Origin of the sequence: Arthrobacter sp. HY1533 (assembly GCF_027568515.1) — a bacterium.
GTDB lineage: Bacteria > Actinomycetota > Actinomycetes > Actinomycetales > Micrococcaceae > Specibacter.
Window position 1 is genome coordinate 511,040 of sequence record NZ_JANKZF010000001.1, and the last position, 57,473, is coordinate 568,512.

Here is a 57,473-nt window from a genome sequence, read left to right on the forward strand (position 1 = left end):
TTACAATCCATTCAGCGTAGAAGGCGCCCAGGCCCACGGCGACCATGAGGCCGGCGAGGATCCAGAACCGCACCACAACCGTCACCTCACGCCAGCCCTTGAGTTCAAAGTGGTGCTGCAGCGGAGCCATGAGGAACACGCGCTTGCCCTTGGACAGCTTGAAGAAGCCCACCTGGATGATGACGGAGCAGGAGATGAGCACGAACAGGCCACCGATGATGGGCAGCAGCAGCTCGGTGCGGGAGAGGATGGCGAAGCCGGCAATGGCGCCGCCGATCGCGAGGGAGCCGGTGTCCCCCATGAAGATCTTGGCCGGTGAGGTGTTCCACCACAGGAAGCCAATGAGTGCGGCAAACATGATGACGGCCAGCAGCGACAGGTCCAGCGGGTCGCGGACCTGGTAGCAGACGCCGGCGGAGGGGAACTTGCGGGAGCCGCAGGCCTGGCTGCTCTGCCAGAGGCCAATGAGCGTGTAGGCGCCGAAGACCAGGATGGCGGCGCCCGTGGCGAGCCCGTCCAGGCCGTCGGTGAGGTTCACGCCGTTGGTGGCTGCCGTGATGATCAGGTTGGACCAGATGACAAACAAGACCACGCCCAGGCCCGCCCCGGCGAATGCCAGGTTCAGGGCCGGGATGTCGCGGGCGAAGGAGATGAAGGTGCTGGCCGGGGTGAGTCCGGTGCTGTCGGGGAAGCCCAGGGCCATGACGCCGAAGGAGATGCCAACCACGGCCTGGCCGATGAGCTTGCCCTTGGGGTTCAGGCCCGTGTTGTGCTGCTTGGTGATCTTCAGGAAGTCGTCAAGGAAGCCAACCAGGCCCATGCCCACCATGAGGTAGATCATGAGCAGGCCCGAGGCCGTGGGGCCACCGGAACTGGGGTTGATGAGCCACACGATCAGGTGCGTGATGAAGTAGGCGGCCACCACGGCGCCGACCACCACGGTGCCGCCCATGGTGGGGGTGCCGCGCTTGATCTGGTGCGTGGTGGGGCCGTCCTCGCGGATGATCTGGCCGTATCCCTGCTTCACGAGGAAGCGGATGAACAACGGGGTGCCGATCATGGCAAAGGCCAGGGCCAAGCCTGCTCCTATGAGCAATGCAATCATGGCTGGGCAGTCCTTTCACCTGAGGCAATTTCAGTGGTTTCGAGGGGGTCGTTCCCCGTTTGCAATGCTATCTGATCGCCCAGGAACCGCAGTCCGGCGCCGTTGGACGATTTGAACAAGACTATGTCGCCGGGGGCCAGTTCCGCGGCCAACACCGCGCGGGCGGCCTCCGCGTCGGGCACGAACATTGATTCGTCCCCCCAGGATCCCTCCATGACCGCTCCGACGTGCATGGCGCGGGCACCGGCCCCCACCACGATCAGGCGGGAGATGTTCAGCCGGACGGCCACGCGGCCCACGGCGTCGTGCTCGAGAACCGATCCTTCGCCGAGTTCCAGCATCTCCCCCAGCACGGCCCAGGTCCGGCGGCCGCCGGATCCCAGCTCGGCCAGGGTCCTCAGCGCTGCGCGCATGGATTCGGGGTTGGCGTTGTAGGCGTCGTTGACAACTGTCACGCCGTCGCTGCGGTCGGTGCGCTCCATCCGGTGGCGGCTCACGGCGTGCTGTTCGTTCAGGGACGCGGCAATGTGTGCGGCCGGGGCGCCAAGGGCGTGGGCGGCGGAGGCGGCGGCCAGCAGGTTGGTCACGTGGTGCAGGCCCAGGAGCTTGCTGCGCACCGCCACGGCGTCCGTGCCGCCGGGCAAGACGAGGTCGAACTCGGGCTGGCCGTCGGCGTTGGTCACCACATTGCGTGCGTGGACAAACTGCGCGGGCGCGCCGTCGGCGAGTTCCGCCGCATCGGCGCTGCTGAAGAATGTCACAGGGGCGCCGGAGCGGCCGGACATGGCGCGGACACGGCTGTCGTCGTAGTTCAGGATGGCCCGGCCGGCCGGCGACAGCGCCTGGACCAGTTCGCCCTTGGCGGCGGCAATGTTGTCAATGGAACCGAACTCACCTGCATGGGCGCTGCCCACGCACAGCACCACGCCCAGGTCAGGGTTGACCATGCCGGCTAGGTAGCTGATCTGGCCCACCTTCGTGGCACCCATCTCAATGATGAGGTAGCGGGTCTGGAGGTCGGCACGGAAAACTGTCAGCGGCACGCCGACCTCGCCGTTGTAGGAACCAACAGGGGCCACGGTGGGGCCAAGCGGCGACAGGATGCCGGCCAACAGGTCCTTCGTGGTGGTCTTGCCGGCGGAGCCGGTGATGCCGATGACGGACAGGGGCGAGTGTGCCCGGATGCGGCGCACCACCTCGGCCGCCAGCGTACCCATGGCGAGCACGGCATCGGCGACGACGACGGCCGGGAAGGGTGTGCCGGCGTCGTCCGCCGCCACCTCCCGCTCGGCCAAGGTCAGCACGGCGCCGGCGGCAAATGCCGCGGCGGTGAAGTCGTGCCCGTCGGCCACTTCGCCGGCCTTGGCCACATAGGTGCCGCCAGCGGTGATCTCGCGCGAATCCGTGGCAACCAGGGCCACATCAATGCGCAGTTCGGGGTCGGTGCCGGCGCTCAGGGTGCCGTTGGTCAGTAAAGCAAGCTGGGCCGCAGAAATTTCAATCATTAGATGAGGACTCTATCGTGGATGCCTTGGACAGCGGGAATCCGCGGGCGGCAAGCGCCTGCCGCAGTTCAACCCTGTCGTCGAGGGAAAGGTTGACGCCCTTGACCTCCTGGAACACTTCATGGCCGCGCCCGGCGACCAGGATCACGTCCGCGGGGGCCGCCAGTTCCACGGCGCGGGCAATGGCATCGGCACGCAAACCGCACTCCTGCACCACCCGGCCCAGGCCCAGGCGTTCGTTGGCTTCCAGGGCACCGGCCAGCACGCCGGCACGGATGGTGGCGGGGTCCTCGTCGTGCGGGTCGTCGTCCGTGACAATGACCACGTCGGCGCCCTCGACGGCCACGGCGCCCATGATGGGCCGCTTGGTGGCGTCCCGCTCCCCCGTGGCACCGAAGACCACAATGGTGCGGGCGCCGGCGGTTGCGGGGCGGACGGCCTCGAGGGCACGGGCCAGGGCGTCGGGGTTGTGTGCAAAGTCGACCACGGCCACCGGCGCGGTGCCCACCAGCTGCATGCGGCCGGGAACCTCCACGGTGAAGGGGTCGTGGCGGTCCAGGGCTTCCTGCAGGCGGGCCAGCACGGCGTCCTGGCTGGCCCCCGGGGCGCGCAGCTGCGCGGTTGTGACCATGAGCAGCGCAAGGGCGGCGTTGGAGACGTTGAAGCCGCCAGGCAGTCCGGTGTGGGCGCGCAAGGCGGCCCCGCCGGGGCCCGCCAGGATGAACCGGGAGCCGATGCCGTCGCGTTCGATGCCGTGCACGTGCCAGTCCGCGGCCGCGCCACCCTGCCCGGCGGGCTGCGTGGACAATGTCACGAGCGGGACGGTGGAGGCTGCAGCCATGCGGCGGCCCCAGTCGTCGTCAACTGTGACAACGGCGCTGTGGGCATGGGCAGGGGTGAACAGTGCCGCCTTCGTCTGGAAGTACCCCTCCATGCCGCCGTGCAGGTCCAGGTGGTCCTGGGTCAGGTTGGTGAACCCGGCCACGTCAAAGCGCACCGAGTCGACCCGGCCGAACGCGAGTGCGTGGGAGGAAACCTCCATGGAGGCCGCGTCCAGGCCGCGCTCGGCCATGACGGCCAGCAGGGCGTGGACATCTGTGGATTCCGGCGTGGTGAGCTTGCTGGGGATGGCTTCGCTGCCGGCCAGGATCTCAATGGTGCCGATGAGCCCGGTACCCTTGCCCAGGGCCTGCAGCAGCGAGTTCAGGAAGTAGGTGGTGGTGGTCTTGCCATTGGTGCCGGTGACGCCGAACAGCTCCAGGCCGGGTGCGCCCCCGTAGACGGCGGCCGCCATCGCGCCGGTGACGGCCCGGGCGTCCGCAACCGTGAGCACCGGCACGGACGCGCCTGCGCCGACAAGGCCGGCACCGGCGTCGTCGGTCAGGACGGCCACGGCACCGGCGGCCACGGCGGCGGCGGCAAACGCGGCGCCGTGGACCCGGGCGCCGGGCAGGGCGATGTAGAGGTCGCCCGGCAGAATGGAGCGTGAGTCCAGGCTGACGCCGCGCACCTGCAGGGCTTGCGTGCCTTCCGGTTCCGGCCAGCTGTGCCCGGCCGGGACGGAGACGGCTGCCCCGGCGAGGCCGGCCAGCCGGGCCAGGGGCGTCCCGCCGTGGTGGCGGGGGCGCAGCGGTGCGGGCGGGTTGTTCAGGGGCACGTGCTTTGAATCCTTGTCGTTGGCGTGTTGCTGCCCGCTTGGGGCGCTCACTTGTAAAACTTCGGCGGCATGACGGGCGGGGTGGTTGACGGCGGAACGTCGTAGCTGCGCAGCACCTGCCCCATCACCTGATTAAAGGTATACCCCTGGGTGACGCCATAGATGTCGCCCTGGGGGCGCTGGACGGTAATGCCCACCACATACTCGGGGTCCTCCATGGGGGCCATGCCGATGAACGAGGCCGTGTAGCCCTGGAACCCCACGCCGTTGTCGGCAGGGGCCTCGGACGTTCCTGTCTTGCCGCCGGTGCGGTAGCCGGGGATGCCGACCACCTTGTAGTCGGTCATGGTGACAACGCCCTCAAGCATGTCCCGGGCGTCCTTCGCCGTTGCGGGGCTGAGCACCTTCACGCCGGGGGCCTTGGCCGGGGTCTCCACGGTGCCGTCGGCGTGCGTAAAGGAATCGATGACAGTGGGCTTGAGCCGGACGCCATTGTTGGCCACGGTCTGGAAGATTTGTGAGGTCTGCAGCGGCGTCTGGGCCACGCCCTGGCCGAACAGCACTGTGTACTGTTGGCGGCCGTCCCAGTTGCGCCAGTCGGCCAGGATGCCCGGGCTTTCGCCGGGCAGCTCGATGCCTGTCTTCTCGCCAACGCCAAACTTGCGCATGTAGTCGTAGCGCTGCTGCGGGGTGAGCTTGGAGCCGGCCATGACGGTGCCTGTGTTCATGGAGTCGGCAATGATGCCGGCCAGGGTGCGCTTTTCCGTGCCGTGCACAAAGGCGTCGGAGAATGTCTGCCCGTCAATGGTCAGGGTGGGCGGCACTAGGTACTGGCTCATGGGGGTGGCCAGCCCTTCCTCCACGAGGGCCGAAGCGGTCATGATCTTGCTCGTGGAACCGGGCTCCACGACCGAGCTGACGGTGCGCGAACCAATGTTCTTGGGGTCCGAGGCGGCCACGTTGTTGGGGTCGTAGGAGTCGCTGTCCGCGAGGGCGATGACCTTGCCGGTCTTGACCTGCGTGACGGTGATGCTGACCCACTCGGCACTGTACTGCTGCTTCTGCTGCTGCGCTGCCTGCTGGGCGTAGTACTGGATGTCCTGGTCGATGGTGAGTTGGACCGTCTGGCCGTCCACGGCGGGTTCCGTGCGCACGGGTGCCGTGGGGATGATGATGCCGTTCTTGCCGGCCTGGTAGGTGCGCTTGCCGTCAGTTCCGGTCAGCCGGTCATTCATGGTCTGCTCAATGCCGGCCAGGGGCTTGCCCTCGGCATCGACGAAGCCGACGATGGGCCCGCCCACGGCGCCCATGGGGTAGACGCGCTTGGTCACGGCCTCGGAGTAGATGCCCGGGATGCCGAGGGCGGCAACTTCCTTCTCCACGAGGGGGCTGACGTCCTGGGTGATGTAGTTGAAGGTCTTGTCGCCCGTGGCGGCCTTCTTGACGTCGGCGAACTTCAGCCCCAGGACGTCCGCGAGTTGTTGCAGGCCCTCGTCCTGGGTGTACTTGAGGATCTTGTAGGTGCCGGTGGCCGGGTCAATCTCTGCCTTTCCGGTTTCCGGGTCCACCACGTAGTGGTCGTACTCGGGGTACTCGGCAAAGTTCACCTGGGAGACGGTGATGTTGTAGCGGATGATGCTCTCGGCCAGGACCTTGCCCTTGGAGTCGATGATCTTCCCGCGCAGGGCCGGCAGTGTCTGCACCACCGTGCGCTGGTTTTCGGCCGCCTGGGCCATGTTGCCCACATCCAGGCCTTGGACCATGACCAGCCGCCCGCCAATGACCAGCAGGAACGCCATCATCAGCGCGAAGCCGATACGCATCCGGCCCCGGCCAAGCTTGTTCAGTTCTTGCCCAGCACCCTGTGCTGGCCTGGCGGGATTTTGTGCCACTGGCGCCATTCCTTGCGTTATTGCGTGTGGGACAGCCGGTGCTGCTGCCCCATGGTGGAGTCTTGTGCCTTAAACCCTAGCTGTCCTTCTCGGCCGGGGCCGGGATGCTGCCGCCGTGGAGTTCCGGTGCCTTTTCGGCTGCGGGTGCCGGTGCGGCGGCAGGCTTGGCCTTCTCGTCCGCCTCGGCCTGGGCGGCCGGGCTGAGGGGCTGCTGCACTGCCTGGGGCGCTTCGGCGGCGGGGGCAGGCTGGGGCTTGTCCACGAGGGCCGGAGGAATGATGACCAGGCCCTTGGTGCCGGCAGCAGCGGGCTGCGGGGCACCGCTGACTTTTTGGGTGCGGACGTCAATCTGGCCCGTGGTGCCGGCCGGCACCATGCCCAGTGCCACGGCGCGGGCCACGAGCTCCTGCGGGGCCTGCTTGGCGGCAATTTCCTGCTCCAGGGCCTGGTTGGCCTTGAAGAGGTCCGTCTGCTGGTTCTTCAGACCCACAAGTTCGTACTGTCCCTTGGAGACCGAGATGCTCATGACCAGGACCACGGACAGCGCGGCGAGCACCACCATGAACAGGATCACCACCAGCTGGGAGCTGCTGCGCCGCGGGGTGGAAACAACCAGGGCGAGCGGCGTCCGTGCCTTCTTGGGCGCAGCCGCCGGCTGGACGCCCGGCTCGGCAAGCGGCACATTCAGGGCACGGGCTGTATTGCCGATGGTCACCGGAATGGTGCGTGCTGCTTGCTGGCTCATAGTGCACTCCTGTCCCTGATCTTTTCCACTGCCCGGAGCCGCGCGGATGCGGCCCTGGAATTCTCTGCGATTTCTTCCGCCGTGGGGATTTCGGTCCCCTTGGTGAGGCGCTTGAGCGTTGCCTTGTGCTCCTCAAGCTCCACGGGGAAGCCTGCGGGGGCCGATGACCTGGCTCCTGCCGCGAACACGGCCTTGACGATCTTGTCCTCGAGCGAGTGGTACGACATGACCACTGCCCGCCCATGCAGGACCAGGGCGTCGACGGCGGCCGGAACGGCCCGCTCCAGGACGCTCAGTTCCTCGTTGACTTCAATGCGCAGCGCCTGGAAGGTGCGCTTGGCCGGGTGGCCTCCGGTCCGGGCAGCGCCGGCCGGAACCACGTTGCGGATGATGTCCACGAGTTCGCCGGTGTGGGTCAGCGGGGCCTTGTCGCGGGCCGCCACAATGTGGTTGGCGATGCGGCCGGCAAATTTCTCCTCGCCCCACTTGCGGATGATCCGCACGAGCTCTTCCTCGGAGTAGTTGTTGACCACGTCGGCGGCTGTCTGGCCGCGGCTGGTGTCCATGCGCATGTCCAGGGGGGCATCGAAGGAGTAGGCGAAGCCACGCTCGCGCTCGTCCAGCTGCAGCGAGGAGACGCCCAGGTCCATGAGGATGCCGTCGATGCCGGGGATGCCGAGGTCTGCCAGGACGTCGGCGATCTCGTCATACACGGCGTGGACTAGGTCCGTGCGGTTGCTGAAGGGGGCCAGCCGCTCGCCTGCAAGGCCAAGTGCCTCGGTGTCGCGGTCGATGCCGATCAGGTGCAGGTCTGGGTAGCGCTGCAGCATGGCTTCACTGTGGCCGCCCATGCCCAGCGTCGCGTCGATGACCACGGGGGTGCGCCCCGCGGCACGGGCCGCGTCGAAGGCGGGGGCCAGGAGATTGATGCAGCGGTCTTTTAGAACAGGAGTGTGGCGTTCGGACGTTGGTGGCGTGGGGGTTTCCGACGTCATCACGACTCCGTTTCTCTTCGGTCAAAACCGGGAGGGGAAATCCAATCCCCAATGGCAATGCAAATGCGGCTGTATATAGAGGTATAGCTGTGGTGCGTGTTGCGCTGGCTCCCGACTCTGCCTGTCGCGTCGTTGCGGCAGGGTTTCTTGAACCAGATCCCCCTCCGCGCCAAGCCAAGCCGTGCCTGGCTCCGGGGAAGGTGAGCCAGGAAAAGCCTTGCTGGGCGGCTGGAGATCTCATTCAAGACCACCGGTTGCTGTGTTGGGTTGCGAGTTTTTGCCTAGGCAATTCCCGGAATGGCCGTCTCGTCGGTTGCTGAGAAGGCCGTTTCCTTTGCTGCCAGGTAGTCGTGCCAGGCGGTGGCATCCCAGATCTCTGCCCGGCTGCCGGCGCCAATGACCACCAGTTCCTTCGTGAGACCTGCGTACTGCCTCAGGGTGGCCGGAATGGTCACCCTGCCCTGCTTGTCCGGCACCTCGTCGGAGGCCCCGGAAAGGAAGATTCGAATGTAGTCCCTGGCCGCCATGTTGGACAGCGGTGCATCCTGCATCTGGGCCAGGACTTTTTCGAATTCCCTTGCACTGAAGACATAAATGCAGTTTTCCTGCCCCTTGGTCAGGACAAGTCCGCTGGCCAGTTCCTCCCGGAACTTGGCAGGAAGGATGATCCGGCCCTTCTCATCAAGGCGCGGGGAGTGTGTTCCGAGAAACAACCGCCACCGCCTTTATGGTCGAGACCTGTGAGCAACCAACCCATTCTGCTCTTACGCGCTCCACATTACTCCACAATCCTCCACCGTCAACTTCATTGCAGTGCGTGTTGGGGGTGTGTTGCGGCCAGCTTCCGCGACATTCCGGGGCCGGCGCCCGGTGGTGGGTGGTGGAGGGAAAAATCAACCCGGGCGGCACCATGGCACGCACGGACCGGCCAAGGCGCCGGAAAGGGGCAGTTTTTGGCCAAAGGGGGGCCGCGGTGGTGGGAAGTGGAGGAATCGGGGGTGCCTGCGGTGGTGCGAAGTGGAGGGACCGGGGGTGCCTGCGGTGGTGGGAAGTGGAGGAATGTGCCGTGAGCCATCGCGGGACCACAAAACAAATGTGCGTCACAATTTGATAGTTACTGAGTAATGGTTACGGTGTAACCATTACTCAGTAACTGCTGCTGGGTTTTCGAAAAGACCGGATCGCCTAGAGGAGTCACACCATGTCCGTGAAACACGCCCTGCTCGCCCTCCTTTCGTGGAAGCCCTCCACCATGTACCAATTGCGGAAAGACTTCGATGCCTCCACGGGTGAAACCTGGCCGTTGAACATAGGTCAGGTCTCCACAACGCTGCAGCGACTCGAGCGCGACGGCCTCGTGGAACTCGAGGCGGCCCCGGCTGGCGAGCCAGAGCCCTGGCGACTGACGGACAGAGGCCGCTTGGAAGTGCACGCTTGGTGGAACAGCCCCGTCCCGCGAGAGACACCGGGACGCGATGAGCTCGTGATCAAGCTAGCCCTCGCCGTGACGGTGCCAGGTGTCGATATTGCAGATTTGGTGCAACGCCAGCGCTCGGCAACTCTGAGGGTCCTGCATGACATCACGAAGGCTCGCCGCGGTGTGGATGAGGCGGACATTGCGGTGCGTTTGGTGCTGGACAACCACATCTTCACCACCGAGGCCGAATTGCGCTGGCTCGACGACGTTGAAGAGACACTGGTACGCACCAAGGCCACGGTACCGGTTCAGACGGAAACCAAGACACCTGCCATGAAGGCAGCAGCACGGAGCAAGCGATGATCCGGGAAAGCCAGATCGGCACCGCTGTTCTTGAACTGCGCCATGCTTCGAGGCTCCATGGTGAAGGGGAGCGTCAGGTTCAGGCACTAGCCGACGCCAACATCGCCATTGAGCCCGGGGAATTCGTCGCCATCATGGGGCCATCCGGCTCCGGCAAGTCCACGCTCCTGCACCTGGCGGGCGGACTCGACATCCCAACCTCAGGCCAGGTCTTGGTGGAAGGCACAGACCTTGCCACGCTCAGCATTGCCCAATGCGCCGTCATCCGGCGACGTTCCGTGGGGTATGTCTTCCAAGATTTCAACCTGCTGCCGGCACTGACAGCAGCCGAGAACGTGGCCTTCCCGCTCGAACTCGATGGCTGGTCCCGGAGGAAGGCGCGGGAAGAAGCACTTGCCCGGCTTGCCGAAACCGGTGTGGCCGAGTTGGCTGACCGGCGTCCGGAGAGCATGTCTGGTGGCCAGGCCCAGCGGGTCGCGATTGCCCGTGCCCTGGTGGGGCCACGCCGGTTGCTGCTGGCTGATGAGCCCACCGGTGCACTGGATTCCACCACGGGAACAGCCATCTTGCAGGTACTCCGCGACCGCGCGGACAACGGCGCTGCTGTGCTGATGGTGACGCATGAGGCCCGTTTCGCAGCCTGGACTGATCGCACACTGTTCCTGCGCGACGGCCGGGTCATTGATCAGTCGGGGCCCTCGGATCCGTCCATGCTGCTTGCCCGGGAGAGCCGATGACCGCGCTGGACACGCTGGAGAAAGCCTCTGCTCTGAACCACCGAAGCAGCCGCTTCGCTCGATGGATCAATCCGTGGTTTGCTGTGCTGCGCCTTGCCAAATACGACGCCGTGCGGCACCGCGCAAGGACCATCTTGGCTGTTTTGCTGGTCGCCTTGCCCATTGCGGCACTGGTCGGCGGGACGGTCTTGACTCAATCCGCAGTGCCCAGCCGCGAGCTTGCCTTGGCTGGCATCCCTAACGGTGTGCAAGCGGAAGTTACAGCAACCGCTGTCAGTCAAACAGGCCCGCCCTTCGCCCAGATTCCAGAAGGCGCGCCAGGCCCGTGGATGGACGATACCAGCCAGGTTCCCTCAGCTTTGGCGGAATTGGCAGCGGTCCTTCCGGCAGGAAACCGGCTCCAGCAATACTGGAACTCACCTCAACTGCTGATCACCAATGGTCTTGATCTCAAGGCCGGGGACGAGGCCAAGGCCGGAGCAGGCGTTGTTGAGTCCGTGGATCTTGCCTCCATCACCACGGCCACGTTGAAGGAAGCAGCCGCAGAAACGCTGCCTTTCCTGCTGCCGACGCTGATTTCCGGTACGGCGCCGACAGACACCTCAGACATTGTGGTCACCTCCGCTCTGGCCAATCAGCTGGGCATCTCAGAAGGGGATGTCATCGCCGCTGTGGCCGCGCCCTTCAACGGAACGATGGGCACGGATGGCAGGATCGGGGAAGCAGTACAGGACTCCCAACGCGGATACCGGGTCTCCGGCGTCGTGGACAGCGAGGAATCTCAAGCTTGGGCACTTCTGGGTTGGATCTCCGCCATGGCCACTCAGAGCCCGGCTGGCGTGGACGGCCACTGGCTTGTCGTGGGCAGCGAACCCGTGACATGGGAACAAGCCAAAGAGCTCAACCAACTTCAGGCCTTCGCCGTCTCACGCCATGTGCTGGAAAACTACCCGTCAGCCGAGGAACTGTACCCCGTCCCCGTGAATCCCGTGGCGGTGCTGGGCCGCATCGCCGCTCTTGCCGTGACAGGAATAGTCGGCACCATGCTGGTTTTGTTCCTCGTCACCCCTGCCTTCGCAGTCTCCACCGAGCAATCCCGGCGCATGCTGGGCCTGGCAGCGGCCACGGGAGCAACGCCGCGCGACATGAAGAGAATCGTCACGGCCCAGGGTCTCGTAGTCGGTATGGCCGGTGGCATCCTGGGCGCCGTTCTGGGGTCAGTTGCCGGGATCATTGCCCGCGCGGCCGCTGAGGACGGGCCCACCCAATTTCCCTGGTGGATTCTGCCGCTGGGTGTGGCCATCGCCGTAGTGCTCGGTGCTATCGCGACTTGTGTCCCTGCCCGCACCGCCTCGCGCATGGCACCGGTCGATGCGCTCAAGGACCGCCCCACCACGCCGCAGAAAAGCCCCCAAAGTCCTGTTCGACGCCGGATGGCCGGTTTCACCGGTCCACTGCTGTTGCTCGCCGGGGTGGCTTGTGCGGTGTTGTCACTGACCTTGCCACTACCCGAGATCGTTATCTCTGCGGAAAACTCTGGCCGCACGGGCCGGGGCGGCATAGTGGTGATGCTCGTGGTGTTGGGGCTGCTGCTGGTGGTGGCCGGAGTGCTGCTCAGCCTGAAATCGCTGGTGGCTTTGACTGGCAGGCTCTCCGGGCGGATGCCGATGCTGCCCCGGCTTGCCCTGCGGGACGCGGTGGACCACAGCTCCAGGTTCCTGCCTGCCGCAGCGGGAATCCTCGTGTCCGTCATGGCCGCATCCTTCCTGGCTGTGACGATCGGTTCACTGGTAGCTAATGAACATGACAAGTCCGGCTCAATGGTTGCCGGCAGCAGCTTTGTTGTGGGGCCCAACGTTCCGGTCTCCGCCAACTTTGACCGGCTGGTCATTGACAGCACCATTGCCACGCTGGGTAAGTCGTTTCCGGTTACAGCACACCATCCCATCTTCACAACTCCCAGTGACGGCCCACTGTACCTGGCAGCGATCATGCCCGAAGACCGGTCCTGCCCGGACGGATTGGCCCCTGATACGGCGTCGGCGGTTAACATAGGCGCACCATTGAACTGTGTAGGGGATGGTACGGAATTCAGGCCAGGTCTCGGCCTTGCTTGGTGGGGTGGCACTGAGGTTTTCATCATAAACGCCGACGCGCTGCGTTCCTCAGGGCGCCCCGGTGCTGAAGAGGCTGCCAAAGTGCTTGAGGCCGGAGGCGCCGTCGTCAACAACGCGGCAATGCTCTCCCAACAGGGAACCGTGCGGATTGCCACCTCAACCAACCGCTTTCCTGATACGAAAAATGCCCAGGACATTGCGGTGGTGCCCGGCGCCTTCATGCGGGGATTCACCCCCTACCTCACCATCTCCCCTGAGACTGCGGCATCCCTAGGCATAGAAGATCCTGGGTATGTGGGAGAGTTCGTAGTGGCTGCGGAAGGAACAACGCCGGGTGGTCTTGCCCAGGCCTCGGCGCTGATCAGGGCCGACAACAACTTGGTGATGGTGGGTCGCGAGACCTTCCCGTACCCGTGGGGAGACATGGGGATGCTGATTCCGCTGGCCCTTCTGGCAGCGTTGGCGGTGGCTGCAGCCACCATCTCCATCCTGCTTGCTCGGACACAATCAGTGCGTGATGCCGCAACCATGCACGCTGTGGGTGCCACCCCACGCTTCCTGCGCCGGTACACACTGGTCCAGGCCGGTGTGGTGCTCGGCGCCGGCGTGCCACTGGGTGCGCTCACCGGCGTGGGGCTCGGCGCATTCCTCATCGCATGGAATCGCAGAACCGGCGGTGCGGCTGGAGGCGGGGCATGGCTTGAGACTGTGCCGCTGTGGAGCGTTCAAGGTGGGCTGGTTGTGGCAGTGGTTGCCGCCGGTCTTCTCACAGCGTTCATCATTGGACGCCCGCCCAAGGCGATATCGCGCAGGTCGATCGACTAACGCTCAACGGGCAGACCATTGCCTCAGGGTCTGGGCAGGTTTCCCAGCCCCTGAGGCAATGGACCATGCCAAAAACAGAAGAAGGGCCCCATCGGGGCCCTTCTGCCTTGCTGCCTATTGGCGCGCGCAAGCTGCGCGCCATGCCTGTGGGGAATTGCGCCTATTGTTCCCGGCGCCGTTCCTCCCACTTTTCCTCAAGCCCGTTCATGAAGCCGCTCTTTTGCTTCGTGTGGCCCTTGGCCCCCGGCGCGGTGCCGTCCTGCGGCTGCGCACCGAACTTGGGCTTCGCAATGGCAATGTAGACACCGCCGCCCATGACCAGGAATCCGAGGATTCCCAAGGGGATGACTTGCAGCGCCACGCCGCCGAGCAGTACCAGCAGGCCAGTGATCATGACCAGCACGCCGATGACAATGTTGCGTGTGGACATGGAGCGTGCGGGCGCCGACGACAAGGCGTTGGCAAACTTGGGATCTTCCGCATGCAGCTGCTGTTCCAGCTGGTCCAGCAGTCTCTGCTCGTGCTCAGAGAGGGGCATGACGACCTCCTTCAGGTCAGGGCCGTGGCGTCTGCACTCATTAACGCCTTTGCCTGCCCAATGGTTCCCCGAGAGCCTGGCCGGGAGGGTATTAATCCCGGCGGCCGACGAGCGCCAATGAGTCGCAAAGTCATCATTGAGTTAACTCCTACCACTAACAATAGGCGGGATTTCCCCGAACTGAAACCCGGACCCGCAACCCTGTTGAAAGGCCCGTAATGCGGGCCCCGCAGCTACCCGGGAGGGGGCGGTTTGAGCAGCCGTGCGGGGACAATTTTGGCACTGCCAAACCGGGCGGCAATGGCGTCCCCCACGAGCTCGGCGTTGCGGGAATTGCCGTCCCGCGGGTCCAGCGTGAACTGCAGCGGTGCGCGGTCCGTGGACTCCAGCCGTTCCATGCGCACGCCAATGAGCCGCACCGCCTGGGGCCGGTTGCCGAGCGAGTGCAGCAGGGCCACGGCGCCGGCGTAGATCTGGGCCGCACTGTCCGTGCCGGCACTCAGCCCCTTGGACCGGGAGACGGTGGTGAAGTCGGCGTACTTGATCTTCAGGGCCAGCGTGTGGCCGCCCATGCCCGAGGCCCGCAGCCGACCGGCAACCCGGTGCGAGAGGCGCAGCAGTTCCCGGGTGAGGATGTCGTCGTCGTGCGTGTCGACGGCGAATGTCTCCTCCGCGCCGATGCTTTTCTCCTGGTGTTCGGGCGTGACGGCGCGCGGGTCAATCCCCCACGACAATGCGTACAGCGACGCGCCCGTGCTGCCGAGCGCCTTTTGCAGCACGGCCTGCGGCGTGGCGGCAACGTCGGACACGGTGAAGATGCCCAGTCGTGCCAGCACCTCCCGGGTCTTGGCTCCCACGCCCCACAGCGCCTCGACGGGCAGCGTGTGCAGGTACTCCACTGTGCGCTCCTTTTCGATCAGGAGCATGCCGTTGGGCTTGCAACGGGTGGAGGCCACCTTGGCCACGAACTTGCTGGCCGCAATGCCCACCGACGCCGTGATCCCCACCTCGGCCAATATGCGGGCCCGGATGAGCGCCCCTATCTCCAGCGGCGTGCCAAGCCTCCGCAACGATCCGCTGATGTCCAGAAAGGCCTCGTCAACACTGAGCTGCTCAACAGTGTCGGTGATGGAGTGAAACACGGCCATGACCTGCCCGGAGACTTCCTGGTACACGCCGTGCCGCGGCTCAATGACGACGGCGGTGGGGCACATCCGCAGTGCCGTGGACATGGGCATGGCCGAGCGCACGCCCACGGCCCGCGCCTCATAGGAGGCCGACAGCACCACGGAGCGCCCCGCGGGATGGCCCACGATGATCATCTTCCCGGCCAGTTCGGGGCGGGAGCGCAGTTCCACCGAGACAAAAAATGCGTCCATGTCCACGTGCATCACTGTGCAGCCGCGCTGGTCCGGCGCGGCCCGCGGCCCTTGTTCCACATTCACCCTCCAAGTCTAGTGAGGCGCGGCGCGGGAGGGTGCGTGGTGAGTTGCGCAACAGGCTCCGGTGCGCGCGGGCCGGTCATGGGTAAACTGGTCAAGATGTCACCGCACCGGCACCGGCAGCTAAGGAATCAGCAATGACAAACTCCACTTCCCGCCCCGGGCTTCGGGCCGCCTTGACGCGCAGGGGCCTGATGGCCGCCTCGGCAAGCGCCGCCGTCGTGCTCCTGGCCGCCTGCTCCGGCACCCCGGGCGACGGCGCATCCACCGCCGCCACCACGACCGCACCCGCGACGGCAGTTTCCAGCGCGTCCGCCGCGCCGAGCGCCTCCCCCACAGCCGGCACGGGCACGCCCACAGCCGAGTCCGCGATCAAGGAACTCGTTGCAGGCTTCCCGGCCACGGCCGTTCCGCTCATGAAGGGCGCCGAGATCCAGGCCACGAGCATTGCTCATGCCGGCCCCGTGTCCACGGCCTCCATGACGGCGACCATCACCGACACGTCGGCAAACGTCCTGGCCCACTACACCAAGGTCTTCACCGACCAGGGCTTTGCGGCCCAGCCCGGGGACTCCGTGGACGGCGTGCCCCTGAAGACGTTTGTGCGCACGGGCGGCCAGGAAATCGCCACCGTCTCTGTGGTGCAGACCGGCTCCACAGCCACGTTCACCATTGGGGCCACGCTGCTGCAGGCCTCCTTCAAGTAGCAACATCCCCCGCGCCTGCCGCGGACAGGCACCTCCCAGAGCAAGGAACCCCACACAGCATGACCGTTTCCCCCGCCCCGAACGGCGCCGAGCTGGATGCCGAACGCGACGACTACATTGCCGCCGTTGCAGCGCAGCTGGAACGCTTCCTGGATGAAAAGCACCAGCTGCTGGCAACAATTTCGCCGGCAACCCTGGTCCTGGTCGATTCCATCAAGACCCTTGTCACCGGCGGCAAGCGCATGCGGGCGCTGCTGTGCTACTGGGGCTGGCGCGGGGCAGGCGGCGCAGCGGGCGCAGAGGCCGTGATCCAGGCCGGTGCCGCCCTGGAATTGTTCCAGGCCGCGGCCCTCATCCACGACGACATCATCGACCGTTCGGACACGCGCCGTGGCGGCCCCAGCGTACACCGCCAGTTCAGTGCGCTGCACGCCGGCAGCGGCTGGGCCCTGGACGATGAGCGCTTTGGCCATGCCGCCGCCATCCTGACGGGCGACTTGTGCCTGTCGCTGAGCGAGGAAATGTTTGCCCGCATTGGCGCGAGTGCCGGAAGCCGGGCCCGCGAGGTCTTCAACCTGATGCGCACCGAGGTCATGGCCGGGCAGTACCTGGACATCCTGGAGGAAGTGGCGGGCCCGTCCAAGCCGCACGGAACGGCCGTGGCTCGGGCCTCGGCAATCATCCGCTACAAGAGCGCGAAGTACTCCTCCGAACACCCGCTGGTGCTGGGCGGCGCCCTGGCCGGTGCGAACAACACCCTGCTGGCGGGCTACAGTGCGTTTGCACTCCCCCTCGGCGAGGCCTTCCAGCTGCGCGACGACGTGCTGGGCGTCTTTGGCGACCCAGCACTGACGGGCAAGCCCGCCGGGGACGATCTCCGCGAGGGCAAGCGGACGGTCCTGGTGGGCCTGGCCATCGACGCGGCGGGCCCAGAGGACCGGGACTTCCTGGATGGCAACCTGGGCCGGCAGGACCTCAGCGACGCCGAGGTGGCCCGCCTGTGCTCCATCATGGTTGAGTCCGGGGCGCTGGCCGGAACCGAGGAAATGATCTCGGCGCTCAGCACCCAGGCGTTTGCGGCACTGGACGCACTGCCCATTGACCGCACTGTGTCGCAGGCTCTCTCGGCGCTGGGCCAGGCGGCGGTTTCGCGTTTGTCCTGAGCTGGCAGGAAATGATTAAAACAATGCCGGCCCGGGCACTTGGAAAAGTGCCCGGGCCGGCATTGTTTGTTTCACCGACGGTGCCGGTTCTACCAGCCCAGGGCCGCCGCGCGGCGGCGGATTTCCGTCTTGCGCCCTTCGCGCAGGGCATCAACCGGACGCCCCGGCAGTGACTCATCGACGGTGAAGAGCCACAGGATGGCTTCCTCATCCTCGAAGCCTGCATCACGGAGCACCGTGATGGTGCCGCGCAGGCTTTCCAGGACATGGTCCCCGGAAATGAACTCGGCGGGCACGGCCCGGATGTTGCGCTCGCCCACGCGGGCCGCAAGCAGCGTACCGTCCTTGACGAGGGCGTGGACTTTGGTGACCGGGACGTCAAGCATTTCTGCGACGTCGGGCAGGGGCAACCATTCACTGACTACTGATTCGACATTACTCACACACAAAGGTTCCCACATATTGCCGCAGAGCGTATAAATATTGGTTCGAATTCACTTTATCGACTCATTGCCGCGGCATTTGGTGTAAATTCACTTCTAGTCACATTGGCAACACCATCAACATTGGTCTCGTCCGTAACGGAAATTTGAGGTAGCACCCATGACTCCCCCACGCCCCTCCACGCCCAGCGGAAAACAGCTGGCGGCTGTAGCCACGGCAGCCATCCCCGTGGTCATGCTTTCGTCCCTGGCCATGGCAGGCGGCGCCTCGGCAGCCCCCGCCAAGGCAGAGGTCCTCCCGCAGGGAGCCCACGGCACCCTCGACGGCAAGGCCGTGCTGGCCGCCGTCAAGGCCCGCACCGCCGGCAGCAGCATCCCGGCCGCAGTTGTTGCCGGTTCGGTTCCCCGCGCCGTCACGGCGGCCAAGCCCGCCGCGCTCAAGGCCCAGTCCCAGTCAGCCACCAAGCACACAGTGGTTGCAGGCGACACCGTCTCCGGCATCGCAGCCACCCACGGGGTTTCCGTGGCTTCGATTCTGACGCGCAACAACATCTCGGCGACCTCGATCATCCGCCCGGGCCAGGTCCTGGTGGTTTCCGGCCCCGCAGCCGCGGCCCCCGCAGCCGCCTCCGCCACGGCAGATTCCAGCCACGTGGTCCGCGCCGGCGAGACGCTCAGCGGCATCGCCGCACAGAACAACGTCAGCCTTTCGACCGTGTTTGCCCTCAACGGCATGGACGGCGGCACCGTGATCCACCCGGGCCAGAAGATCAAGGTGGGCGGCACGGCGAAGGCAGCCGCAGCACCTGCTGCAAAGCCCGCAGCCTCCACGGGCGGCGGCTACGTCATCAAGGCCGGAGACACGCTCTCGGCCATCGCCGCCGCACACAACGTGAGCCTGGCGGCCCTGGCCTCGGCCAATGGAACCTCCGCCAACGGCACCATTTACGCCGGCAAGACGCTGACCATCCCCGGCGTCTCAGCAGCCGCAGCGGACATCGCGCCCATCTCGCAGGCTTCCCCCGCGCCGGAATCGGCACCCGTGGAACTGAGCGCCGACCAGCAGGTGCCCAGCACCTTCCTGCACTACACGTACCCCGACGCCGTGGTCAACGACGCGAACCGCAACAAGGCGGCACTGCTGGGTGCACCGTCGCCCACGCGTGGCGACATGAAGGAAATGGTGGCACGCACGGCCGCCTCCATGGGCGTGGACCCGGCCCTGGCCCTGGCATTCGCGCAGCAGGAGTCCGGCTTCAACCACCAGTCGGTCTCCCCCGCCAATGCAATTGGCACCATGCAGGTCATACCGTCCGCCGGTGAATGGGCCTCGGGACTTGTGGGCCGCAAGCTGAACCTGCTGGACCCGCAGGACAACGTCACGGCGGGCGTCGCGATCATCCGCGCGCTGCACCAGGGCGCACCCAGCGAGGAAGCCGCCATTGCCGGCTACTACCAGGGCCAGTACTCGGTCAGCGTCAACGGCATGTTCCCGGACACCGTGAACTACGTGGCCGGCATCAAGGCCAACCGCGAACTGTTCCGCTAAAAACGGCGCAAACTTCCGCTTTGGACGAAAAGGGACCGCCGGCACAGTGTTGCCGGCGGTCCCTCCCCGTTTGAACTCCTATGCTGGAAGGGTGCAAGAAGTCCCAGCAGACCCGCTCATCGGGTCAACCCTCGACGGCCGCTACCTGGTCCTATCCAAGGTGGCCCACGGCGGCATGTCCACCGTCTACCTGGCCACCGACCAAAGGCTGGGCCGCAACATTGCCCTCAAGGTGCTGCGCCCCCACCTCGCCGCGGACGATGCCTTCATTTCCCGCCTGCAGCGCGAGGCCCAAAGTGCCGCAAGCCTCTCCCACCCCCACGTGGTCCAGATCCACGACCACGGGGTGGGCCCCGAGCACGCCTACCTGGTCTTTGAATTCATTGATGGCTACACGCTGCGGGACGTCATCAACGGCAACGGGCCGCTGAGCCCCCGCCAGGCCCTGAACCTGCTTGACCCTGTGGTGGAAGGCCTGGCCGCAGCCCACAACGCCGGTCTGGTCCACCGCGACGTGAAGCCCGAAAACGTGCTGATTTCCCGCCAGGGCTGGGTCAAGATTGGCGATTTCGGCTTATCTCGCGCCGTCACCACCTCCACCAACACGGGCACACTGCTGGGCACCGTGGGCTACATCGCCCCCGAGCTGGCCCAGGGACAGGGCGGCGACGCCCGCAGCGACATTTACTCCGCCGGCATCATGCTCTACGAGCTGCTGACCGGCCAACAGCCTTTCCGCGGAGACGTGCCGGTGGCCGTGGTCATGTCCCACATCCGCGACGACGTCCCGGCACCTTCCGCGGCCGTGCCGGGGCTTCCGCCTGTCATGGACGAACTGGTGCGCTACATGACGGAGAAGGACCCCGACCACCGCCCGGCCAATGGCTCGGCGCTGCTCGAGGACCTGCGCCACATCCGCCAGACGCTTAGCCCGGCCGAGCTCGATTTTGGTGCCGTTCCCGGCGCAGCCCCGGCCTTCGTTGCCGGAGCCGCCCACAACGCCGCGGTCCGCGCAGCCGATGCCGCCGCGACCACACAGCTTTCAGCGCTTCCGGGCCAGGCCATGGATGCCCCCACCACTGTGGTGCCTGCGCCCCCGGACGCCACCGCCGTTGTGGCACAGCCGTACTTTCCCACCTCGGTGCTGCCGCCGAGTTCCAGGCTCTACGCCGAGGACCCGCATGCACAGGACCCTGCGCTTGCCATGCCGCCCGCCGACGGCGACTCACGGCCGCCGGCGCGGACCAGCAAGCGCGCGGCCGCGGCGGATGCCAAGGCCCGGGCCCGCGCGGCCGCCACGCCGCGCAGCACGCTTGGCCCGGCCAAGCCCCGCCGCCGCGCCCTGCTGTGGATCCTGATCGTCGCGGTACTGGCCATTGCGGCCGCCACAGCGGGCTGGTTCCTGGCGCTCGGCCCGGGTGCGCTGGCCACCGTTCCCGATGTCCACAACAAGAGCGTGCCCCAGGCCGAAACCCTGCTGCGGGCGGCGGGCTTTGACTTCACCCCCACCGCCGAGATCTTTGACGAGAAGGTGGCCGCGGGCCTGGTGGTCGCCACCGACCCCGGCGCCGGGGAGTCTGTGCGCAAGTTCAACGGCATCACCATCCAGGTGTCCCGCGGACCCGTGCTGCATCCTGTGCCGGCCGTGACAGGCAAGGCGCTCGAGGAGGCCAAGAAGGCACTCACCGACGGCAAGCTGGCCGTGGGGGCGGTGGCCGAAGCCTACGACGAGAAGGTTCCGGCCGGCGTCGTGCTTGGCCAGGATCCCGCAGCGGGCAAGGAGTTCCGTTCGGGCACCAAGGTGAACTTGTCCGTTTCCAAGGGCCCCAAGCCCATCCCCATCCCGTCGGTGGTTGAGAAGACCGAGGCCGACGCCATCGCCGCACTGAAGGCCGTGGGGTTGGTGGGCGCGGTTGCGCCCGAGCAGGTCAACAGCCGCACGGTGCCAGCTGGGTCAGTGGTGTCACAGGCTCCCGCGGGCGGCGATCTCAAGGCCGGCGACACCGTCACGCTGACCATTTCCAAGGGGCCGAAGATGGTGGCCGTGCCGGACATGGTGGGCAAGCAGGTTGGCGCCGCCACGAGTGCGCTGAAGGCCCTCGGCTTCGAGGTGGCGGTGGAGAACCTGCTGGGCGGCTTCTTCGGCACTGTCCGCTTCCAGGACCCGCCGGGCGGCGAGGCACCCGAGGGCAGCACCATCACGCTCCGCGTCATTTAGCCACAACAACGACGCCGGCCCCCGCCTTCTGTGTGAAGGCGGGGGCCGGATGGCGGCCGCCCCCCCGGGGTGGCGCAGATTGTGTCGGGCCCCCCACGGCCGGCGCCTCTTTCGTGGCGGTGGGAAAAGTCATGGAACAATCCCCGTCAGTTGAGAATCTGGGAGTTGACCTGCTCGTCAAAATCCTTCAGCGCCTGCTCGGCAGACTTTGAAGGATCGACCAGGGACGGCAGAACTGACTTCTGGAACGCCGCTGACACCTCCGCCATGCGTGCAACTGGCGCGATGGGCAGTCCGGCGTGCGGGAGGATTTCGTTGTAGGCCGTGTAGAAGGGGTCATCTGACCACGGAGAGGTGCTCAGGCCATCCTTCAGCGGCGGGAAGGCTTCGGGCTTGTTAATGGTTATCAGGTTTTCGCGTTCCATGATGAATGCCAGGAGCTTGCCTGCGGCTTCCTTGTTCTTGGAGTTCTTGAACACCCCAATCTGCCAGCCACCGGCAGTTGATCCTGACGGATCGCCTGCCTTCTGCACAGGAACTACGGCCGTCTGGAAGTCAGTGCCATATTTGATGTTCGGGTTGTTTGTCTCCAGTGCGGACTTGGCCCATGGGCCGCCAAGCATGAAGGCCAGCTTGTCCTGGGCGAAGAGCTGGTACAGGGTGTCGCCCTTCATGTTGTCGGTTCCCGGCGGGACCGCACCAGTCTTGACCAGGTCTTGGAGGAGCTTGACCGCGCCAGAAGTCCCCATGGAGCTGGCGGCCACGGCCTCGGAGGCCTTGCCGTCACTCTTGAGGATCTCGCCGCCCGCGCCCTTCATGTACGGGCCCACTGCCTCGTAGCTCAGGGAGTAGTCTCCCTCGGTGGGGAATCCGTAGCCGTAGACATCTCCCCCGGCGAACAGCTTGACGTCGGCGACGAGTTCATCCCAGGTGGCTGGAGGCTTGTCGATCCCCTTGGACTTGAGCAGTTTCGGGTTGTAGTAAAGCGCCCGCGTGTCGGTGGTCAGGGGCAGTGTCATCTGCTTGCCACCGATCTTGCCGACATCAACCAGGCCGGGGATGAGCGAGTCGATGGCGATCTTGTTCTCAGTGATGGCGGAGTCGAGCGGTGCCAGGAAGCCACCGGCTGCGAAGGTCTGAATGTCGGTGTGGTTCACGCGCCCAAGATCGGGCCCCTGGCCGCCGCGGAACGCCGTGGTCAGCTTGGTGTTGTAGTTGTCGAGCGGAGTTTGCTCAACCTTGACAGTGATGTTCGGGTTGGCCTTCTGGAAGGCCTCGATGATCGGGCCTTCGCCCTTGGGGAATTCGTTCGCCGTCGTCGGTGTGGCGTAGGTGATGGTCACCTTGTCGTCTGCCGAACCGCCCCCGCCGCTGCTGCCACAACCGCTCATTGCCATTCCCGCGACCGCCAGCATGGTAATTCCTAGTACAGCTCTTCTCGGATAACGCATAGTAGCTCCTTCGCTAGTATGGGGGGTTGAGGAAAATTGTTCGCGTATGTGAACCAGGTCTCCTTCCGGAAACACTACGAGACGCATTCGAGCCGTGTCAACGTTCATAAATAAAAATCTTGTTCCATATATGGAACACCGATCTTGTAGTATCGTCGACTCATGGATCCCGATTCGAATTCGCCTCCAGGCGTCAAGTCAGCCGAACGCACCCTGGATGTGCTCGAACTCCTCGCCTCGACGCAGGAGCGTCCCACCCTTTCGGAAATAGCCAGGCGGCTTGACGTTCCCAAGAGCAGCCTGCACAAGCTCCTGGGCACCATGGAACGCCGCGGGTGGGTCGAGACGGACGAGATTTCGCACACCAGGTATCGCGTCGGCCTCCGCGCACTGCTCACGGGCACGAACTATGTTGACCTCGATGAGACAGTGCAATTGGTGCAACCGCTGCTGGCCGCCCTCACCGACACTTTGCACGAGGCCTCGCACCTGGGCCGGCTGGAGGGCACGGACATCGTCTACCTGGCCAAGCGTGACTCACCGCATCCGCTGCGCATGTTCAGCGCCGTGGGTCGCCGCCTTCCTGCACACGCGACAGCCATGGGCAAGGCCATCTTGGCCCAACGCCGGTGGGAGGACGTCGACGCGCTCCTGCCGACGCAACTCAAGGCACTTACTGCCTCGACGATCACCAGCCGGCCCCGATTGCGGAGGGAACTGGCGGAGATCCGGGAACGCGGCTATGCCGTAGACAATGAGGAAAGCGCCGAGATGATGCGCGCCGTGGCTGTGGTTCTCCCAACACCCGGCCTGAACAATGCCATCAGCGTCTCAGCACCAACACAACGCCTGCCCGAAGAGAAAATAGCTGAATACGTCGCACTGCTCGGGCAGCAGTGCCGATCCATCCCACAATTCCAGCAATGACAAGGTGAGTGGCCAAAACAAGTCAGCAAGTGCCCCGGTAAGAGGGCGCTTGCTGACTTGTCATGTTTCAGGACATCGTGGACGCTTGGGACCGGGCGGGACTACTTCATGTCGAGGAAAATCGGGTTGCTCAGGGCAGCCATGGGGCCCAGCTTGAGCGTTGTGCCCATGTCTGTTCCGTTGCTGGGCGAACCGTCGGCCATGGGGTGGCGCACCTCAACCCGGACGTAGGCAGTCAGCTGCGGTGTTGTCACCCAGCTGACGGTGCCCTGGCCGTCCGCGGACAGGCTTGCCTGCCGCATTTGACCTTCGTCGGTGATTAGCCGGACCAGCCCGTTGGGCACCCCGGAAACTGCAGCGGTAACGGTGACCGGGGCATTTGCGGCGGCGGTGAGGCGCTCCCCGATGCCGGCGCTCCGGTCCCCCGAGGCAATGCTGAACTCCAGGGAAACACCTGCTGACTCGGCGATCCAGCTCCTGCCCTTGCGGATGCCCTCAAGGATTGCGTCCCGGGAAAGCGCCTTGGCGTTGACAACGTTGTGCGGGAACCCGATGACCTGCGGGGCGCTGTGGGCATCACTGTTGCCCATGGCGGGCAGCCAGCGGCCGCCGTCGCGCGTGGACTGGGCCAGCATGGAGTCCCAGGTGTTGATGGCGTACTCGTCATCCGCCGTCCACGGGCCGGTCCAGACTTCGACGGCGTCGGCTTCGTCGTAGCCAAACTTCCAGCGGCAGGCGACATAGGGGCAGTAGGGATGTGCCGGAACCACGATCCCGCCCGAGGAGCGGATGCGCTGCGCCTCCTGCTTGAACCCCTTGTCCCGGGCACGGTAGCGCCAATCGATCCACTGCCCCGGCTCAATGCCCAGGGCCAGGTAGTGCCCGTTGCGGGTGGTCACTTCCTCACCCGTGAGAATCAGCAGGTCATCGCCCGCCAGCGGCCCCCAGGCACCATGGGATGCCGGCGTGTTGTGGTCGGTGCTGATCATGAAATCGAGCTTGGCGGCCCGGGCGCCCGCGGCAACATCGGCCGGAGTGCGCTTCCCGTCCGAATAAATGGTGTGCAGGTGGGCATCGCCGCGGTACCAGCCGGCACCGCGGCCGGCAATTTCCTGGGCGGGGTACTGCGGGCGGTGGGCTGCGCCGTCGGGCCCGTAGTCCAGCGTGACATTGACCGTGTAGTCCATGCCCTGTTCGGCCACCTGGTAGGGGCCCAGAACGATGTTCCAGGTGCCCTTGCCGACCCGGCCCGGCAGGTAGCCGGGAGTGGCGTCGGCTGCGCTGATGAAAAACTCCGTGCGGAATCCCCCGGACCAGCCGCGGAAGCCCTTGCCGGCCAGCTTGGTGCCCTTCTCGTCAAAGACCCCAATGTCGCAGGCGTTGTTGAGGAAACCTCCCGGGACAGACGGCTTGCTGTAGGAGTACGACACGCTGATCTTGTTGACGCCCGCAGGAACCTCAACGGGAAGGTAGACGAAGTCTGCCGCACCCGCGTCCAAATGGCCGGTGATGGTCTTGATCCGCGTGCTTCCGGCATCGGCGGCTGCGAACTGCACAGGGGCCAGGGTCAGGGCTGCGCCTGTCAGTGCGGCGGCCAGGAAACCGCGACGCGAAGGGGATACGTGGACATTGTCGCCCGCATGGGCTTTGCATGGTGAACTCACGGCTTTGACAGTAGGGATGCCGGATGAACAGATGCCAACGACGGTTTTGCGGCAACGTGAACAGATGCCGCGCAAACGGAACTATGCGCGCCGGCTGGACCCCGTGGAACGGTAGACGTCAAAGACGCCGTCAATGCGCCGAACGGAGTTCAGCACATGGTCCAGGTACTGGGGATCACCCATCTCGAAGGCGAACTTGGAGATGGCAACCCGGTCCCGGGAGGTGTTGACGCTGGCGGCCAGGATGTTGACGTGGCTTTCGGACAGGACCCGGGTGACGTCGGAGAGCAGGCTCTTGCGGTCCAGCGCCTCGACCTGGATCTCCACGAGGAACACGCCGGACTGGGTGGGGGCCCACTCCACGTCCACCAGGCGGTCCGGCTCGTTCTTCATGTGCACCAGGTTGGGACAGTCCTGCCGGTGCACGGAGATGCCCGAGCCCTTTGTGACAAAGCCCGAAATGGGGTCCGGCGGCACGGGGGTGCAGCAGCGCGCCAGCTTGACCAGGACGTCGCCCATGCCGTGGACGATGACGCCCGATTCTGAAATGCGCGAGCGGGCGTTGGAGACGTGCGTGTCCAGGGGCGCCGGGGCAATCTCAACGTCGTGGCTGGTGCCCAGCATGTCGCGCAGGCGTTCGACGACGGACTGGGCGGAGGTGTGGCCGTCGCCCACGGCGGCGTACAGCCCCGCTATGTCGACGTAGTGGAAGTGCTCGGTGACGGCGAGCAGGGCCTCGTGCGTCATCATCTTCTGCAGTGGCAGGTTCTGCTTGCGCATGGCCTTGGTCAGCAGCTCCTTGCCCTTTTCAATGGACTCGTCGCGGCGTTCCTTGGTGAACCACTGGCGGATCTTGTTGCGTGCACGGGCGCTCTTGACGAAGTTCTGCCAGTCCTGGCTGGGGCCGGCACCTTCGGCCTTGTTGGTGAAGACCTCCACCGTGTCGCCATGGGACAGTTCACTGTTCAGCGGCACCAACTTGCCGTTGACGCGGGCACCAATGGTCCGGTTGCCCACCTCGGTGTGCACCGAGTAGGCGAAGTCCACGGGGGTGGCGCCCTCCGGCAGGGCAATGATCTTGCCCTTGGGGGTGTAGACGTACACCTCCTTGGAATTCATCTCATAGCGCAGGGACTCCAGGAACTCGCTGGAATCGCTGGTCTCCTGCTGCCAGTCCAACAAGGACCGCAGCCAGTTCATGTCCTCCTGGACGCTGACGGGGTTCTTGCTGCCCTGCTTGTACTTCCAGTGGGCCGCAACGCCGTACTCGGCCCGCTGGTGCATCTCCAGGGTGCGGATCTGGATTTCCACGAGCTTGCCGCCGGGTCCCACCACAGTGGTGTGCAGCGACTGGTACATGTTGAACTTGGGCAGCGCGATGTAGTCCTTGAACCGCCCCACAAGCGGGCTCCACAGCGCATGGATCTGGCCCAGCGCCGCGTAGCAGTCCCCCACCGTGTCCACGATGACGCGAACGCCGATGAGGTCGTTGATGTCGTCGAAGTCCTTGTTGCGCACCACCATCTTTTGGTAGATGGAGTAGTAGTGCTTGGGCCTTCCGGTGACGTCGGCCTTGATCTTGGAGACCCGCATGGACTCGACAATTTCGCGCCGGATCAGGCTCAGTTGCTTTTCGCGTTCCGGGGACCTGTCCTGGACCATCCGGACAATTTCCTCGTACACCTTCGGGTAGAGGGCGGCGAAGGAGAGCTCCTCAAGCTCCCACTTGACGGCATTCATGCCCAGGCGGTGCGCCAGCGGGGCAAAGATGTCAAGGGTCTCCCGGGCCTTCTTGCCGGAGGAGGCGGCGGAGACGAAGCGCCAGGTGCGGGCGTTGTGGAGCCTGTCGGCGAGCTTGATGACCAGGACGCGGATGTCCTTGGCCATGGCGATGACCATCTTGCGCACGGTCTCGGCCTGGGCCGCGTCGCCGAACTCCACCTTGTCCAGCTTGGTGACGCCGTCCACCAGGACAGTGATTTCGGAACCAAAGTCCCGCTCCAGCTCGGCCAGTGTGTAGCTGGTGTCCTCCACGGTGTCATGGAGCAGGGCCGCGGCGAGGGTGCTGCCCGTCATGCCCATTTCGGCCAGGATCGTGGCGACGGCCACGGGGTGGGTGATGTAGGGATCGCCGCTCTTGCGCTTCTGGCCCTCGTGGTACTTCTCGGCGACGGAGAAGGCGCGCTGGATCAGCTCGAAGTCTTCCTTGGGGTTGCGGGCGCGGACAATGCGCAGCAGCGGTTCCAGGATGGGTGAATAGCTTTCCGTCGACCAGCCTGTGAGGCGGGCCAGCCGGGACCGGGTGCGCTCACGGCGGCCGGGGAAGGTGGGCCGCGACGCTTCAGTGCGCGCGCCCGAGGATGCGGGACGGGGCTCAACCGCTCCCGTACCGTCCGTCAATGTCTCATGCGAGGGCGATTCATCGGTCAACGCACTACCTCCCTCACGCACTTGCACGCCATGCGCCCCCTTGGCGGGGCATTACCCCAGTCTAAGGGTCGCGACCGGCATTTTTGACCACAAAAAAGCCGGGGGTGGATGCAGTGCATCCACCCCCGGCCTGCGCCCCTTCCCTGCCCGGCGGACCGGCGGGAAGCAAGCACCAACGTGCTAGACGGCGTCGACCAATGTGGCGGCGCGGTGCTGCTGCACCTTCTTGGCCTGCTTGGCCAAGTCCGGCTCACGTTCGCGCAGCCACGAGTACATCGGGGCGGCCACGAAAATCGTGGAGAACGTGCTGACGATGATGCCGATGAACAGGGCCAGCGACAGGTCGCGCAGGGTTCCCGCACCGAGCAGCAGCGCACCGATGAACAGGATGGAGGCCACGGGAAGCACTGCCACCATCATGGTGTTGATGGAGCGCACCAGGGTCTGGTTCACGGCCAGGTTGACCTCTTCGGCAAAGGTGCGCCGCGTGGAGGTCTTGATGTCTGCCGTGTTCTCACGGATCTTGTCGAACACCACCACTGTGTCGTACAGCGAGTAGCTCAGGATGGTCAGGAAGCCGATGATGGCCGACGGCGTGACCTCGAATCCCGAGGCGCCGTAGACGCCGGCCGTGACCACCATGACCACCAGCAGGCCCACGACGGCCGCAATGGACATACGCCATGTGCGGAAGTACAGGGCCATGAGCACTGTGGCCAGCAGGACGAACACGAAGAAGCCGATGATGGCCTGGCGTGAGACGTCCTGGCCCCAGCTGGGGCCGACGAAGGTTGAGGTGATGTGGTCCTCTGTCACGCCGTAGGCAGCCTTGAGTGCGTCCTTGACCGCAATGGTCTGGTCGTCGCTGAGGCGTTCGGTCTGCACCTGCATGGTGTCGCCGGCAATGTTGGTCACCACTGCGTCCGTGCCGGGTGCGGCATCCGCCACGGCCTTTTCGCCAATGGCCACGTCCCTGTGGGCAACTTCGGAGATGGTGAACTGCGAGCCGCCGCGGAAGTCGATGCCGAAGTTGAACCCGCCGTTGATCATGGGGATCAGGATGGAGAGCAGCATGACAACCAGGGTGATGCCAAACCAGATCTTGCGCTTGCCAACGAACTCGTAGGACCGTTCACCGGTGTACAGCTCGTTGCCGAATGTGGCGAAACTCTTCATTACTTGCTCTCCTTGGAGTCGTCGCTGGACTCGGACTTTGCGGACCCGGCGCCACGGCTGCCAACCATCTGCTTTTCATTGGCGGCGGATTCCTTGGCGGCCAGGCGTCGCTCGGCAATCGTCTGGCGGCGTTCTGCCTCGCCGGCGGCACGGGCGTTCTTGCCCTTGGCAACCTCCAGGCTTTCGGCCGGGGTGCGCAGGCGCCCTGCTCCGCGGTAGAGCGGGATGGCGCCGAGCTGGGCGGGGTCCAGGCCGGAGAAGCGGTGTCCCTCGCCAAAGAACTTGGTGCGGGCCAGCATCTGCAGCATGGGGTGGGTGAACATGAACACGACGATGAGGTCGGCCACGGCGGTCAGGCCCAGCGTGAATGCGAAGCCCTTCACGCTGCCCACGGAGACGAAGTACAGCACCAGGGAGGCCAGGATGTTCACGGCCTTGGAGGCCAAGATGGTGCGCTTGGCGCGGGCCCAGCCATTTTCGACGGCCGCCACGAGCCCTCGCCCGTCGCGCAGCTCATCCCTGACGCGTTCAAAGTACACAATGAACGAGTCGGCGGTCTGGCCGATGGCCACGATGATGCCGGCCACGCCGGCCAGCGACAGGCGGTAGTTTTCCGCCCAGCCCAGCAGCACGATGGCCAGGTACGTCAACACACCGGCAATGACCAGGGAGAGGATGGTGACAAAGCCCAGCGCACGGTACTGGAACAGCGAGTAGACAACCACCAGGAGCAGGCCGATGAGGCCGGCCAGGAGGCCCATTTCCAGCTGCTGCAGGCCCAGGGTTGCCGAGATCTGGATTTCGCTCTGGATTTCGAAGCTGATGGGCAGCGAACCGAACTTCAGCTGGTCGGCCAGGGCCTTGGCGCTGGTCTCGGTGAACTGGCCCGTGATGGAGGACTGCCCGTCGGTGATGACTGCCATGGAGGCGGGGGCGGAGATGACACTGTCGTCCAGGACGATTGCAAAGCGGGCCTGGGGATCATTCGGGTTGGCCAGGTACTTGGCGTTCAGGCGCTGGGTGACGGACTTGAATGCCTCGGCACCTTCCGGCTTCTCCAGCGTCAGCTGAACCGACCACTCGTTGGTGGTTGCGCCCTGTGCGCCCTGGGCCAGGCCGTAGGATGCGGTCTTGATCCACTTGCCGGGGATCTCCACCGGGCCCAGGATGTACTTCAGGCCGGTGCCGGGCTCACAGCTGACCAGCGGCTTGGCCGGGTCTGAGCTGGTGGGGCGTTCGGTCAGCGGCGGAATGCAGCTGGTTGCCTCGAACTCCTTCATGAGCGCCGCGTCGACCCAGTTGGTGTCGCTGGCGTTCACGGGCTTGGCCGTGGGCACGGGCAGCTTGTCCGCGGGGGTGCGCTCGGCTTCCGGCACCGCGCCCGAGGGAACCTGGGTGGCCACGATGACGGGGCGGAAGTTCATGTTGGCCGAGGCCTTGATGAGGTTGCGCTCTTCGTCGGTGGGCTTGCCGGGCATGCTCACAACAACGTTGGAGCCGCCTTCGGTGGAGATTTGGGCTTCGGAAACACCGGAGCCGTCCACGCGCTGGCGGATGATGGACACGGCCTGGTCCAGCTGCTCCGAGGTGATTTGCCCCGCGCCCTCGACCTTGGGCGCCAGGATCATCTGGGTGCCGCCCTCAAGGTCCAGGCCAAGTTTTGGCGCCCACGATGCGGCGCCGGCCATGACGCCGCCTCCTACCGCAAGGGTGCATGCAATGATGATCGCCGCAAGCCACAGCAAGGTTCTGCGGGCTGTGGACGTCGGACCTGTTCGTGCCATCAAGGGATCCTTCTATTGGTCACGGGTGTGGTGAACATGGCAATGCTGCTGTGCCGCGCGTCACGCGGCACAGCAGCTGCCAACCCGGATGAGGCTAGTTGTCTTTGTTGTTTTCGTTCTTCAGGCGCTCCAGGGATTCCTCGACGGATTCCGTGGCTTCGGGCTTCTTCTCCAGGTCCAGGACCAGCGATGAGGCGTCATCGGGCACAACTGCCGTTGCTTCCTCAGGCTCAACGATCTTGGCAACGGTCTGGCTGTGCACGGTGGCGGTGGTGCCGGGGGAGATTTCCATGACGATCTTGTTCTCATCGGTGTCGATGGAAAGGACCTTGCCGAACAGGCCAAAGTTGGTCATGATCTCGACGCCGGGAGCCAGCTTTGAGCGCTTCTCCTCCGCGGCAGCCTTGGTCTTCTTCTGCTTGCGCAGCATCATGAAGATGAGCAGGCCGAACATGGCGAACAGGAGAATGTTGGCACCGCTGAAAATACCGGCGGGGGCAGCCGTTTCGGCGGCTAAAATACTGCTGAAAGACACAGCTGGAGTTCCATTCTTTGGGTGACAAACGGTGGCCGGCTCATCAAACGTGCCGGACGTCATACCAGTCTAGAGGGTAAAGCTGAACGCTTGATGATAAACCGCCCACAAACGCGCAAAATTACACAACCCCGCCCGGCTGCCGCTGCCTATCCGTCCAATTCGTCCCCGTCAAAGGGCAGCATGGCCGACGCCACGGCGTTGCCAGGCATCTTCAGCCCCAGGTGTTCCCAGGCGGCGGGCAACGCAATGCGTCCACGGGGCGTGCGGCCCAGCAAGCCTTCCCTGACCAGGAACGGTTCCGCGACCGTCTCCACGGTCTCCGGCTCCTCCCCCACGGCGATGGCCAGGGTGGAGAGTCCCACCGGGCCGCCGTTGAACTTGTTGACCAGGGCTTCCAGCACGGACCGGTCCAGGCGGTCCAGGCCCCTGGCATCAACCTCGTACATGTCCAGTGCCGCCGACGCCGCCTGGGCGTCAATGGTTTCCAGGCCGTGGACCAGCGCCCAGTCGCGCACACGGCGCAGCAGCCGGTTGGCAATGCGGGGGGTGCCGCGCGAGCGGCCGGCAATCTCGGAGAACCCTGCGCTGCTGAGCTTCAAGTCCAGCATTCCTGCCGAACGGCGAAGCACCAGCTCCAGCTCGGCCACGGAGTAGAACTCCAGGTGGCCGGTGAAACCAAAGCGGTCACGCAGCGGCCCGGGCAGCAGGCCGGCCCTGGTGGTGGCGCCCACGAGGGTGAACTGCGGCAGCTCCAGGGGAATGGCCGTGGCACCAGCACCCTTGCCCACGATGATGTCCACACGGAAGTCTTCCATGGCCATGTACAGCATTTCCTCGGCGGGCCGGGACATGCGATGGATCTCGTCCAGGAACAGCACCTCCCCTTCAGTCAGGGAGGACAGGATGGCCGCGAGGTCGCCGGCGTGCTGGATGGCCGGTCCGGAGCTGATGCGCAAGGGCGCGTTCATTTCCGCCGCGACAATCATGGCCAGGGTGGTCTTGCCCAGCCCGGGAGGGCCGGACATGAGCACGTGGTCGGCGCTGCGGCCGCGGATGCGGGAGGCCGCAAGCACCAGGGCCAGCTGCTTGCGGACCCGTTCCTGGCCCACGAAGTCGTCAAGGTTGCGCGGGCGGAGGGCCGCCTCGAGTTCACGTTCCTCGGGCTCGCCCGAGGGGGCGGCGAGTTCGCCGGCACCGCGCCCGGGGCCGGCGGCCTGTGGGCCTGCGCCGCCGCCAATGCTGATCTGCCCGGGTAGCAGCGGGATTGAATCGTCCATGCCTGCCATGGTTACCGCACACCGCTCTTTTGCCGGCCGGTGTCCTGGCCCAGCCAGCGCAGCGTGGCTCGCAGCACGGCGGGCACGTTGGCGCCCTCGGCCAGTTCGGGCTCGGCGGCGACGGCGGCATCAATGGCCTTGAGCGCGTCCTTTTCGTTCCAGCCAAGGCTTGTCATGGCCGCAACCACCTGGTCCTTCCATTCCATGCGTGCAGCCGCAGCGGGACCCGCGGACGTGGCGGTTCCCGTGGGGTGCAGCTTGCCCTTGAGCTCCAGGACAATGCGCCCGGCCACCTTGGGACCAACCCCGGGAACCTTGGTGAAGGCCTTGCCGTCCCCGGCAGCGACACCCGAGGCGATGCTTTCCGGCTCCAGCACGGACAGGATGGCCAGGGCCAGGCGCGGGCCGATGCCGCTGACCGTGAGCAGGACGTCGAAGACCTCACGCTCCCGCTCGTCGGCAAAGCCGTAGAGGGTCATGGAGTCCTCGCGCACGATCATGGCCGTGGTGAGGGTGGCTTCCTCCCCCACGCGCAGCCCACCGAGCGTCTTCGGCGTGGCAATGACCAGCATGCCCACCCCGTTGACGTCGATGACGGCGTGGGAGAGCGAAAGCGACGCGACGGGGCCGCGGACAAAACTGATCATTGCAACTGCTCCTGCTCTGGTTCCGGCACTGGTGGACAGCATGAATGCTGTTCCCAGTGTAGTCGAACATACTTACTAGCAACTAGTTCCAGCGCTGGCCGGGCTTTTCCTTGTTTTTTGCCGTCTGCGACTTTGTCTCGGCATCGCGCCACAGCCGCTGCGCCGCCGTCGTGCCTTCCGTGCCGCCGGCAAAGGAATTTCCGCTGCGCCAGGCGTGGGCAATGGCCAGGGCCAGGGCGTCGGCGGCGTCGGCAGGGCGTGGCGGTTCGTCCAGGCGCAGGATCCGCACCACCATGGCCGTCACGTTTTCCTTGCCGGCCCGGCCGTTGCCCGTCACCGCGGCCTTGACCTCGGACGGGGTGTGCATGGCGACGGGGATGCCGCGCCGGGCCGCCGCAACCATGACAACGCCGGAGACCTGGGCCACGCCCATGACGGTGCTCAGGTTGGTCTGGGCAAACACACGCTCCAGGGCCAGGACATCGGGCTTAAACGCGTCCAGCCACTGGTCAACCGCATCCGCGATGACCAGCAGCCGGGCGTCAAGGCTCAGTTCATGGGAGCTGCCCACCACACCGACCCCCACCAGGGTGGCCGTGCGGTTGGGGGCAACATCAACCACGCCGAGCCCGCAGCGCGTCAGGCCCGGGTCAACTCCCAGGACCCTCAGGGCCTAGTCCTCTTCGAGCGCTGCGAGGACTTCGGGGCTCATGTCGGCGTTGGAGTAGATGTTCTGAACGTCGTCCAGGTCCTCCAGCGCATCGTAGATCTTCATGAACTTGCGGGCGTTCTCGACGTCGAGTTCAACCTGCATGGACGGGACAAAGCCTGCCTCGTCGGATTCGTACTCAATGCCGGCCTCGGTCAGAGCTGCACGGACGGCCGGGAGATCCTGGGTGTCGCAGATGATCTCAAAGCTGTCGCCCTGGTCCTTGACCTCTTCGGCGCCGGCCTCGAGGACTGCCATGAGCAGGTCGTCCTCGCTGAGGCCGTTCTTGGGCAGTCCAACAATGCCCTTGCGGGTGAACATGTAGGCAACCGAACCGGGGTCGCCCATGTTGCCGCCGTTGCGGCCAACGGCCAGGCGGACCTCGGAGGCTGCACGGTTCTTGTTGTCGGTGAGGCACTCGATCAGGATTGCCGTGCCCTGGGGGCCGTAGCCCTCGTACATGATGGTCTGGTAGTCCACGGCGTCGCCGAGCAGGCCGGCACCGCGCTTGATGGCGCGGTCAATGTTGTCTGCCGGAACGGAGGTCTTCTTGGCCTTGGAGACGGCCAGTTCAAGCGCCGGGTTGCCCTGGAGGTCGGGTCCGCCACCACGGGCAGCAACTTCAATGGTCTTGATGAGCTTGGCAAACGACTTGGCACGGCGGCTGTCGAGGATGGCCTTCTTGTGCTTGGTTGTTGCCCATTTGGAGTGGCCTGACATGGTTACGCTTCTCCCTTGATCATTCGAATAAACAGTTCGTGGATGCGGCGCTCACCAGTCACTTCCGGATGGAAGGAGGTGGCCAGCAAATGCTGCGACCGAACGGCAACTGCACGAACCTCTGGTTCAATCCTAGCGTTTTGTGGGTCCTGTGGCAGAGCAACAGTGGCGAGCACCTCAACTCCGGCACCCACGCGCTCCACCCACGGCGCCCTGATGAACACCGCATGCAGGGGTGTTTCGGGCTCCCCCGCCGGGGCCAGGCCGCGGAAATCAAGGGCCGTTTCAAAGGAGTCAACCTGCCGGCCAAAGGCATTGCGGCGCACAGTGATGTCCAGCCCGCCAAGCGTCTGCTGCGGGTTGCCGGCCAGGTCCAGGGCGGGGTCGGCAATCTCGCGGGCCAGCATGATCATGCCGGCGCAGCTGCCATAGACCGGCATCCCGGACGCGATGCGCTCCATGAGGGGCTCGCGCATGCCAAAGATGCGGCTGAGCTTGTCGATCGTGGTGGATTCCCCGCCGGGGATCACCAAACCGTCGACGGCGGCCAGCTCCGAGGGGCGGCGGACGGACACGGCCTGCGCCCCGCACTCCCCCAGTGCCCGGGCGTGTTCGCGGACATCCCCCTGCAGTGCCAGGACGCCCACCACGGGCCCGTTCGATGTGTTGGATGTTGTGTTGGAAACGGAGTCAAAAGTCACGTTTTCATCTTAGATGGGCGCTATCTCACACGGATAACTTCCGTTACTCACCGGGCGGCGTGGGCGGCGTTGCCCGCTCAAGCAAGTAGCATTGTGCGAGGACTGACGTGCTAAAGATGAGGTAAGCAGTATGTGCGGAATCGCTGGTTATTACGGTTATGGAGAAGACGAATCTCTCCTTCAAGAGATGAACGCGTGCATTGTGCACCGCGGCCCCGACGGTGAGGGCATCTACACTCACGGGAACGTGGGGCTGGCCCACCGCCGCCTCTCCATCATCGATGTTGCGCACGGCCAGGAGCCCATGTACAGCGCCGACGGTGAAACCGTCCTGATCTACAACGGCGAGGTTTACAACTACCTTGACCTGCGCGCCGAGCTTGAGGCGCTGGGCCGGACCTTCTCCACGAAGTCGGACACCGAAGTGGTGCTGCAGTCCTACGAGGAGTGGGGCGACGCCGCCTTTGACAAGTTCAACGGCATGTTTGGCTTTGCCATCCATGACAGGAAGAACAACCGCCTGGTCCTGGCCCGCGACCACTTCGGCATCAAGCCGCTGTACTACGCCACTGCAGGCACCGCCGAGGCCCCCACGCTGCTGTTCGGCTCGGAAATCAAGCCCCTGCTGGCCGCCAACAAGATTGAAACCGGCGTCAACGAGCGGATCCTGTACCGCTACCTGCAGTTCCGGATCCACGACGACGAATCCGGCACCTTCTTCAACGGCGTGCAGAAGCTCATGCCGGGCGAGAAGCTGGTGCTGAACACCGTTGACAGCGAAGCCGGCCCCGCCGGAACCTCCGTGATCAGCAGCTACACGCGCTTCAAGGAAGAACTGGCCGAACTGGCCAAGATTGAAACCCCGTACTCCAAGGCCGTCATCGACGAATACCGGGAGCGTTTCACCGAGGGTGTCCGCCTGCGCCTGCAGTCCGAGGTCCCCGTGGGCACGGCCCTGTCCGGCGGACTGGACTCCTCCGCCGTCGTGGTGACCATCAACAAGCTCATGCAGGAGAAGGCAGCGGCCACCGATTCCCTCGGTGCCCAGCAGCAGACCTTCTCGGCAGTGTTCCCCAACTCGCTCAATGACGAGGAAAAGTACGCAGACGCCGTGCTGGCCCGCTGCGAAGGCAACGTCATCAGCCACAAGATCCGCCCGCAGGCCTCCGAATTCGTTGAGGACCTCGAGGACTTTGTGCGCACCATGGAGGAGCCCATCATCTCCTCCGGTCCCTACGCCCAGTACCAGGTCATGCGCGAAGCATCCAAGCACGTCACGGTTCTCCTTGACGGCCAGGGCGCCGATGAGATGATGGCCGGCTACATCCCCTACTACTTCGCATACCTGCGCCAGTTGAAGAAGAACGGGCAGAACGCCAAGCTGGCCAAGGAACTGGTTTCCAGCTCCGACATCCTGTTCCGCCTGGCCCGGTTCCGCATCCAGGGCGCCCTGACCTTCAAGAAGGCTGCCGGGATCACCCCGCTGCTGAACAAGAAGTTCACGGCCAAGTTCAAGTCCGAGACGTTCTCCAACATCCCTGACAACCTGAAGCTGCGTCTCATCGACGACCTCTTCCACAAGTCCCTGCCGGCCGTGCTGCGCTACGAGGACAAGAACACCATGCGCTTCTCCCTGGAGGGCCGCGTGCCGTTCCTGGACAAGGAAGTGGTGAAGTACCTCTTCAGCCTCTCTGACGAGTCCATCATCAAGGGCGGCTGGAACAAGCGCATCCTGCGCGACGCCACCCGCGAGCTGCTGCCGGAGATGATCAGCAACCGCCGCAACAAGATCGGCTTCACCACCCCCGAAGCCGAGTGGTTTGGCCTGATGAAGGAAAAGATCTACGAGATCTTCCTGTCCTCCTCCTTCGGCTCACGGCCCTACTGGAACCAGGACGCCGTGATCTACGCGTTCGAGGAATACCTCAGCGGCAAGTCCGCCGGATCCACCATGGTGTTCTGGCGCCTGATCAACACCGAGCTGTGGCTGCGCGAGTTCTTTGACCAGCCGGAAGTCAAGGCCGGCATCGAGGGCAAGAGCGACTACATCCCCAACGCCGACAAGAACCTGGACATCACTGTTCCGGACAACGCCGGCACCTTCCGCCGCTACCCGCTGCGCACTGAGGTTTTCTACAAGGAAACCGACTTTGACCCCGCAGTCATGACGTACGTCAAGCGCTACTTCGACGGGCTGCCCACTGCCGGCGGCGACCACGGCGAAGCCACCGCCAACACGCCGTGGTACCTGTTCGTCTCGGAGAAGATCGTGGCCATGACCCAGGGCCGTTCCATCCCGGTCTGGGACATCAAGGTCAGCAACGCGGCGCGCATCTTCAGCAAGTTCGTCACCCGCAACCCCGGCGGCATTGGCCTGGCCAGCCCCTGGTCCATGCAGTTGGCCATCGACGAGGTGGGCCTGCCCAAGATCATGTACGCCTCCGCACGCTCCGTGATTGGCAAGCTGCAGGGCAAGTCGGGCGTGTTCTATGAAGTGGTCGGCCACAACATCAACGCGATCGACGGCGCTGCCGGCTACCAGGTGGGCACCTCCACCCACTCGGTGAAGTACGCACCCATCGACCCCGACGGCGTGGCAGCGCGCCTGAGCGCCCTGGTCCGGGCCACTGTCCCGGCCGAGTTCGCTGCGACGTTTGCCGGCACCGCGATCATGGATGCCAACGACCTTGGCGTTGTGGCGCTGGGCCACGACACTCCCCTGCCCAAGGCTGTCCTGGAGAACATCTTCCGCGACAACCCGCAGGGCCAGACCACCGAGACCACACCCATGTCCTTGGTGTTCACCCAGAAGTAGCTCCACCCAACCAGGCACGACGGCGGAACCTGTGGATCCGCCGTCGTCCCTGGTTAAGCCCCACCCCACCACAACTGGAAGATTCACCATGGTCACCCTTGCCGATTGCCAACGTACGCAGCACGCCTGGTTCAGGGCGCTGGCGGAGGCGACCGGCGGCCGCGCATTCTCAACGCACCGGATGGACTGGGTGTGGCTGCCGGAGACGCGCGAAATGCTGTGCATGTTCCCCACCGAGATCACCGAGGCGGGACTTGCTCCGGCGCTGGCCGAGGCTGAGCGGCGCGGGGCGGCAATTGTGGGCGTGTGGATGAACGCCGCCGTGCGCGAGGGCGTGCTGCCGCAATTCCGCTTTGAGCGCGGCTGGCAGCCGTGGTGGATGACCCGGGCGCTGGACGTGGAATCGGTGGCCGCCGCGAGCGAGCACGCCGATGACAGGGTGGCGCTGACGGCGGTCAAGGCCGGGCAGGTGTGGCTGGCCACGGCCCGCAGCGGCGAGGAATGGGCCGGCCGGTCCTACGCGTACCTGCCGCCGGAGCAGGGTGGCAAGCACCTGGCCGGCATCTTTGACATGGTGGTGGCGCCCGAGCACCGCAGGACCGGGCTGGGCACCGCCCTGCTCAACCGACTCTCCGAGGAGGCGTTCAACGCCGGCGCCGAGCACCTGCTGCTCAACGCCACCCCCGACGGCCAGCGCCTGTACCGCACCGTCGGCTTCGAACTGATCGGCAAGGGCCAGACCTGGTGGTTCCACCCGCCGGCAGCACAAACCCTCCCTCAGATTTAGGGGCCCTGGGCCCAACGCTCCCTCACTTTTGGGGCAGTATTGCCAAACCCTGTCGCAGCAAACGCTGCTTTTTGGCCAACGCTTTCCCGCCAATGGCCTCAAACGGGTCGAGCCTGCCAAGATCAATTGATCTCGACAGGCTCGACCGCCGGGCTGCGTGAGAATCAGAAGCTGCCGATCCCCTTGCCCAGCAATTGCGCGCCGAGAACCAGCATGACCACCATCATGATGGTGGCGTTGTTGGCCGTGAGCCAGATCCGGATGTGGTCAAGCATGCCCGCGGCCTTCGCGGGCGCCACCAGGTAGATCACCACAGGTGCCAGCACGCTGAGCGCGGCAATGACAGTGAAGGCCACCACCGCCAACAACGCAGGCCCGGTGCCCAGTGCCGCATGGCCAATGGAGACTCCGGCGGCAGCAGCCACCAGCAGGTTCTTCGGGTTCACGGCCGCCAGCAGGAACGCCAGCCCAAGCGCCGAACCAGGATTCATCGTGTCAATGGCCGCCATCCATTTGGGCAGCTGTGCCACTTCACCCGGCTTGGGACGGGAACGCCACTGCTTCACGGCCAGCAACAACAGGGCCAGGCCGAACAGCATCTGAATGCTGCCCACAATGGGCTGTGTACCTGGATCGTCCGCTTTTTCGGGGATGACGCCGGCCAGCAGGGTGAAGACCCCGACAGCCACTGCAATGCCCGCCACCCAGCCTGTCAGAAACCCCAACCCGAGTGGTTTGGGCCGTGGCGACATCAGCATCAGGATCGTTGCGATGATCGGCACCGGGCTGATGGCAACGGTGACGGCAAAGGGGAGGATGTCCCCCAGGACTCCATTCATGGTCTCCCCCTATTTTTCTGCTGGCCAGGGACGGCGGGGCATGTTTAGCAAGTCAGCCCGGATTCAACCTTGTCCTGGGCTGCCTTTACATTGGCCAGGCTGTCTTCCAAGGCAACTTTTGCCTCCGGCACAGTCAGGTTGTCATCGAGTCCCGACACGGCATCGTCCAAGTCCTTCCATGCCGTTTCCAAGGCCTTGACCTGGTCCGAACCCACCTTGTCCAACTCCTTGTTCAAGTCCGTGTAGGCAGTTTTAACCGTGTCCCGGGCTGCCTTGATTTCGGCCAGGGTTGAGGAGGAGTCCAAGGAATTCTGGACACCGGCCACGGCGTCCACAAATGCCGTGTTGGCTTGGCAGGCGGACGCCTTGTTCTCCGACGGTGAGCTGCTGCACGCGCCCAGGGACAGGCCCAGGCTTGCGGCAAGGGAAACGGCTGTGATGATCTGGATGGATTTACGCATGGTGACTCCTGTTGATTGCTTGCTTGTACAAAAATGAGGTGTGCGGACTTGCGGCTTTTTTAGCCGCCCAGCAACTGGGCCTTGGCTCGTTCAAACTCGGCCGCGTCCAGCAGTCCCTGTTGCCTGAGTTCCCCCAATTGGGTCAGCTTCCCGACGATGTCGACGGGGGCGGCGGGGGCGGCCGGGGCGGCTTGAACGGGCGCCGGGGCAGCCTGGACCGGTGCCTGGACAGGTGGTGCCGGCGGATAGTCCTGGGCGTATGAGGCTGCCGCCCGTTCGTTCTGGCGCCTGGTTACTGCACCTCCCACGGCCGATGCCGTCCCGGCCACAACGGCTGTCCGCGCAGCCAGCCCCAGCAGGCCAGGCCTTCCAACTCTTCCAATGAAGGGCATGACCCCTCCCTTCCTATGCGTCGGCCTGGCCGAATTCGTTGATGAAGTTGTTGACGAGTGCTGCCGGTATCCGGGCAGATTCCGTGACCGTGCCGTTGGCGGCAGCCAGGTTGCGGGCCAGATCCGTGGCCCAGCTCAGTTCCAGTGCCACAAGTGCGACGCCGGCCCCGCCCGCCAAGTCCTGTGCGGCCTCTGTGGCGTCTTCTTCGCCCAGCAGGCCCGGCAGGGCCATGGTCAGGCCGGCTGCTGCTGCGTCACCGTCCGCCAGCTCTGAAATGCTGTACGAACCATCCGCCGCCCGGCTGGCCAGGACCATGTCCAGCAGCCGAACCGTGCCGGAGGCTTCAAGTTTCGCCAAGGAGTCCAGCACGCCGGGGCTGGGGGCAGCACCGGGGAATTCCACCGTGAAGATCTCCACGGGTCCGTAGTCAAAGTTTTCTCGCTCAGCCATGATTCACCGTTACTTCGCTGTTGATGGAGGGGAACTGCCAAGCGCCGTCGAGGACTTCGGCACGGGGTCGGTACAGCCGAACCAGGTAATTCCAGCCGTCCATGATCGGCAGTGCGTTGGGTTCGCCGGGCTCCCCGCCGAAGATCACTGTGATGCCGCCGTCGGCGTTGGGGGTTCCCGTGATGTTGTTGACGCTGTAGGCGCCGTCCGGGTTTTCTTCGAAGTAGCCTTCTGCGTTGTACAGCGAGATGGACCAGAATCCGTCCACGGGAACCTCGGCAATGTCCAGGGTGTACCGGCCCACGTCCAAGCCCGGCACCACGTTGAGGTAGCTGGCCTCCGCCTCGGGCAGTCCGCCCCAACCTGCCGCGGTACCGATCAGGTGGCGGATGGGGTCCACGTCCTGCTTCCTTCCGAAGCAGCCGTCCAGGCCGGCGAGCCCCTTGGCGAGCTCCAAAAGCGCGGCGCGGGTCGCGGTGACGGCTTCCTCGTCATAGGGCTCCAGCACAAATGGCCGGTTGCTTGCGCTCGAAAGCACCAATTGGTCCTGCAGGGCGTTGACCTGCGCCACGTCCTGCGGGTTCTCGGGGTCGACCAGGATGCGTGCGGCCACCATGACATAGTCGGTGCCGAACTCCGCCACGCTCAGGTGATGGCTGCCAGGGGTGTGAAAGACCCGGTTGATGAAGTGGTCCTGGTTGACCACCATGACGGAGACATAGCGGTTGCCGACGTCAGGAATGGTCAGTTCCGCACCTTCCGAGATGTCAACGACAGCTGCGCTGTAGAGGGTGTCCCGGTTCATCCGGATGATGGGCTGGTCTTCGACGGGAGTGGGAACCTTGCCGTGGCTCCATTCGCCCGTTCCGCCGGCCTGGTGCACGATCGCCGCAAACATGCGGTCGGATTCTGCCCTGGCAAAGTTTGCTGCGTTGACATGAATTTCAGTCATGGGGCTCAAGTGCCTTTCGCTAGTCAAAAAAGTAACAAGCTCAGCCTTGCCGGAATCCTGACACCGGTCATCATCATTGATTGATGATTTGGCCCCCCGGCAGCCCCCAACTTGATCAAATTCGTGGCCATGGGAACCGGCCTGTGGAACTCTCGGAAGAGGAAATTCCGCTCGGACTGTTCCCGCGCCTGACACAAGATAAGGATGAAAATCCCCATGAATTCTTTTGACTCTTCGGCCGTTCAAGCCGCCTACGCCTTGGGCATTCCCCTGGTGTTCAACCTCGACCAGGTGCTGCGGTACGTTGAAAGCGGTGTGGGTGCCAACCCCGCCGCCCCCTTCAATTCATTTAGCCACGCCCGCACGCTGGCCGGCCCCGCAGACACCTTTGTCTCCATCAACAACGACACCCTCTACTCCATGGCCCAGCTGGACCTGAGCGCCGGCCCCCTGCTGCTGGAGGTGCCCGACACGGCCGGACGCTACTACGTGCTGCAATTCGTGGACGCCTGGACCAACAACTTTGCCTACGTCGGCCAGCGCGCCACAGGCACCGGTGCGGGGAAATTCCTGATCGTCCCGCCAGGGTGGTCGGGCCAGGGACCCGAAGATGCAACGCTCATCCAGTCCCCCACACTTGTCGCCTCGATTGTGGGCCGTTGGGCGTGCGAGGGTGAGGCCGACCTTCCCGGGATTCACCGCCTCCAGGACGCCACGAAGCTGTCCGCGCTCGACGGCGGGTCCCCCGCTGCGGGCATCCCCTCGCCCGGTCCTGAGGTGCCCGACAAGCTGGTTTTTCTGGAGAAGCTCCGTTTGTGGTCCCAGGCATTCCCGCCAGCCCAGCGGGACCTTTCGGCACTGGACGCCTTGGCACCGCTGGGCATCACCGGCCAGGGCAACAGCCCGTATGCGGGGCTGGACGAGGGGCGCATCGGCGAATTGGCCCAGGCGTTGCAGGGTGCCCAGGACATGATCCTGGAATTCCTTCGCGGCGGCGGGGTTCCCATGGTCAACGGCTGGCAGCTGGCATACCACTCCTTTGACTACAACCTGGACTTCTTCGAGGTTGGAACGCTCAATGAACCGCTGTACACCGCCATGGATTCTGCCCAGCGCCCCATTCTGCGGGCAGCGGCCGCCATTGCCGGTCTCTGGGGAAACCACGCCTACGAGGCCGCCTACGCAGCTGTCTATGTCGACGCCGACGGCCAGCAACTCAACGGCCAGAACGACTATGTCTTGACGTTTGACCCAACCCCGCCGGTGGGTGCCTTCTGGTCCCTGACCATGTACTCGGTCCCCGACTTCTTCCTGGTGGAGAACCCGCTGGCCCGATACTCGGTGGGCGACCGAACCCCCGGCCTGGTCTACGGGGACGACGGTTCACTGCAAATCCACCTCGGCGCCACCGCCCCGAGTGATCCAGCGAAACTGGCCAATTGGCTGCCCGCACCTGAGGGTGATTTCCGTCCGCTCCTGCGCATGTATGTGCCGGATGCAGCCGTGATCGACGGCGGCTACCAGATCCCCGCCATCCACCGAATCGCAAAGGACTAACTCCATGGAAACACTGAGAATCGGAAGCAGCATCGATGCCCCGGGCGAAGCCGTGCAAATCCGTGCGGACAAGTTCAACCGGCACACCTTTTGGTGCGGCCAAAGCGGTTCCGGCAAAACCTACGCCTTGGGCGTGGTCCTGGAACAGCTGCTCCTGCACACCGAACTGCCGCTGCTGATCCTGGATCCGAATGCTGACTTTGTCCGCTTGAACGAGACCCGCCAGGGTGCCAATGCCGAGGAGGCGAAGCGGCTTTCGGCCATCCCCATGCGGATCCTGAACTCCACCAATCCTGGCGGTGAGCGGCTCCATGCCCGCTACACCGACCTGTCCGTGGAGTCCAAGGCGGCCGTGCTCAGCCTGGACCCCATTGCCGACGCCGACGAGTACAACGAGCTGCTGCACTTCGACCTGAACCCCACCACCTTCGATGCCGCAACCATGCTGCAAGAATTCCGTGACTCCGGCAATCCGGCCCAGGTCAAGCTGGCCAACCGGGTGGAAAACCTTCGCCCGCTGGGCTGGGAGCTGTGGTCGTACGGCGGTGATTCCGTCAACGACGTGGTGGACACCAGGCCACGGGCCACAGTCATGGACCTGGGCGGATTCACTGCCCCGGCGGCACCCAAGGTGGCTGCCTTGGCCGTGCTGGAACACCTGTGGGCGACCCGCCATGACCGCAAACCCATCCTCATTGTGATTGATGAGGCTCACAACGTCTGCTCCCCGCACCCGGCAACTGCCGTGGAGAAGGCCCTGACGGAACAATTGGTCCAGATCGCGGCAGAGGGCAGAAAGTTTGGCCTGTGGCTGTTTCTTTCAACCCAGCGGCCCACCAAGATCCACCCCAATGTGCTCTCCCAGTGCGACAACCTGGGTCTCATGCGCATCAACGCACCCCGTGACCTGGCGGAGCTGGGCGAAGTGTTCGGCTTCGTTCCCGAGGAAATGCTGGCGCAGGCCAAGGACTTCGGACTGGGCCAGGCGCTGATGGCGGGCGGCTTTGCCGGCGCCCCCACCCTGGTGCAGATGCGGGACCGGGTGACAGCCGAGGGTGGCTCGGACGTCTTGGTACCCATGATGGCGGGCGCCTGAACTGCCGGGCGAGGGCACGCTCAGGGGCGAAGCCGGATGGCGTCCCTGCGCGTGCTCACACCCAATTTTCGGTAGATGGAGCGCTGGTGGGTCCGCACCGTGTTGACGGAGACAAATAGCGTGGCGGCAATTTCCTCGGCCGTCATGGTGGTGCGCAGGAAGCCAAAGACCTCCTGCTCCCGCTTGGAAAGCTGTGTTCCCAACATGGCTTGCCTGGAGATGTTGTCAGGGCCCTGGGCAAGCCTTGCGGCAAGGAATCCTTCATGTGCAGTTCCCCAGGCCGCGTGCTCGGTAAGAAGCTGGACCAGGGCGTCATCGCCTCCGGCGAAGGGCCGCACAATGGATTCCTTCATGGCAAGGTCCAGGGCCTTTTCCAGCTGGCGGTGCGCAGCATCCCCCTCCCCCCTCCCCCTTGAAATCACGGCGGAGGTAATGAGGGCACTGACGGATACATAAGAAGTCATGGCGGTTGAAGAAATGCCGCCGAGCATCTGCAGCGCATCGGCCGGGCGCCCCGCAAGCCGGGCGAGTTCCGCGGCAAGTGCCAGGCACACCGGGACATGGGCAACATCCCGGATATCCCGGACCATCTCAAATGCGGCATCGGGCTCCCCCGAAGCCGCACGCAGGCTGGCCGCGGCAATGAGCCCATAGATGGGCCATGGAACCCCGTGCTGGTGGGACTGGCTAACGCCATCCAGACGGGATTCGGCTGCGCGGATATCGCTCGCATCACCTGTGTCGGCGGCACAGAAGGCCAGGAAGACCCTGGCCAGGGCCGTGTAGGAGGCCTGGTGTCCACCCTGCGCCACCATGTCCAGGAAGGTCTGGTTCGCCTCGGGCAGCCTTCCTTGCCAATAATCGGCGAAACCTCGGGCAAAGTGCTCAATGGCGCCGTCATAGTGGTTCCATTCCAGAACCGTGGCATCCTGTCCGGGCACCTCATACTTGGCCATGAGCGCACGTGCCGAGGAAAAGTACCCGCCGAAGCTCAATGCCAGCATCAAGTTGGCACGGGCTCGTTGGGCGAGGGTGTGCAGCCCGGAATTCTCGGCCTGGTCCAGGGCCGAGCGGAGCATGCGCACTGCGGCGGCCGGATTGCGCCGGAGCCGCAGTTCCGTCCACCCCAGGAAGAACATGGCGAAGGCATTTGTCACCGGGTTGCCCTGCAGCTCGGCGCTATGCTCCCGGGCCGAGTCCACGGCGATGGCGAGTGCACCGGCGTCGTTCTCTGTGAAAAGCGTGGCAAAGGCCAGGGTGGCGCGGACTTGGTGCGGCACCACGTCCATGGCGGACAATGCTCCGCGGGCCTGCAAACGCAAAAGGGTGGAACCCGGGGCATCGCCCAAGAGGTCAAGGCATGCCGAGCGTATCAGCAGGATTTCAGGGTTCAAGGCAACGTCACCGGGGAGCTGCAACAATATGTCGTTGAGCTCTGCGGCACCGGATTCAATCACGATCCGCAGCCATTGCTCCCGCAGAATTCCCATCAGCGCCTCGGCATCCCCGGCCAGCAGTGCATGGGACATGGCGTCCATGGGGAACAACCGGGCCAGTGCCTGGGCTGCAATGGCATTGAGCCGGCGCCGCCGGCCACTGTCCGTGCGGTCCAGGATCTGCTGGCATTGGGTGGAAAATTCCTGGCGCCACTTGTAGACGGTCCGATGTTCCCCGCTCTCATAGCGGTCAAGGAAGATTCCTTGGTTGGCGCATTCTTCCAGCAGTGCCGAGCTGTTTCCCGCTCCCGTCAGGAGGTGCGCCAATGTCGCGTCCAGCCGCAGGCAGGTTGTGCCGGCCAGGACAAATTCAGCCAATTCCGGTCTCATTTGGCCCAGGATGGACGTTGCCACGAATTCGGTCAGCACGGAATGGCCAACGGGCCCGGTACCTCCGGAACCTGGCGAGCCAGCAACAATTTCCAGCTGAACTGCTATGGGCCAGCCACCGTTTTCATTGTGGAGTGAATGCGCGGCCTCCTCCGACAGCGCAATGCCTGCCCGGTGGAAGTCCTCCACGATCTCCGCCACCGTCAGGGACAATTCTGCCGGCCCCAGGCGGGTGGCAATTCCACGCGCCAGCATCCGGTTAAAGGACTGGTTCAGCTCGGCGGTGCCCGCCAGCACAAAGCGGAGACGGTTTTGGCAGTGGTCGGTGAGCGTCTGCAGCAAGGCGCTGGACAGGGTGGAACCGCCCAGGTGTGCGTCGTCCACAACCATGACAATGGGCTCGTCCAGCTCCAGCAGACGGCTGGCCACGAGCTCAAGGGTTGCCTGCGTTCCCTGGTCATCAGGAAATATTCGGGACAGCAGGTGTGCATCGTTCGCGCCAAGCCGGGGTGCCAGGCGATGAAGGGAACTGATGATCCCGCCCAGAAGGGACTCTTCATTTTCGCCGATGTGCCGGCTCAGGCTGAGCCAGGCAACACGCCGTCCCTCGGCCACGGCCCAGGTGGACAGCAAAGCGGTTTTTGCGTAGCCGGATGGAGCGGACAGCAACGTCAGTGGGTACAGGTCCACCGACTCGTCAATGAGCCGCAGCAGCCGTTCCCTTGACCTTGCCGGGCCGCCATTGTTCGGCGGCGATACCAGAAACCAGGGCAGCGGTTTCCATTGTGCAATTTCTCGTGTCCCCATGCAGGGGATTCTATCGTCACCCGCGGCTACTTTTAGGGACCATTGGGGCGCAAGTGCCAACCGGGGTCATGACGTCCCTCGACGTCCGGATCGACCCCAGCCGTCCGGACGCAACGGAAGCCTGTGTCCGATGAAGCAGAGTCTTCAGCCCTCCCCATGCGGGCCGCGGGCCGGTAGCTCAGGCTGTGTTCGGGTGCGGAAAGATGCGATCCGCCCTTGAGAACACGCCGCGGGATGCCGTCCGCACCTTCGGAGCTGCCGACCCGGGACGGAACAGCCACGGGAGATTCGTAGGGGGCAATCCCCGCGGCCGCCGCATGGGAGCTGGTGTACAGATCGTCGGTCCATTCCCACACGTTGCCAATGCTGTCGTACAGCTCGAATCCGTTGGGCGGAAACATCCCCACGGGGGACGTGCCAAACCATCCGTCGGAGCTCGAGTTCAGGTAGGGGAACCGGCCGTGCCAGGTATTGGCCAACGCCACCCCGTCCGGATCACGCTCCCGCCCCCAGCTGTAGGGCAGGGGCGCGTGCCCGCCGCTGGCTGCCCATTCGTACTCCGCTTCGGTGGGCAGCCGGGCCCCGATCCACTGTGCGTAGGCCAGGGCATCAGGGTAGGCGATGTGGACAACCGGGTGCTCATCCAGCCCCAACAAGGCACTGCCGGGCCCCAGGGGATGCCGCCAGTTGGCCCCGGGCACCCAGGACCACCAGCTCCGCCAGTCCCTCAGGTCCACCGGGCCGTCGGGTGGGGTGAACACCAATGATCCTGGATCCAGTTCTTCGATTCCCCGCAGTGGAAAATCCTGCCGGTCCAATCCCCGCTCTGCCAGGGTCACGTAGCCGGTGGCAGCGGCAAACGCCGCATACTGGGCGTTCGTGACAGGTGTCCGGGACATGTCAAAGGCCTCGACGGCGCGCTGGTGCTGGGGCCGTTCATCGGGATAAAAGTCCCACGACCCCATCAGAAAACGGCCAGGGGGAATCCTTACCCAGTCGGCCAGGGATTCCTGCATGGCAGGTTTCCTTCCGTTCATGTTGTATCTCCTTTGCGGATTTCCTTATCCATCCTGCTGTGGCTTCACCAAACATCAATCATCAGCAACTGATGATTTGCGCTCCCGGTTGTTCCTTCCCGAGGTCAGATCCCCGAATGTATTAGCAGGTGCAGGACCGGATGGCGGCTGCTGCACAGTCATTTTCAGGACCACCGGACGGACAGGCACAGAACAGATGCAGCGACCATTCACAGGCCTTACGCGGGACAACGTCGCGCGGGAGGCGACGGCCGGGGTCACCCTTTTGGCCATCTCGGTCCCACTGAACATTGGCTATGCCCAGATCGCCGGACTTCCGGCCAGTGCCGGACTCTACGCCCTGATCGTCCCGACCCTGATCTATGCGGTGCTGGTTTCTTCCCGGCAGGTTGTGGCCTCCCCCGACGCAGCCGCCGCAGCCCTGGTGTTTTCCTCACTCGTGGGGCTGGGCGTGGCTCCGGACAACTTTGTGCTCATGGCCGGGGCCCAGGCGATCCTGAGCGGGCTGCTCTTCTTTGCCGCATCGTTCCTGAAGCTCGGCTTTATTGCCAATTTCCTCTCCAAGCCCATCCTGGTGGGTTTTGTGGGTGGCCTCGCCTTGGAGATCATGGTCAGCCAGGCTGCCAAGATGTTGGGCGTCAAGATCAATTCCGGCGGAGAATTCCTGGAAAAGTTGTGGGAGCTGCTCACCGGTCTGGGCGGCTTGAACGTCTTTGCCGTCGCGCTCAGTGCCGGGTCCCTGTTGGTGCTGCTGCTGGGCCGCAGGTTCCTTCCCTCCTTTCCATGGGCCCTGGCTGTCCTGGTCCTGGCGACTGTGGCCACGGTGGTTTTTGCCTTGGAAACCCGCGGCGTGTCCGTGCTTGGTGAGGTGCCGGCCGGGCCGCCGCAATTCAGGGTTCCCCGCCTGGACCTGGCCGGTTGGCTCTCCCTCATTCCCTCAGCGCTGGCGCTCACCATGGTCACTGTGGCCGAGGGGCTTCTGGTGATCCGCGCCTACGGCGAAAAGAACGGTTATGAAACCCGGCCCAACCAGGACCTGTTCGCCTTTGGCGCCGCCAATGTGGCCGCGGGCCTGTCCTCGTCATTCGCGGTGGGTTCCTCCACTTCCCGCACGGCCGCCGTAGACCAGGCCGGTTCCCGCACGCAGTTGCCCAGTGTTGTTTTGGCGGCTGGCACCACCCTGCTGCTGCTCTTCGGCACGGCCCTGCTTGCGCAAATCCCCTCCCCTGCCATTGGCGCAGTGGTTGCCGTTGCCGTGTTCAAGCTGTTGGGGCTGGATGAGCTGCGCGAACTCTGGCGCCTTTCCCGCGTGGAGTTCGCCATCGGTGCGGCTTGTTTTGCCGGCGTGCTGCTGGTGGGGCCGCTGGGCGGGTTGTTCCTGGCCTTTGTTCTGTCACTGGTGAACCTGGCCCGCAGGGCCGCCAATCCGGCCATCGATGTGCTCTCGGGCGGGGATGACCCCTCGGTGTCCCTCCTGGAGAGCAACGACGGCGCCCCACTCACCGCACCGGGCGTGGCCGTGGTGCGGATCGCAGCACCCATCTTCTTCGCCAATGGCTCGGTCCTGGCGGACCACATCAAGGCGATGACGCAGGCCACGGAAGGCGAGCTTGACGTCGTCGTGCTCGATGTGGAGGCAGTCAGCGACATTGATTTGACCGGCGCCGAAGCCGTGCATGGCATCATCACCGCACTCAACAGGCAAGGGATTGACTTCGCCTACACCCGGATGCGGCCCAGCCTGCGCGGGCAGCTGGAAAGCTTTGGGCTGTTGGCAGGCACTCGGGAATTTGCCACAAATCGCGAAGCCGTGGCAGTTCTTGCCCGCACTGGAGCTGTTTCCACTGACCTGACGAACGGAGCAGAAAAGCCATGATTGACCTTTCCTGGGAGTTGCTCCCTGCCCTCTTGGGGATAGTCGCCAGCCCCCTGGCCGTGATGGCCCTGATCGCGGTGCTGCTGTCAAAAAACGCCCGTGTGAACGGCGTGCTGTACCTGGCCGGCTGGACGTGCGCGGTCATCATTGCCGTGGGTGGCGGCTACTGGCTGTTTGGCTGGCTTGACGTTGCCCCGGAGCATGACCCGCCACCGTGGATTCCTCCCCTGCGGCTTGTGGCGGGCCTGCTGGTGGGCACCGGGGCCGTTTTCACCTACCGGCGCTCCCGTGCCAAGCTCGCCGCCATGGCCGGCGCCACCACGCCGGAGGAAGTGGCTGCCGCGGCGCCCCAGCTACCGGGCTGGCTGCAGGCCGTGGCATCTTTCACGGGGCCCCGCTCATTTGCGCTGGGGCTGGGGATCTTTCTCTTGAACCCGGTCAACCTCTCCTGCGCACTCATTGCGGCGCTGGACATCAGGCTGGCGGCGCTGTCAGCGGGAACTTCCACAGGGTTCATGATTGCCTTCATGGCGTTGAGCATTGTCCCCATGTCGGTTCCGGTGCTGCTGACACTGGCCAAGGGTGAAAAGGCCGGCCCGGTGTTGGAGACGCTGCGCGCCTGGATAGCAAAGAACAACGGCACGCTCAGCACGGTGTTCCTGTCCCTGCTGGCCTTTGGCCAGATCCAGAAGTCGCTGGCGGCAATTCCGTGGCTCTAGGCATGGCTCCGCTGCGCAAATACTTGACGCGGTTTGGCAACAGGGGCACAGCCAAGGCGGATGTGAAGGCTGGCCTGGTTCTTGGCATTGAGAGTGTCCCGGACGGTTTGGCGGCAGGCCTCCTCGCCGGGGTCAACCCGGTGCACGGTCTCTACGGCTACCTGCTGGGCACCGTGGGAGGTGCCCTCGCCACGGGTTCGGCATTCATGAGTGTCCAAGCCACCGGGGCCATGTCAGTCATCATCTCCGACATCCCGGAGACCCAAGACGCCCAGCAGTCCGCCACCGCCCTGGCAACCCTGGCATTGCTCACCGGCCTGATCATGTTGGGGCTGGGGCTGGCCAAGTTGGGCTCCCTTGTGCGGTTCATTCCCACGGCGGTCCTGATGGGCTTTGTCAATGCCGTCGCCATCAACATCATCCTGGGCCAGCTGGACAACCTGACAGGCTATGACGGACAGGGCGAGAACCGCATCTTGCGGGCCGCTGACACCGTGCTTCACATCTTCGAGATCAATCCGGCTGCCCTGGCCGTGGGCCTGGTGACCGTTGGGCTCATCCTGCTGCTGGAACGCACCCGCCTCGGCGCCATGTCCATGGTGGTGGCCGTGATTGCCGGCTCCGGGCTGGCCGCGCTGCTGAACTCCCCGGTGCTGGAGGCCACGGTGGCCCTCCTGGGCGATGTTGCACAGGTGCCCAACTCGCTCCCGGCCCTGGCGCTTCCCACCTTGGAGTTGGTGCCGGTTCTCATTGTCCCTTCACTCGCCTTGGCACTGGTGGGGCTGGTCCAGGGATCCGCCATCAGCAGCTCGGTTCCCAACCCTGACGGGCGCTACCCCGATGCCTCGGCAGATTTCCGGGGCCAGGGCGTAGCCAACCTGGCCGCGGGACTGTTTCAAGGCATGCCGGTCGGCGGTTCCATGTCCGCAACATCCCTTGTCCGTGCAGCCGGCGCCAAGACGGCACTGGCCAACCTGGTGGCCGGCGCTGTCATGGCCGTGTGCATCTTTGCCCTCGCTCCAGCCATTGGATTCATGGCCATGCCGGCGCTGGCGGGACTGCTGATCCTGGTGGGTTTCAGGACCTTGAAAATCCACGATTTCCTTATGGTGTGGCGTACAGGGCCCATCCAGGCAACCGTTGCCACCGTCACCTTCACGCTGACGCTGATCATTCCGCTGCAGTATGCGGTGCTGTCCGGCGTCGGACTGGCCGTCATCCTGCACATTGCCCGCATGTCCAACAGAATCGTGGTGAAGCGTTGGGAATACACTGCCGGGACTGCACTGCCGCGCGAAACTGAGCCGCCCCGGAAACTGGGCAACAACCAGCTGGTCATCCTGGTTCCCTACGGGAGCTTGTTCTTCGCAGCCTCCCCCATTTTTGAACAACAACTGCCACAGGTGCCTGCCGAGTGCAAGGGAACCGCAGTCATCATTCGGCTGCGCGGAAAAGATGAACTTGGCGCCACCTTTATCAAGGCAATGGAACGATACTCACAGGCCTTGGCTGCGGCCGGGGGCACCTTGATGCTGGCCGGGGTGGGGACCAAGGTGCACGGCCAGCTGTCGGCAACCGGCAGCCTCGGCATTCTGGGCAACGACCGGGTCTTCCCTGCCCAGGAACAGGTGGGATTGGCGCTCCAACTCGCCGTGGAGGCGGCTGAAAGGTGGCGGTCTGGACTGGAGCCCTAAATGCGACACCACCAATAGTGGATGATTTATGCCCCCGGGCGAGGCAATCCGTAGCCAGCGTGAAACAGATTTTCTAGGCTCACCCCATGATCATTTTTCTCATTCGTGCAGCCATTTACATTGGCACCGCTGCACTGGGCCTGCTCGTTGCTTCATGGGTATTGGCAGATTTCAATCTCCAGATGAGTGGCTTCCTCATAGCCGTCCTGGTGTTTGCCGCCACCCATTCAATCCTTTCGCCGTTCATTTTCAGGATTACCAACCGCTATGCCCCCGTGGCCTTGGGTGGCATCGGCCTCTTGTCCACACTCGCCGCACTCGTGGTGGCAAGCCTTTTCCCAGAGGGCCTGCAAATCTCCAGTGCAACGGCCTGGGTTCTGGCACCCGTCATTGTTTGGATCACCACCACCCTGGGTGCCTGGCTGCTGCCCATGATCTTCCTGAAGAAGCGCCTTGCCACCAGGGCGGCGCAGAAGAGCGCGCGGCTGGCCCAGCAGTAGAAGTGGCATGCATGTGCAGGAATCCGGGCCCAGTCATCAACCATTGGTGAAAATGTCCGGCCTGCGCTCAGATTGCTGTCACGCCTTGGAACGCCAACCAATAATTGTCACTACAGCACAGGCTGAATTCGTTGAACCCGGTCCGTCGATACGGCCGGAATACCAAATGGGAGTACATCATGGATTTTTGGTCGTCATTCTGGAACATCATTCTTGTCTTTCTTTCAGCCGTGGTCTTCCTCGGCTACCTCATTGCCCTTTTTTCCATCGTCACCGACTTGTTCCGTGACCGTAAGCTCAATGGCTGGCTCAAGGCCGTGTGGCTGTTGGCGCTGGTCCTGATCCCGCTGCTGACCTCCCTGGTCTACTTGATCGTCCGCGGCCAGGGCATGGCCGAACGGGGATACCGCGAAACACTGGCAAACCAGACTGCGGCGGAGGACTACATCCGCACCGTCGCGCAGGCAAGCCCCAGCGACGAGATCGCCAAGGCCAAGGCCCTCTTTGACGCCGGCACCATCAACGCCGATGAATACGAAGCCATCAAGGGCCACGCTTTGGGCACCACCAAGGTTGCCGTTTCCTAAGGCGGAAACACATCAATCAGAGCCGCCCAGGGCAGCCTGGGACCGAGTGGGCAGGGGCGCTGGAGACCGGCGCCCCTGCCCATCGGCTGCCAGCTCACGCATCCTGTCACGGCGAACAGGGCATTGGGTTGCATGGGTGAATTGGATATTTTAGGAGTGAAGCAGTGAGCAGCAAAATACCCAGGACTGCTGTGCCCCCGGCCAGTTCCTCGGGCACCAATGTCCTGATCGGCCTGGCCGCTGCCGTCATCGTCCTGATTGGCTTCAACAGGATTTCCGGGATTGTGGGGCCGGTGTTCCTTGCCCTGGTGCTGATAATTTGCGTCCAACCAGTCAAACAACGGCTGCTGGCCCGAGGGGTTCCGCCCTTGCTGGCGGGCATGTCCACCGTCTTGTCTGTGTACGCGATGGTTGCTGCACTGGTGGCATCGCTGTGGATATCCGCCGTCCAATTCACCAATCTAATTCCGCAGTTTTCGCCCCAGATCAATGAGTTCAGCGAAAACCTGCGAGTTTTCCTGCATGAGAGCCTCGGCATCGGCGAGGAACAAGTTCGCACCATTGTCGACTCGATCGACCTGCGGGCCGTCTTTGAAACCGTGGCTGACCTGCTCGGTGGTGCCTTGAATGTGGGCTCAGGCATGGTTTTTCTCTTGTTGCTGGTCATGTTCATGAGCATCGACGCCACATATTTCCCCACTATCCTGGCCGAGGTAAAGAAGAACCGGGCGCCACTGGTTGAAGCCTTGGGAAGCTTTGCCCGCATGTCACGTTCCTTCATGACCATGACCACCATTTTCGGTGCCGTCGTCGCAGTCCTGAACCTGTTGCTGCTGCTTGTCCTGGGTGTGCCTGGAGCCGGGTTGTGGGCATTGCTGTCGTTCGTTTGCGGATTTATCCCCTACATCGGTTTCTGGATTTCACTGGTTCCTGCGGCCATCATGGCCCTACTGGCCGGCGGACTGCCCACGTTCGTCGCTGTGGTGGCGTTCTACGGTGTGATCAATACCTTGATCCAGTCAGCGATCCAGCCAAAGTTCATCTCCGGCTCGGTCAATTTGAACATGACCCTGACATTCCTGTCCGTCATGTTTTGGTCGTTCCTGCTGGGCCCGCTCGGCGCCCTCATGGCCGTGCCGCTTTCATTGTTTGCGCGGGCCATCCTGGTTGACGCACATCCGCAGTCAGCATGGCTGCGGCCCTTTACAGGTGACATCAGCGCCTCCAAGGCGACGATGGCCGCCCAACGTGCCAAAGCAAGGGCCAAGATGTCCACAGCGACGCGGCATCACCTTTGACGTGTTTTCAGGCAACGCTGCACCAGCAAATGCCGGTTTCGAGGCAATGCTGCACCACCATTGACGTTTTCGCCATCCAGCCTCAACGGCTGGAGGGGCGGGCAGCTTTTGGACAAATCAAAGGCCGGGCCAGGCAAACCGAAGTTTCGCCTGGCCCGGCCGATGCCGCGTTCCCGAAAAACTCACCAAAGGTGATGCCGCGTTCCCGAAAAACTCACCAAAGGTGATGCGGCGTCGCGCAAAAACCTGCAATAGGTGATGCGGCGTCGAGCCCGGCAAGATCAGGAGATCTCGACAGGTTCGATCACCGTGAGACAGGCTCGATCACCGTGAGGCAGGCTCGATCACCGAAAGCGGGTGTTACCAGCCGCGCTCGGCCAGGCGGTGCGGCTCGGGGATGTCGGCGACGTTGATGCCGACCATGGCCTCGCCCAGGCCGCGGGAGACGTCCGCGATGACCTTGGCGTCGTCGAAGAACGTGGTGGCCTTGACCACGGCTGCGGCGCGCTGTGCCGGGTTGCCGGACTTGAAGATGCCCGAGCCGACGAACACGCCGTCGGCGCCCAGCTGCATCATCATGGCGGCGTCGGCCGGGGTGGCGATGCCGCCGGCGGTGAACAGGACCACGGGGAGCTTGCCGGCTTCGGCAACTTCCTTGACCAGTTCGTACGGGGCCTGCAGTTCCTTGGCGGCCACGTACAGCTCATCCTTGGGCAGTGCTGCCAGCTGTGCGATCTGGGTGCGGATCTTGCGCATGTGGCCCGTGGCGTTGGAGACATCGCCCGTGCCGGCCTCGCCCTTGGAGCGGATCATGGCGGCACCTTCGTTGATGCGGCGCAGGGCCTCGCCCAGGTTCGTGGCACCGCAGACGAAGGGAACCTTGAAGTTCCACTTGTCGATGTGGTGCTCGTAGTCGGCCGGGGTCAGGACCTCGGACTCATCCACGTAGTCGACGCCGAGGGATTCCAGAACCTGGGCCTCAACGAAGTGGCCGATGCGGGCCTTGGCCATGACGGGGATGGACACGGCGGCAATGATGGCGTCGATCATGTCCGGGTCGCTGGCGCGGGACACGCCGCCCTGGGCGCGGATGTCGGCGGGAACGCGTTCCAGCGCCATGACGGCCACTGCACCGGCGTCTTCGGCGATCTTGGCCTGCTCAACGTTGACAACGTCCATGATGACGCCGCCCTTGAGCATGTCGGCCATGCCGCGCTTGACCCTGCTGCTGCCGGTCACCGGTGTTACTTCAGCTGTAGACACAAAAAACCCCTCTGGGAAGGAACAATATTCTTGGGAGCCCGCAAACGTGATCCGTCGCACGGGCAGCCTCAGTCTATTCCGGGGCCCAGAGGGGAGAAAAACAGGTGTTACTGTCCGTTGTTGGAGCCCTGTCCCAGTGCCTGGCGGCGCACCGTGCCGACCCGCTGGAACACGGTGACGAGGCTGGCCGCGGCCAGCAGGACAAGCACGACGGCGAGCACGGCTTCCGGGATGCCCAGGCCCACCAGCCCGGTCGCCACAAGCACCACCACGAGCCGGTCGGAGCGCTCGGCAATGCCCACGTTGGCGGTCATGCCCAGGCCCTCGGCGCGGGCCTTGGCGTAGGAGACGATGGAGCCCAGGACCAGGCAGGTCAGCGCCATGGCCGCAATGAAGTGGTTGTCGCCGCCCGTGTAGAACCAGATGACAATGCCGGCGAACACGGCGCCGTCGCCCACCCGGTCAAGGGTGGAGTCCAGGAACGCTCCCCAGGGGCCGGAGCGGCCCAGCATGCGGGCCATGAGCCCGTCGACGATGTCGGAGAACACGAAGACTGTGATGACCACGGTGCCCCAGAAAAGCTGGCCCTGCGGGTAGCCCACCAGGGCGCCCGCCGCGACGCCCAGGGTGCCCACTATGGTGACGGCGTCGGGGGAAACCTTCAGGCGCACCAGCAGCGCGGCAACGGGGGTGAAGATGGCGGCGAATAGCGCCCGAGCGTATTTGTTCAGCATCAGCTGCCCTGTCCGGCGTCGGCCCAGGCGGCGGCGACCTGCTGGCGCACGTCCGCGAGGGTTTGGGTGATGGCCTTGGTGCCGGCGATGATGGGCATGAAGTTCCCGTCCCCGCCCCAGCGCGGCACCACATGCTGGTGCAGGTGCGAGGCAATGCCTGCCCCTCCGGTCACGCCCTGGTTCATGCCCAGGTTGAATCCGGAGGGGTTGGCAACCTGCCGCAGCACGCGCATGGCCTGCTGCGAGAGGGCGGCAAACTCCGCCGTCTCCTCCAGCGTCAGGTCCGTGTAGTCCGGCACGTGCCGGTACGGGCACACCAGCAGGTGGCCCGGGTTGTACG

50 protein-coding genes (3 of these 50 only partly in view) are annotated in these 57,473 nt (G+C 64.6%); 18 read left to right on the forward strand and 32 right to left on the reverse strand.

Annotated features, from left to right (window positions below; all coding sequences use genetic code 11):
• Positions 1-11 carry the beginning of a UDP-N-acetylmuramoyl-L-alanine--D-glutamate ligase gene (murD, locus tag PCK14_RS02370; RefSeq protein WP_269936845.1) on the reverse strand. Its footprint begins 1,543 nt before the window's first position, so only the first 11 of its 1,554 coding nucleotides appear in the window; it begins with the start codon at positions 9-11; its stop codon lies beyond the left edge, outside the window.
• Positions 1-1,105, reverse strand: partial view of a phospho-N-acetylmuramoyl-pentapeptide-transferase gene (mraY, locus tag PCK14_RS02375; RefSeq protein ID WP_269936846.1) — the 5' portion only. The gene continues 8 nt to the left of window position 1, outside the view; 1,105 of the gene's 1,113 nt are visible here — the first part of the coding sequence; it begins with the start codon at positions 1,103-1,105; its stop codon lies beyond the left edge, outside the window. Before mraY ends, murD begins: the two co-directional genes overlap by 19 nt.
• On the reverse strand, positions 1,102-2,610 hold the full coding sequence (locus PCK14_RS02380; protein ID WP_269936847.1) for a UDP-N-acetylmuramoyl-tripeptide--D-alanyl-D-alanine ligase: 1,509 nt from the start codon (positions 2,608-2,610) through the stop codon (positions 1,102-1,104). The genes mraY and PCK14_RS02380 overlap by 4 nt, the downstream gene beginning before the upstream one ends.
• The gene (locus PCK14_RS02385; protein ID WP_442864653.1) at positions 2,603-4,261 is read right to left on the reverse strand and encodes a UDP-N-acetylmuramoyl-L-alanyl-D-glutamate--2,6-diaminopimelate ligase; all 1,659 of its coding nucleotides are present in this window, start codon (positions 4,259-4,261) and stop codon (positions 2,603-2,605) included. The genes PCK14_RS02380 and PCK14_RS02385 overlap by 8 nt, the downstream gene beginning before the upstream one ends.
• A gap of 53 nt (positions 4,262-4,314) precedes the next feature.
• Positions 4,315-6,168 (reverse strand): peptidoglycan D,D-transpeptidase FtsI family protein, encoded by a 1,854-nt coding sequence (locus tag PCK14_RS02390; protein WP_269936849.1) that lies wholly within the window; start codon positions 6,166-6,168, stop codon positions 4,315-4,317.
• 67 nt (positions 6,169-6,235) lie between these two features.
• Entirely contained in the window at positions 6,236-6,904 is a 669-nt protein-coding gene (locus PCK14_RS02395) for a hypothetical protein (protein ID WP_269936850.1), read from the reverse strand.
• Positions 6,901-7,899 (reverse strand): 16S rRNA (cytosine(1402)-N(4))-methyltransferase RsmH, encoded by a 999-nt coding sequence (gene rsmH / locus PCK14_RS02400; protein WP_269936851.1) that lies wholly within the window; start codon positions 7,897-7,899, stop codon positions 6,901-6,903. The genes PCK14_RS02395 and rsmH overlap by 4 nt, the downstream gene beginning before the upstream one ends.
• 281 nt (positions 7,900-8,180) lie before the next feature.
• The gene (gene mraZ / locus PCK14_RS02405; RefSeq protein ID WP_269936852.1) at positions 8,181-8,612 is read right to left on the reverse strand and encodes a division/cell wall cluster transcriptional repressor MraZ; all 432 of its coding nucleotides are present in this window, start codon (positions 8,610-8,612) and stop codon (positions 8,181-8,183) included.
• A 488-nt stretch (positions 8,613-9,100) separates the two neighbouring features.
• Between mraZ and PCK14_RS02410 the strand changes: the two genes are divergently transcribed.
• From PCK14_RS02410 to PCK14_RS02420, 3 genes are read left to right on the forward strand one after another with little or no spacing between them, the layout of a single operon-like run.
• On the forward strand, positions 9,101-9,679 hold the full coding sequence (locus PCK14_RS02410; RefSeq protein ID WP_269936853.1) for a PadR family transcriptional regulator: 579 nt from the start codon (positions 9,101-9,103) through the stop codon (positions 9,677-9,679).
• Positions 9,676-10,416 (forward strand): ABC transporter ATP-binding protein, encoded by a 741-nt coding sequence (locus tag PCK14_RS02415; RefSeq protein WP_269936854.1) that lies wholly within the window; start codon positions 9,676-9,678, stop codon positions 10,414-10,416. Before PCK14_RS02410 ends, PCK14_RS02415 begins: the two co-directional genes overlap by 4 nt.
• The gene (locus PCK14_RS02420) at positions 10,413-13,358 is read left to right on the forward strand and encodes an ABC transporter permease (protein ID WP_269936855.1); all 2,946 of its coding nucleotides are present in this window, start codon (positions 10,413-10,415) and stop codon (positions 13,356-13,358) included. The genes PCK14_RS02415 and PCK14_RS02420 overlap by 4 nt, the downstream gene beginning before the upstream one ends.
• A gap of 160 nt (positions 13,359-13,518) precedes the next feature.
• Here PCK14_RS02420 and PCK14_RS02425 read toward each other — a convergent pair whose 3' ends face one another.
• A complete protein-coding gene (locus PCK14_RS02425) occupies positions 13,519-13,896 on the reverse strand; it encodes a DUF3040 domain-containing protein (protein WP_269936856.1) in 378 nt (125 codons plus the stop codon).
• Positions 13,897-14,129: 233 nt separating this feature from the next.
• Complete coding sequence (dinB, locus tag PCK14_RS02430; protein WP_269936982.1) at positions 14,130-15,287, reverse strand: DNA polymerase IV; 1,158 nt, start codon at positions 15,285-15,287, stop codon at positions 14,130-14,132.
• 188 nt (positions 15,288-15,475) lie between these two features.
• Between dinB and PCK14_RS02435 the strand changes: the two genes are divergently transcribed.
• Positions 15,476-16,045: a hypothetical protein gene (locus PCK14_RS02435; RefSeq protein ID WP_269936857.1), complete on the forward strand. Its 570-nt coding sequence runs from the start codon at positions 15,476-15,478 to the stop codon at positions 16,043-16,045.
• Between the two features lie 59 nt (positions 16,046-16,104).
• A complete protein-coding gene (locus tag PCK14_RS02440) occupies positions 16,105-17,208 on the forward strand; it encodes a polyprenyl synthetase family protein (protein WP_269936858.1) in 1,104 nt (367 codons plus the stop codon).
• Between the two features lie 89 nt (positions 17,209-17,297).
• Here the strand turns inward: PCK14_RS02440 and PCK14_RS02445 are convergent, their stop codons facing one another.
• The gene (locus tag PCK14_RS02445) at positions 17,298-17,651 is read right to left on the reverse strand and encodes an Rv2175c family DNA-binding protein (protein ID WP_269936859.1); all 354 of its coding nucleotides are present in this window, start codon (positions 17,649-17,651) and stop codon (positions 17,298-17,300) included.
• A 160-nt stretch (positions 17,652-17,811) separates the two neighbouring features.
• On the opposite strand from PCK14_RS02445, the gene PCK14_RS02450 reads away from it, so the two are divergent.
• Together PCK14_RS02450 and pknB are read left to right on the forward strand one after the other, a co-directional pair.
• Positions 17,812-19,200: a LysM peptidoglycan-binding domain-containing protein gene (locus PCK14_RS02450; protein WP_269936860.1), complete on the forward strand. Its 1,389-nt coding sequence runs from the start codon at positions 17,812-17,814 to the stop codon at positions 19,198-19,200.
• 91 nt (positions 19,201-19,291) lie between these two features.
• Positions 19,292-21,418: a Stk1 family PASTA domain-containing Ser/Thr kinase gene (pknB, locus tag PCK14_RS02455; RefSeq protein ID WP_269936861.1), complete on the forward strand. Its 2,127-nt coding sequence runs from the start codon at positions 19,292-19,294 to the stop codon at positions 21,416-21,418.
• Between the two features lie 146 nt (positions 21,419-21,564).
• On the opposite strand, the gene PCK14_RS02460 is transcribed toward pknB, so the two are convergent.
• Entirely contained in the window at positions 21,565-22,809 is a 1,245-nt protein-coding gene (locus tag PCK14_RS02460; protein ID WP_269936862.1) for an ABC transporter substrate-binding protein, read from the reverse strand.
• Positions 22,810-23,031: 222 nt separating this feature from the next.
• Here PCK14_RS02460 and PCK14_RS02465 point away from each other — a divergent pair, with 222 nt between their 5' ends.
• Positions 23,032-23,796 carry an IclR family transcriptional regulator gene (locus PCK14_RS02465; protein ID WP_269936863.1) on the forward strand — a complete coding sequence of 255 codons (765 nt, stop codon included), beginning with the start codon at positions 23,032-23,034 and terminating at the stop codon, positions 23,794-23,796.
• A gap of 101 nt (positions 23,797-23,897) precedes the next feature.
• On the opposite strand, the gene PCK14_RS02470 is transcribed toward PCK14_RS02465, so the two are convergent.
• The 10 genes from PCK14_RS02470 to pdxT form a co-directional block, all read right to left on the reverse strand.
• On the reverse strand, positions 23,898-25,460 hold the full coding sequence (locus PCK14_RS02470) for a CehA/McbA family metallohydrolase (protein WP_269936864.1): 1,563 nt from the start codon (positions 25,458-25,460) through the stop codon (positions 23,898-23,900).
• An 81-nt stretch (positions 25,461-25,541) separates the two neighbouring features.
• Positions 25,542-27,890, reverse strand: coding sequence for a RelA/SpoT family protein (locus PCK14_RS02475; protein ID WP_269936865.1), 2,349 nt, complete (start codon positions 27,888-27,890; stop codon positions 25,542-25,544).
• Between the two features lie 180 nt (positions 27,891-28,070).
• Positions 28,071-29,066, reverse strand: coding sequence for a protein translocase subunit SecF (gene secF / locus PCK14_RS02480; RefSeq protein WP_269936866.1), 996 nt, complete (start codon positions 29,064-29,066; stop codon positions 28,071-28,073).
• Positions 29,066-30,850 carry a protein translocase subunit SecD gene (gene secD / locus PCK14_RS02485; RefSeq protein WP_269936867.1) on the reverse strand — a complete coding sequence of 595 codons (1,785 nt, stop codon included), beginning with the start codon at positions 30,848-30,850 and terminating at the stop codon, positions 29,066-29,068. The genes secF and secD overlap by 1 nt, the downstream gene beginning before the upstream one ends.
• Before the next feature lie 94 nt (positions 30,851-30,944).
• Entirely contained in the window at positions 30,945-31,385 is a 441-nt protein-coding gene (yajC, locus tag PCK14_RS02490; protein ID WP_269936868.1) for a preprotein translocase subunit YajC, read from the reverse strand.
• Positions 31,386-31,534: 149 nt separating this feature from the next.
• A complete protein-coding gene (gene ruvB / locus PCK14_RS02495; RefSeq protein ID WP_269936869.1) occupies positions 31,535-32,665 on the reverse strand; it encodes a Holliday junction branch migration DNA helicase RuvB in 1,131 nt (376 codons plus the stop codon).
• An 11-nt stretch (positions 32,666-32,676) separates the two neighbouring features.
• On the reverse strand, positions 32,677-33,312 hold the full coding sequence (gene ruvA, locus PCK14_RS02500; protein ID WP_269936870.1) for a Holliday junction branch migration protein RuvA: 636 nt from the start codon (positions 33,310-33,312) through the stop codon (positions 32,677-32,679).
• An 82-nt stretch (positions 33,313-33,394) separates the two neighbouring features.
• Positions 33,395-33,982 carry a crossover junction endodeoxyribonuclease RuvC gene (gene ruvC / locus PCK14_RS02505; protein ID WP_269936983.1) on the reverse strand — a complete coding sequence of 196 codons (588 nt, stop codon included), beginning with the start codon at positions 33,980-33,982 and terminating at the stop codon, positions 33,395-33,397.
• 3 nt (positions 33,983-33,985) lie between these two features.
• Positions 33,986-34,741 (reverse strand): YebC/PmpR family DNA-binding transcriptional regulator, encoded by a 756-nt coding sequence (locus PCK14_RS02510; RefSeq protein ID WP_269936871.1) that lies wholly within the window; start codon positions 34,739-34,741, stop codon positions 33,986-33,988.
• A gap of 2 nt (positions 34,742-34,743) precedes the next feature.
• Positions 34,744-35,442, reverse strand: coding sequence for a pyridoxal 5'-phosphate synthase glutaminase subunit PdxT (gene pdxT / locus PCK14_RS02515; protein WP_269936872.1), 699 nt, complete (start codon positions 35,440-35,442; stop codon positions 34,744-34,746).
• 130 nt (positions 35,443-35,572) lie between these two features.
• On the opposite strand from pdxT, the gene asnB reads away from it, so the two are divergent.
• A complete protein-coding gene (gene asnB, locus PCK14_RS02520) occupies positions 35,573-38,257 on the forward strand; it encodes an asparagine synthase (glutamine-hydrolyzing) (protein WP_269936873.1) in 2,685 nt (894 codons plus the stop codon).
• Positions 38,258-38,345: 88 nt separating this feature from the next.
• A complete protein-coding gene (locus tag PCK14_RS02525; RefSeq protein ID WP_269936874.1) occupies positions 38,346-39,044 on the forward strand; it encodes a GNAT family N-acetyltransferase in 699 nt (232 codons plus the stop codon).
• Between the two features lie 164 nt (positions 39,045-39,208).
• On the opposite strand, the gene PCK14_RS02530 is transcribed toward PCK14_RS02525, so the two are convergent.
• From PCK14_RS02530 to PCK14_RS02550, 5 genes are read right to left on the reverse strand one after another with little or no spacing between them, the layout of a single operon-like run.
• Positions 39,209-39,883 (reverse strand): GAP family protein, encoded by a 675-nt coding sequence (locus PCK14_RS02530; protein WP_269936875.1) that lies wholly within the window; start codon positions 39,881-39,883, stop codon positions 39,209-39,211.
• Between the two features lie 44 nt (positions 39,884-39,927).
• On the reverse strand, positions 39,928-40,344 hold the full coding sequence (locus tag PCK14_RS02535; protein ID WP_269936876.1) for a hypothetical protein: 417 nt from the start codon (positions 40,342-40,344) through the stop codon (positions 39,928-39,930).
• A gap of 59 nt (positions 40,345-40,403) precedes the next feature.
• Positions 40,404-40,736: an SHOCT domain-containing protein gene (locus PCK14_RS02540; protein WP_269936877.1), complete on the reverse strand. Its 333-nt coding sequence runs from the start codon at positions 40,734-40,736 to the stop codon at positions 40,404-40,406.
• 13 nt (positions 40,737-40,749) lie between these two features.
• Positions 40,750-41,187 carry a DUF6325 family protein gene (locus tag PCK14_RS02545; protein WP_269936878.1) on the reverse strand — a complete coding sequence of 146 codons (438 nt, stop codon included), beginning with the start codon at positions 41,185-41,187 and terminating at the stop codon, positions 40,750-40,752.
• The gene (locus tag PCK14_RS02550) at positions 41,180-42,139 is read right to left on the reverse strand and encodes a DUF1214 domain-containing protein (RefSeq protein WP_269936879.1); all 960 of its coding nucleotides are present in this window, start codon (positions 42,137-42,139) and stop codon (positions 41,180-41,182) included. The genes PCK14_RS02545 and PCK14_RS02550 overlap by 8 nt, the downstream gene beginning before the upstream one ends.
• Positions 42,140-42,355: 216 nt before the next feature.
• Here PCK14_RS02550 and PCK14_RS02555 point away from each other — a divergent pair, with 216 nt between their 5' ends.
• Entirely contained in the window at positions 42,356-43,696 is a 1,341-nt protein-coding gene (locus PCK14_RS02555; protein ID WP_269936880.1) for a DUF1254 domain-containing protein, read from the forward strand.
• 4 nt (positions 43,697-43,700) lie between these two features.
• On the forward strand, positions 43,701-44,792 hold the full coding sequence (locus tag PCK14_RS02560; protein WP_269936881.1) for an ATP-binding protein: 1,092 nt from the start codon (positions 43,701-43,703) through the stop codon (positions 44,790-44,792).
• Positions 44,793-44,812: 20 nt separating this feature from the next.
• On the opposite strand, the gene PCK14_RS02565 is transcribed toward PCK14_RS02560, so the two are convergent.
• Entirely contained in the window at positions 44,813-47,425 is a 2,613-nt protein-coding gene (locus PCK14_RS02565) for a LuxR C-terminal-related transcriptional regulator (RefSeq protein ID WP_269936882.1), read from the reverse strand.
• Between the two features lie 32 nt (positions 47,426-47,457).
• Positions 47,458-48,462 carry a formylglycine-generating enzyme family protein gene (locus PCK14_RS02570; RefSeq protein WP_269936883.1) on the reverse strand — a complete coding sequence of 335 codons (1,005 nt, stop codon included), beginning with the start codon at positions 48,460-48,462 and terminating at the stop codon, positions 47,458-47,460.
• Between the two features lie 196 nt (positions 48,463-48,658).
• Here PCK14_RS02570 and PCK14_RS02575 point away from each other — a divergent pair, with 196 nt between their 5' ends.
• From PCK14_RS02575 to PCK14_RS02600, 6 genes are all read left to right on the forward strand, one after another.
• Positions 48,659-50,338, forward strand: a complete 1,680-nt coding sequence (locus PCK14_RS02575) for a SulP family inorganic anion transporter (protein ID WP_269936884.1) — start codon at positions 48,659-48,661, stop codon at positions 50,336-50,338.
• Complete coding sequence (locus PCK14_RS02580; RefSeq protein ID WP_269936885.1) at positions 50,335-51,057, forward strand: GAP family protein; 723 nt, start codon at positions 50,335-50,337, stop codon at positions 51,055-51,057. Before PCK14_RS02575 ends, PCK14_RS02580 begins: the two co-directional genes overlap by 4 nt.
• Positions 51,058-51,059: 2 nt before the next feature.
• Positions 51,060-52,751 carry a SulP family inorganic anion transporter gene (locus tag PCK14_RS02585; protein ID WP_269936886.1) on the forward strand — a complete coding sequence of 564 codons (1,692 nt, stop codon included), beginning with the start codon at positions 51,060-51,062 and terminating at the stop codon, positions 52,749-52,751.
• A gap of 86 nt (positions 52,752-52,837) precedes the next feature.
• The gene (locus tag PCK14_RS02590) at positions 52,838-53,251 is read left to right on the forward strand and encodes a phage holin family protein (RefSeq protein ID WP_269936887.1); all 414 of its coding nucleotides are present in this window, start codon (positions 52,838-52,840) and stop codon (positions 53,249-53,251) included.
• A gap of 179 nt (positions 53,252-53,430) precedes the next feature.
• The gene (locus tag PCK14_RS02595; protein ID WP_269936888.1) at positions 53,431-53,838 is read left to right on the forward strand and encodes an SHOCT domain-containing protein; all 408 of its coding nucleotides are present in this window, start codon (positions 53,431-53,433) and stop codon (positions 53,836-53,838) included.
• A gap of 164 nt (positions 53,839-54,002) precedes the next feature.
• Positions 54,003-55,136, forward strand: a complete 1,134-nt coding sequence (locus PCK14_RS02600) for an AI-2E family transporter (protein ID WP_269936889.1) — start codon at positions 54,003-54,005, stop codon at positions 55,134-55,136.
• Between the two features lie 360 nt (positions 55,137-55,496).
• Here the strand turns inward: PCK14_RS02600 and pdxS are convergent, their stop codons facing one another.
• From pdxS to PCK14_RS02615, 3 genes are all read right to left on the reverse strand, one after another.
• Entirely contained in the window at positions 55,497-56,399 is a 903-nt protein-coding gene (gene pdxS / locus PCK14_RS02605; protein WP_269936890.1) for a pyridoxal 5'-phosphate synthase lyase subunit PdxS, read from the reverse strand.
• Between the two features lie 107 nt (positions 56,400-56,506).
• Entirely contained in the window at positions 56,507-57,133 is a 627-nt protein-coding gene (gene pgsA, locus PCK14_RS02610; protein WP_269936891.1) for a phosphatidylinositol phosphate synthase, read from the reverse strand.
• Positions 57,133-57,473 carry the 3' portion of an HIT family protein gene (locus PCK14_RS02615; protein WP_269936892.1) on the reverse strand. 235 nt of this gene lie beyond the right edge of the window, so 341 of the gene's 576 nt are visible here — the last part of the coding sequence; the start codon falls outside the window, past its right edge; it ends in the stop codon at positions 57,133-57,135. The genes pgsA and PCK14_RS02615 overlap by 1 nt, the downstream gene beginning before the upstream one ends.

Bases quoted from the DNA above. Each gene is read 5' to 3' on its own strand.
- PCK14_RS02380 (WP_269936847.1), bottom strand. From the start codon at position 2,610: ATGATTGAAATTTCTGCGGCCCAGCTTGCTTTACTGACCAACGGCACC.
- PCK14_RS02390 (WP_269936849.1), bottom strand. From the start codon at position 6,168: ATGGCGCCAGTGGCACAAAATCCCGCCAGGCCAGCACAGGGTGCTGGG.
- PCK14_RS02395 (WP_269936850.1), bottom strand. From the start codon at position 6,904: ATGAGCCAGCAAGCAGCACGCACCATTCCGGTGACCATCGGCAATACA.
- rsmH (WP_269936851.1), bottom strand. From the start codon at position 7,899: ATGACGTCGGAAACCCCCACGCCACCAACGTCCGAACGCCACACTCCT.
- PCK14_RS02410 (WP_269936853.1), top strand. From the start codon at position 9,101: ATGTCCGTGAAACACGCCCTGCTCGCCCTCCTTTCGTGGAAGCCCTCC.
- PCK14_RS02415 (WP_269936854.1), top strand. From the start codon at position 9,676: ATGATCCGGGAAAGCCAGATCGGCACCGCTGTTCTTGAACTGCGCCAT.
- PCK14_RS02420 (WP_269936855.1), top strand. From the start codon at position 10,413: ATGACCGCGCTGGACACGCTGGAGAAAGCCTCTGCTCTGAACCACCGA.
- PCK14_RS02425 (WP_269936856.1), bottom strand. From the start codon at position 13,896: ATGCCCCTCTCTGAGCACGAGCAGAGACTGCTGGACCAGCTGGAACAG.
- dinB (WP_269936982.1), bottom strand. From the start codon at position 15,287: ATGCACGTGGACATGGACGCATTTTTTGTCTCGGTGGAACTGCGCTCC.
- PCK14_RS02435 (WP_269936857.1), top strand. From the start codon at position 15,476: ATGACAAACTCCACTTCCCGCCCCGGGCTTCGGGCCGCCTTGACGCGC.
- PCK14_RS02440 (WP_269936858.1), top strand. From the start codon at position 16,105: ATGACCGTTTCCCCCGCCCCGAACGGCGCCGAGCTGGATGCCGAACGC.
- PCK14_RS02450 (WP_269936860.1), top strand. From the start codon at position 17,812: ATGACTCCCCCACGCCCCTCCACGCCCAGCGGAAAACAGCTGGCGGCT.
- PCK14_RS02460 (WP_269936862.1), bottom strand. From the start codon at position 22,809: ATGAGCGGTTGTGGCAGCAGCGGCGGGGGCGGTTCGGCAGACGACAAG.
- PCK14_RS02465 (WP_269936863.1), top strand. From the start codon at position 23,032: ATGGATCCCGATTCGAATTCGCCTCCAGGCGTCAAGTCAGCCGAACGC.
- secF (WP_269936866.1), bottom strand. From the start codon at position 29,066: ATGAAGAGTTTCGCCACATTCGGCAACGAGCTGTACACCGGTGAACGG.
- secD (WP_269936867.1), bottom strand. From the start codon at position 30,850: ATGGCACGAACAGGTCCGACGTCCACAGCCCGCAGAACCTTGCTGTGG.
- ruvB (WP_269936869.1), bottom strand. From the start codon at position 32,665: ATGGACGATTCAATCCCGCTGCTACCCGGGCAGATCAGCATTGGCGGC.
- ruvA (WP_269936870.1), bottom strand. From the start codon at position 33,312: ATGATCAGTTTTGTCCGCGGCCCCGTCGCGTCGCTTTCGCTCTCCCAC.
- PCK14_RS02510 (WP_269936871.1), bottom strand. From the start codon at position 34,741: ATGTCAGGCCACTCCAAATGGGCAACAACCAAGCACAAGAAGGCCATC.
- asnB (WP_269936873.1), top strand. From the start codon at position 35,573: ATGTGCGGAATCGCTGGTTATTACGGTTATGGAGAAGACGAATCTCTC.
- PCK14_RS02525 (WP_269936874.1), top strand. From the start codon at position 38,346: ATGGTCACCCTTGCCGATTGCCAACGTACGCAGCACGCCTGGTTCAGG.
- PCK14_RS02530 (WP_269936875.1), bottom strand. From the start codon at position 39,883: ATGAATGGAGTCCTGGGGGACATCCTCCCCTTTGCCGTCACCGTTGCC.
- PCK14_RS02535 (WP_269936876.1), bottom strand. From the start codon at position 40,344: ATGCGTAAATCCATCCAGATCATCACAGCCGTTTCCCTTGCCGCAAGC.
- PCK14_RS02540 (WP_269936877.1), bottom strand. From the start codon at position 40,736: ATGCCCTTCATTGGAAGAGTTGGAAGGCCTGGCCTGCTGGGGCTGGCT.
- PCK14_RS02545 (WP_269936878.1), bottom strand. From the start codon at position 41,187: ATGGCTGAGCGAGAAAACTTTGACTACGGACCCGTGGAGATCTTCACG.
- PCK14_RS02550 (WP_269936879.1), bottom strand. From the start codon at position 42,139: ATGACTGAAATTCATGTCAACGCAGCAAACTTTGCCAGGGCAGAATCC.
- PCK14_RS02555 (WP_269936880.1), top strand. From the start codon at position 42,356: ATGAATTCTTTTGACTCTTCGGCCGTTCAAGCCGCCTACGCCTTGGGC.
- PCK14_RS02560 (WP_269936881.1), top strand. From the start codon at position 43,701: ATGGAAACACTGAGAATCGGAAGCAGCATCGATGCCCCGGGCGAAGCC.
- PCK14_RS02565 (WP_269936882.1), bottom strand. From the start codon at position 47,425: ATGGGGACACGAGAAATTGCACAATGGAAACCGCTGCCCTGGTTTCTG.
- PCK14_RS02570 (WP_269936883.1), bottom strand. From the start codon at position 48,462: ATGAACGGAAGGAAACCTGCCATGCAGGAATCCCTGGCCGACTGGGTA.
- PCK14_RS02575 (WP_269936884.1), top strand. From the start codon at position 48,659: ATGCAGCGACCATTCACAGGCCTTACGCGGGACAACGTCGCGCGGGAG.
- PCK14_RS02580 (WP_269936885.1), top strand. From the start codon at position 50,335: ATGATTGACCTTTCCTGGGAGTTGCTCCCTGCCCTCTTGGGGATAGTC.
- PCK14_RS02585 (WP_269936886.1), top strand. From the start codon at position 51,060: ATGGCTCCGCTGCGCAAATACTTGACGCGGTTTGGCAACAGGGGCACA.
- PCK14_RS02590 (WP_269936887.1), top strand. From the start codon at position 52,838: ATGATCATTTTTCTCATTCGTGCAGCCATTTACATTGGCACCGCTGCA.
- PCK14_RS02595 (WP_269936888.1), top strand. From the start codon at position 53,431: ATGGATTTTTGGTCGTCATTCTGGAACATCATTCTTGTCTTTCTTTCA.
- pgsA (WP_269936891.1), bottom strand. From the start codon at position 57,133: ATGCTGAACAAATACGCTCGGGCGCTATTCGCCGCCATCTTCACCCCC.